Here is a 56,353-nt window from a genome sequence, read left to right on the forward strand (position 1 = left end):
AGGGGGATAATTGGGGGGATACAAAAACCCAAATTTCAGAAGTTTCGTTATAAATCAACCAGTTAGTCGATCTTAATGGTGCCCAGGGGCGGAATCGAACCACCGACACGAGGATTTTCAATCCACTGCTCTACCCCTGAGCTACCCGGGCACCGGGACCAGTAAACTGGTCGGGTGAGCGCGTTCTAGGGTTTCAGACCACGGGTGTCCAGCCCAATTTTGCGTCTTGGCGCAACAAGATGCGCATGGTGGCTAATGAGGCTTTTGTAACGGCGCATTTTCGACGGCCTCAATGGCTTTTTCAATATCTTCTGGTTCTTGTGACGGGGCTGCGTATGCGCCTGAAAACCACTTGGCCAGATCAACGTCGGCGCAGCGGCGTGAGCAGAAGGGACGGTATTTCTTATCTGTCTCGCCAGAACAGATCGGGCAGTTCATGCAAGCACCTCTGTCAGCGGAGCGCGAGCGCGTTTGCGCTGCAGCTCGTAATGCCCCAGCGGGGTCCAGCCAACCAAAGCCGTTTCGACATCGTCCGTGCGGAAAGCCGCGCGCAGGGCCGTCTCGAAAGGGCGACGATCTTTTTTTGGCATAGGAGCCAGATCCAAGACGATCTGGCCGCCAAGGCCGCGCAGACGCAGGGCACGGGGCAAAGCACGGGCACAGGCCATGTTTGCCTTAATACCTGCGGCCAGGGAGACATCAGAGCCGGTATTCACGTCTACCGCGACCAGCGCGCGTGTTGGCTCAATGTACATCGAAGCACCGCCGGACAAAGGCGCCATGTCCTCCATCAGACCGTCGAGCGCATCCAACACGCCATGCTCTTCAAAGCCGCCCTCTTGTGTCACGATCTCGGCAGGCTCGACCCAATCACGCCACGCAAGTACATGCGGGCCGTCGCCTTCGGCAAGCGTTTCCATATCGGTGCTGGCATCCTCCAGCACGGTATGGGCAAGACCCAACATCGCTTCGATATCTTCGGTAATGGCCTCACCGTCGGCACCAGCACAGCAAGATCGCAGAATCAGGCCGTATTCCGCTCCGTCCATCGCATCATGCGCAATTTCCAGCAGACGGTCCCGCTCTGGCTCGTCGCGGATCGCCCGCGAGATATTCAGACCGGGGGCCTCGGGTGTGATGATGGCATAGCGGCTTTTGAACAGCAGCTTGGAGGTGACGGGAATCGCTTTGCCGTCTTCCGCAAAGCCGGTGACCTGCACAAGGATCGGCTGACCGGGGGCAAGCCCCTTTATCTGGCGCAGAAAGGCAGAACCGTCAGTGGTTTTGAGGAACATGCCCCCCTGCCCCTTTACCGGCCGGTCGGCGATGGCGCGATAAATGGCGCCAACGCGCGGGGAATCGGGTGTATCGACCAGCAGGTCGTCCATTTGCCCGTCCACCATCAGCGCGGCAGCTTCGACATCGCCCAAGTGGTCCAGAATGATAGTACGGCCTTTCATGAGCCTTCTCCATATAGCGGGTAGCCTGCCGCGCGCAGCAGATTTGTGGTCTCGGCAAGGGGTAGCCCCACAATGCCGGTGAATGAGCCGGAAATCCACGGGATCAGCACACCGGCAGGCCCCTGAATGCCGTAACCGCCAGCCTTGCCTTCCCAGTCTCCAGTATCTAGGTAGGCGTGCAGTTCTTGATCGTCGAGGTTCTTCATCCGCACGGTGCTGAGCACATCGCGCTCCCACAGGCGTTCGCCGCGCTTCACCGCAACTGCAGTGATGACCTTGTGACGCCGCCCTGATAGGGCGCGCAAGAACGTCTCGGCCTCGGCACGGTCAGCAGGCTTACCCAAGATCCGGCGACCCAGAGCCACTGTGGTATCGGCGCAAAGCACGATATCATTCGGCTCTGCGACAACTGCCGCCACCTTCTCGCGCGCCATGCGTGCGCAATAGGGGCGTGGAAGTTCTGCCCTATGCGGGGTTTCATCAATATCAGGTGCACGGATGTCATCGGCAACTACGCCAATTTGCGCCAACAATTCCTTGCGGCGCGGTGATCCTGATCCGAGGATGAATTTCATAGTAGCTCCTCGCCCGGCCTTCCGGGCAGGCGGGGGATTTCGTTATTTGAAACGGTAGTTGATCCGGCCTTTGGTCAGATCATAAGGGGTCATTTCGACCTGTACCTTATCGCCTGCCAGAACGCGGATGCGGTTCTTTCGCATTTTGCCTGCCGTATGCGCGATGATCTCATGGCCGTTTTCAAGCTCGACCCGGAACGTCGCATTCGGCAGGAGTTCCTTAACGACACCGGGAAATTCGAGCGTATCTTCCTTGGCCATGTTTTCTCCTGTAAAAACGCCCCCAACACGGGGACACGGGACTAAATGAGCGCATCCGAGCGGTTTTTCAAGAGGAGAAGCGATTCAGCGGCACATTTAACGCAGGCATGTCGTGGCCCAGCTGCTCATCCCGATGCGCGCAGTTCAACACCACGCCATCGGCACGCACATTTGCGATCGTTTTCAAGTTTACATCTGCATATGTCCAACCGGGAACACAAATTTCTGCCGCAGCAAGAACGCCGGTCGAAGGAAAGGCTGTGTCAGGTGGGCAAAATATGCCCCCCGCGCCCACGCATGAGCCCAATGCGTCTGACCAGTCCGCCTCTCACACCACGGATGACATCGCCGTAACGCACTGTTTCTCCAGCGCACGCGCCATCGCGCCCGTGCGCACGCGCCAAAAACCTGCCAGAGCTTCTGTCACACTGGGTTCTGCGATGACGTCACAGCTTTCCAGCGCCCGGCCCAAAAGCGGGAATTCACTATCGTAGCAGATCAAAATGCCGATCCGACCAACCGCAGTATCAAAAACCTGAAGCAGACCACCCCCGATCACATCCCAGACTTCACGCTCGAATCGGGTCATGATTTGCTTGTCCTGCACACCGATCTGCCCGTCGGGTGTGATCAGACGTGCACGGGTTCACAGGCCGCGTTGATGTCGCAGCAGGAGCGGAGGCTGCAACGATATGCACGCCATATTCCGATGCCAAACGGACGTGCAGCGCATCTGCCTGCTCTAACTTGTCCGAAACGGAGAAAAGCGGGCGCTCCAGATCACCGGCAACCTCAAGTCCGTCGAGTGTTGCCAGCTCCATCGCTCCGTATTCGGGGAACACCAGCAAGTCCGCCCCTACCCCCGCAGCCTCCCCCACCCAGCGGGCAATCTTATCCTCGTATTCCGCCCAAGAGCTGAGGATATTGAGATGATAGGCGGCTGTTGCGATTTTCATGGGACGGCTCCGGTGCTGTGGTGTCTGGCGCCACCCTGCCTTTCTGCCCAGTCCTCGGCAAGGGCGATGAACGCCATGGACTGGCACCGCCCACTGCGCGGTGATATTCTGCCCCGAAGCGCCGTTTTGGCCCTAATAAGCGGAGCACAGCATGAGCAGAATCGTTATCCTTACGGGCGCAGGTATCTCAGCAGAAAGCGGGATCGAGACTTTTCGCGCTGAAACCAGCCTTTGGGCGCAGCACCGCGTCGAAGACGTGGCCACGCCCGAAGGGTTTGCCTGTGATCCCGCCCTCGTTGTGGAGTTTTATAACATGCGCCGCCACCTTGCCGCCGACGCACTGCCCAACGCCGCCCACAAAGCGCTAGCGCAGCTTGAGGCCGAGTATAGCGGTGAAGTGCTGGTCGTTACGCAAAACGTCGACGATCTGCATGAACGGGTTGGCAGCAAGAACCTAATCCATATGCACGGCGCCTTGAATTCGGCGCTATGTGCAGTCTGCGAACACCGTTGGGACGCTCCTATGATGATGCACGTAGGAGAGACTTGCCCGTCGTGCGGCGCGGCCGCTGCGCGCCCGGATATCGTCTGGTTTGGTGAGATGCCTTATGAAATGGACCGCATATTTAATGCACTCAGCCGTGCGGACATCTTTGCAGCAATTGGTACGTCCGGAAACGTCTATCCGGCAGCCGGGTTTGCGGCCGAAGCCTCTCGCGCAGGTGCGAAAACACTTGAGATCAATCTGGAGCAATCAGCAGTAGGCGCACAGTTTGATGAGGCTCTTTTGGGGCCAGCCACCCAGACGGTGCCCGAATGGGTGGCTAGCATTCTCAGGGCTGGCTGAGCGTCTAGCGATCAAGATCCACTGGCACCGTGATTTCGACCTCACCGGCCGCCTCGAACACCAGCGTGACAGGTACCATCTGGCCTTGCTCCAGCGGCGCATCAAGGCCTGTAAACATGAAATGATCCCCGCCGCGCGAAAAACTGTAGCTCGCCCCATCGGCCAAGGCAACGCCACCCTCAATCGGACCCATGCGCATCACACCGTTGGCGTCTTGGGCGTGGCTGTGAAGCTCAACGCGGCCCGTCAGGGCGGAGCGTACCGCGATCAGGCGGTCGTCGCTGCCAGTCTCATTGCGCAGTACTAGAAACGCTGCGGCAGAGGTGGACGTGGGCAGGCTGCTGCGCAAATAGGGCTCTTCCACCAGAAACGCCGCCGAGCTTTTGTCGAGCGGAGACATTTTCACCGAAACAACGGCCATGATCACCGCGGCCAGCGCGACGGCGACGACAATACCCATCGCTGCTTTTGGTTTTTGCATGAAGGGTTCCCCCACTGATCTGTCTCTATCTGTGCGCTTGAGCGCACAGTTTCCATCCCAAAAATGAAAACGACCCAGTCCTGTATTCAGGACGGGGTCGTTTCCGAAAAGACTGTATCGCGACTTAAGAAAGTACGTCAGCTGTTACGCTGGACTTTGCGATGGCTTTTTTGATCTTCAGTGCGTTGTCGGACAGTTCGATGTCTTTGGCTTTCGCCAGAAACTTGTCCAAACCACCACGGTGATCCACGCTGCGCAGAGCAGCTGCGGAGATGCGCAGCTTGAAACCACGACCGAGCGATTCGGACTGAAGCGTGGTGTCGTTCAGGTTTGGCAGGAACCGACGACGTGTGCGGTTCTTGGCATGTGATACGTTGTTGCCCGACATCGGGCCTTTTCCGGTCAATTCGCAACGGCGCGACATGGGTTCATCCTCTTGGTTCAACGCGGCGCCTTGAGTTTGGCACCACAGATCAGCAGGCCGCACCACCGGCGACCGTTAAATTGGTCTGCAGGCTTTAGGAGGAATCGCACGACAGGTCAACCCGCTGGGGCCGCTTTATCAGTCATCACTGCGCAATTCGCGAACAAAGGTGGCTGCAGCGGCCGCAGGTTCCTGCGCGCCTGCCGCAACGGCATCACTGAGTGCCGCGAGGGCACTGCGGGCGCGGGGGGTCTCAAGCTGCGCCAGCAGGGTCGTTTTGACCGCATCTTCAAACCAGTAACGCGCCTGTGCGGCCCGTGTCTGATCCCAGAACCCCTGTTCACATCGCCACTCTATCAGGCGCTGCATCGTCTCCCACACCTCTGGCAATCCGCACTGTTCTAGCGCCGATACAGTCATCGCGCAGGGGTAGCCTTCGGGGTCTTGTGGTCGTTTACGCATCAGGCGCAGCGCGCCGGCATAGTCAGCTTGGGTGCGCATGGCAGTGGCCTTCAGATCACCGTCCGCCTTATTGATGACGATGACATCAGCCATCTCCATGATGCCGCGCTTCACGCCTTGCAGTTCATCCCCCCCTGCAGGAGCAAGCAGCAACAAGAACAGGTCAGACATCTGCGCCACTACCGTCTCGGACTGACCGACGCCCACGGTTTCAATCAACACAACGTCAAAGCCGGCCGCCTCACATAGGGCCACCGCCTCACGCGTGCGCCGCGCCACGCCGCCCAGATGGGTCTGGCTGGGACTGGGACGAATAAAGGCCATGGGATCACGGCTGAGCAATTCCATGCGCGTTTTGTCCCCGAGGATCGACCCGCCAGAGCGCGCTGAACTGGGGTCCACTGCCAGCACCGCCACACGCAGCCCCTGCCCTGTAAGCATCAGGCCAAAACTCTCGATAAAGGTCGATTTACCAACGCCGGGCGTGCCTGAAAGACCAATACGCAACGCCTCGCGCCCCTGCCCAAGGGCGGCCAGCAACGCGGTCGCTTGTTCACGGTGATCGCTGCGCCCGCTTTCCACCAGCGTAATCGCCCTCGCCAGCGCGCGACGCTCCCCCGCAGCAATGCGCTGTGCCATGTCTATGATGTCCATTCGAAGCCTCCGCGCTTGTTCTCGCGTTTTTCTCGTGCTCCCGCGCGAATGTCCAGCCTTGCTCCACCCGTCGCCAAGCCTGATAAGGAGCCCATGCAAAAACTACTGCCCATAGATGACGTTATGCCCGCCATATTGGATGCCCTGCGCCACCACGCGCGACTGGTGCTGCAAGCCCCTCCCGGTGCGGGCAAAACCACCCGCGTGCCGCTGGCAATGCTGGAGGCCGGTCTGGTGCAGGGCCGCATCCTGATGCTGGAGCCACGCCGCCTTGCCGCACGCGCCGCCGCCGAGCGGATGGCGCAAACGCTGGGTGAGGACGTCGGCCAAACCGTGGGCTTTCGGGTGCGCGGCGCCTCTGCTATCTCGAAGGCCACGCAGGTCGAGGTCGTGACCGAAGGGATCCTCACGCGGATGATTCAGGACAATGCCGAATTGCCAGACATTGGCGCGGTAATCTTTGACGAATTCCACGAACGCTCTCTCAATGCGGATCTGGGGCTGGCCCTGTGTCTGGATATTGCAGGCGCATTGCGCGATGATTTGATGCTGGTGGCGATGTCAGCCACGCTGGACGCAGCACCAGTGGCCTCCCTCATGGAGGCACCGGTTGTGACATCGGAGGGCCGCAGCTTTCCGGTGACCTCTCACTGGCTGGACAAACCGCTGGCCAAAAACATCCGCTATGAACAGGCAGTCGCCGATCTTGTGCTGCATGCATTGGCGCGGGCCGAAGGTTCCGCGCTGGTGTTCCTGCCTGGCGAAGGAGAAATCAGGCGGGTCGAGGCGCTACTGTCACGACAAGTACCCGCTGATTGCACCATTGCGCCACTTTTTGGGGCGATGGACTTCAAGGCCCAGCGCGCTGCGATCAATCCCGCACCAACGGGCCGCAAAATTGTGCTCGCCACCTCGATCGCGGAAACCTCTCTGACCATCGAAGGCATCCGCATTGTGGTGGATGGCGGGCGCGCGCGACGGGCCGAGTTTGATCCATCTTCCGGTATGTCCCGCCTTGTCACCACCCGCGTTACGCAAGCCGAAGCGACCCAGCGCGCAGGCCGCGCAGGCCGGATGAGCGAAGGAGAGGCCTTTAAGCTGTGGACCCGTGGCGAAGACGGCGCGCTTGCCGCCTACCCGCCTGCCGAAATTGAAAGCGGTGATCTGAGCGCCTTTGCGCTGGAACTGGCGCTTTGGGGTGCGCAAGCCACCGATCTGGCGTTTGTCACGCCGCCCCATGCAGGGCGGTTACAAGAAGCCAAGGCGCTACTGCACATGCTGGGTGCACTCGACTCAAATGGCTTAATCACGCGCCACGGTCGCAGCCTTGCTAAACTGCCGCTGCATCCGCGCCTTGCGCATATGGTAGCAATTGGTGGACGGTCGGCGGCAACGCTGGCCGCCATTCTGGCAGAGCGTGACCCGCTGCGCGGCGCACCGCTGGACCTGAGCCACCGAATGCGCGCCGTTGCCGGTGAGCGCGCACCGGGTGAAGTGCATCACGCCACGCTTGCGCGCATCCACCAAGAGGCCAAACGCCTTACACGCGCCACTGCAGCGGAGGGTCCCGAAGACATCGGCACTCTCGCTGCACTCGCCTATCCCGACCGGATCGGGTTGCGGCGCAAAGGGGATGCCGCGCGGTTTGTCCTATCGGGTGGCAAGGGGGCCGTGGCGCCCGATGGAGATCCGTTGGCCGGAGAACGGCTGATCGTAGCGACTGACTTGGATGGCGACCCGCGTGAGGCCCGTATCCGCCAGGGAACGCCGCTATCCGAAAGTGCGTTGCGCGCAGCCTTTGGTGACCAAATCGCTTGGCATGATCATTGCGCTTGGTCGCGCCGCGAGGGCCGCGTAGAAACACGCCGTCAGGAACGCTTTGGCGCGTTGGTCCTGGATGACCGCACGTGGGCGGACGCGCCACAAGAAGATGTCGCGCGCGCGATGCTTGAGGGGATTGCGCAGTTGGGCCTGAGGCCAGACGCACCCGCAGCGCGTTTCTTGCGCCGTGCAAAACTGATGGCAGACCAACCGGATTTCCCTGATTTTTCAGAGGCGCATCTGATAGCCACGCTTGAGGAATGGCTATTGCCACATCTGGGCACCACCCGCAGCACTGACGACTGGAAGCGGTTTGATCTGCTGCCAGCCCTGCGCGCGCGGCTGGATTGGGACCAGCAACAGCAGCTTGACCGCATGGCACCGGCTCATTTCAAGACTCCGTTGGGTCGGCGCATTGCCATTGATTATGACGGAGATACCCCGCAGATCGCCGTCCGCTTGCAAGAGATGTTCGGCGTGACGCGCCACCCCAGCGTGGCGGGCCAGCCGCTGCAGGTCACGCTGCTGTCACCTGCCCAGCGCCCTGTTCAGGTGACGATGGACTTGCCCGGATTTTGGGACGGGTCCTATGCGGATGTGCGCAAGGACATGCGCGCGCGCTATCCGCGTCATCCGTGGCCAGATGATCCGCGCGCCGCTGACCCTACCTTGCGCGCCAAACCGCGTGGCACCTGAACTATTTCAGGTCCGGCCAAACCGCGTTGAACTTGCCATCCCTGTCCGTCCGCTCGAACCCGTGCGCCCCGAAGAAATCGCGTTGTGCCTGAATAAGGTTCGCCGTGCCACGTCCCTGACGCATGCTGTCATACCATGCCAGAGCTGCCATAAGGGACGGCAAGGGCGTCCCCAATGCGGCGCCCGTGGCAACTGTCCGCCGCAACGCAGGAACCGCGTCAGCCAGTTTTGCTGCAATAGCAGGCGCAAGTATCAGATGGTCATGCGGCATTGCGCTTTTGAAAGTTTGGGCAAAATCATCCAGCAGCGCCGAGCGGATGATGCACCCAGCCCGCCAAATCTCTGAGATGCGGGAGAAATCGAGCGACCAATCGAATTCATCTGAGGCGGCTGCAAGAAGGCGAAAGCCCTGAGCATGGGAAAGGATGCGCGCAGCCAGCAGAGCACTTTCCAGATCTTTGTCCGCTGGCAGATGAGCTTCCAGCAACCCCGCCGTCAACAACGGCTCTGCTGTCTGTCGCGCTGGTTTTTCAGACGACCAACCACGCGCGCCCACTGCGGCCTCAATAGCATTGGCAGATTGCCCCAGCTTCAGCGCCTCGATCACAGTCCATCGCCCCGTGCCTTTTTGACCAGCGCGGTCCTGGATTACGTCGACCATGGGCTGGCCTGTCTCCGGGTCCGTCGCTTGCAAGGCTGCCGCGCTCACCTCTATCAGATATGAGGCAAGCGGGCCGTCCTGCCATTGCTCAAACAACTGACCAATTCGTGTTGCCTCCCACCCCGCGCCATCGCGCAGAATGCCGTAAACCTCGGCAATCATCTGCATATCCGCATATTCAATGCCGTTGTGCACCGTTTTGACGAAATGGCCTGCCCCGTCGGGGCCCAGATGCGCCACGCAGGGGCTGCCCTCAAACTGGGCTGCAATCGCTTCGGCCATGGGTTTGAACTGTGCCCAGCTATGGTCTGTGCCACCCACCATCATGGAGGGGCCGTGCCGCGCGCCCTTTTCCCCGCCTGACACGCCCATGCCCACAAAGTGCTTCCCCGTCCCGCTGAGCTGGTCAAACCGGCGGCGGGTATCGTGGAAATCTGCGTTGCCACCGTCAATGATTGTATCGCCATCATCCAAAAGCGGCAGCACTGTCTCGATCATCGCGTCCATCGGAGCCCCCGAGGGGATCATGAAAAGGATCGTGCGAGGTGTTTTCAGCGCGGCGACGAACTCTGGCAGGGTTTGCGCGGGAACAATGGCTTGTGACAACAGCCCCGCTTCTTTCACAAAAGGCGCAATCCACTCGGACTCGCGGTTGGTGACGGCAACGCGAAAGCCCTTTTCCGCAAAGTTCAGCGCCAACGCGCTGCCCATCGTCCCCAACCCGTATACACCAATATCCGCTTTGGCCTGTGTCATTGGGGAACTCCTGAAAATGCTGTGTTCAGCCAAGCGTCGTAGTTTTCGCACGGCTGTGCAAGTCAAAGCCGCGAGAGCTGTTCAGGAACCGCTTTTGAAGCTGCGCAACTGGTCTGGGGTCATGCCCGTCTTGCCGCCCCGCTCTGCCATCTTCACCGCCGCGTGCATCGCGGAATTTAGCGGTGTGGGTATGGATTTCGCACGCCCCATTTCGATTATGCGGCCCTGAAGCGCGTCGATCTCGGTGGCCCGCCCTGCCCCCAGATCATGCGCCATTGAAGTGCGGGCCTGCGCATCAATCGTCAGCATCTTTGCCGCCACACGTCTGAACAGCGGCGTGGGCAGCCGTAACACATGCGGCACAAGCCCCACTGGAACCGGCGTTGTGGGGCGAATGGCGCAATCATGCGCGCGCAAGACACGCAGCGCTTCGGTCATCTGGTCCGCCATCAGTCGTCGCCACGGACGGCTTAACAACTGGCTATGCAGGCTTAACCCCGACAAGGCGTTCGGGGCGTTGTTGAGGTTGAGCAGGAATTTACCCCATTGCACCGCCTCGATCTCGTCACTTTCGGTGACGTCCAGCCCTGCGACGCTCATCGTTTGAGCCAAATCGCCTAGCCCTGCGGCAATTACGATATCGCCACTGGTGGCGCGGTGGAAATGCGCAGGTGCCACGGGGACCACGTTGAACGGCACCATGCCGGCACGAATATCGTGCGCGGGCAGTGCCGCACGCAAGGTTTCGGCATGGCCCATCCCGTTTTGCAGGCTCACGATAATCGCATGAGGTGGCGCGTGGGCAGCAATCTGGTCTGCGATCGCAGCCGTTGCAGCCGATTTGACGCAGACGAGGATCAGATCGGCCCCTGCCAAGACCTCAGGGCTTTCGTGCAGATCAAGCGTTTCTGGGGCGAGTGTTACGTCCATGCCGGTATAGTCACCAACGCGCAGACCTTCTGTGCGAAGCTGGTCCAGCACGCGCGGGCGGCCCAGAAAGCTGACCTCATGGCCCGCATGGGCCAACATGCCACCGACATAACAGCCGATGGCACCGGCCCCCGCGATCACAATGTGGGTGCCAGTAGGCGAGCTACTTTTCAAGACACCACCGCATGACGGCCTTTTGCGCATGCAGGCGGTTTTCGGCCTCGTCGAAGATGACCGAGTGAGGCCCGTCCATCACAGCGCTTGTCGCCTCGTCATCACGGTGGGCTGGCAGGCAGTGCATGAACAGTGCGTCAGGCTTGGCCTTTGCCATCAACGCCTCATTGACCTGATAGCCGCGCAACTGGTTATGGCGCCGCTCGCGCGCGGATTGCGGATCATGCATAGAGACCCATGTGTCGGTCACCACCAGATCGGCCCCTCTGACCGCCTCATTCGGGTCGCGAACGCTTGTGTAGAGACCTTCAAGCGCGCGCTCTGGCTCCAGTGTTTCAGGGCCAGTAAATACGAGTTCAAAATCGAACTGTTTAGCCGCATGGGCGAAGCTCGCAAAGACGTTGTTACCATCGCCAGACCAAACCACGCGCTTGCCTTTGATCGGGCCGTTATGCTCTTCGAAGGTCATAATATCGGCCATGATCTGGCAAGGGTGGGTGCGGTTGGTGAGGCCGTTGATCACCGGCACGGTGGCGTATTCGGCCATCTCGTGCAGAGTTTGTTCTTCAAACGTGCGGATCATGATAAGATCAACATAGCGTGACAAAACGCGGGCTGTATCGGCAATTGTCTCACCGTGGCCCAGCTGCATATCGGCACCGGACAGAACCATGGTCTGCCCGCCCATCTGCCGCACGCCCACATCAAAGGACACGCGTGTACGAGTGGAGGGTTTTTCAAAAATCAGCGCGACCATGTGGTCCTTTAGCGGCTGGACGTCATCAGGCGCGCCGCGGGGGCGACCAAGACGCGCCTTCTTCATAGCGGCAGCGTCATCGATGATGCCGCGCAGTTCGATTTGCGCCATTGTATGGATGTCGAGAAAATGTTTCATGAGTCAGTCTTTATTACAGAGGTAGACGCCGGAGAGACGCCTCCGGCGATGAATTTGCGAAAATCGAATATCAGGCAGCGCCAAGAGTTGTTGCCGCTTGGTCAAGGCGGTTGACGGCTTCGGCAATCTCTTCGTCCGAGATATTGAGCGGTGGCAACAGGCGCACGACGTTATCTGCGGCAGGAACCGTAATGACCTGCTCTTCATAGCCGGCATTGACCACATCCGCCGGTGCCACCTTGCATTTCAGACCCATCATCATGCCCGCTCCGCGAACGCCTTCGAAAACATCGGGGTGGGCGGCAATAAGCCCTTCAAGCTTTTGTCGCATCAATCCGGCTTTGCGGTTCACCTCGGCCAGAAAGGCAGGATCGGCCACAATATCCATAACAGCAGAACCAACAGCACAGCCCAACGGATTGCCGCCGTAAGTAGAACCATGAGTGCCAGCGGTCATACCGCTCGCTGCGTCTTCGGTGGCAAGGACAGCCCCCAAAGGGAAGCCGCCGCCGATGCCTTTGGCGACCATCATGATATCGGGCGTCACGCCAGCCCATTCATGGGCAAACAGCTTTCCCGTGCGGCCCACGCCGCATTGCACTTCGTCGAGGATCATCAGAATGCCGTGTTCATCGCACAAATCGCGCAGGCCCTTAAGGCAGGCGTCGGGCAGCGGACGGATGCCGCCTTCGCCCTGCACAGGCTCGACCAGAACCGCGCATGTCTTGTCCGTGATGGCCGCGGTCAGCGCATCATGATCACCAAATTCCAGATGCACAAAGCCGGGCAGCAGCGGACCAAAGCCCTTTGTCATTTTCTCAGAGCCCGCTGCCGCGATGCCCGCAGAGGAACGGCCATGGAAAGACCCGGAGAAGGTAATGATCTCGACCCGTTCAGGCTGGCCTTTGTCATAGAAATACTTGCGCGCCATCTTCACGGCCAGCTCACAGCTTTCGGTGCCCGAATTGGTGAAAAAAACGGTATCGGCAAAAGTATGCGCGACCAGTTTATCCGCAAGCGCCGTTTGCTGCGGGATCTGGTAAAGGTTGGAGGTATGCCACAGCGCGCCCGCTTGCTCGGTCAACGCAGCAGTCAGCGCGGGGTTGGCGTGACCCAATACGTTCACCGCGATGCCTGCGCCAAGGTCCAGAAAGCGTCGGCCATCCGCCTCGATCAGCCATGACCCTTCGCCTTTGACGAAGCTTAGCGGGGCGCGGGAATAGGTCGGCAGGACAGAAGAGATCATCTGGGTCATCCTTTCAAGGGAGCAAGCCGCAAAAGCACAAAAGGCCATGAGTGCTGCGGCGGGTCAAGAGAATTTGGGGTAGGTGCGCATGCGACGCATCCTGTATCAGTCCGGCACAAGGTGCAGGACCAGCGGCAGCAGATCAGCTACGGCGTCGTCGGGACAGGATAGCAATTTGCATATTCATGAGGGATGCATAACGGGTTGGCGAAGGTTTGCAACTGTTTGTGCAACGTAATTGTGAGACGATGACATCCGCGCAATAGCTTGGCCATGTTTACGCCCCGCCCCACAGCAACGCGGTTGCTGCCGCACTGATTCTCTTTGCCACCACCTTTATTGCCGCCACCACGCTGATGGCGAAAAGCCTTGGCACCGATACGTTGGGCGCACCCCTGCCCGCCATCTAGATCAGTCATAGCCGATTTTTATTTGCATTTCTGTGGCTAAGCCTTGTGGCCTCAATTCTGCGACCGCAACTGTCACGACTGAATTGGCGGCTGCATTTCGCGCGCAGCAGCTTTGGTTTGGCGGGTGTGACCCTTATGTTCTTATCCGTGGCGTTTATACCACTCGCGGATGCGGCAGCGATCTCGTTCCTCATCCGGTGTTTGCGAAGGTGCAGGCAGTCCAGCTGCTGGCTGAAAAGGTTGGCCGCGTGCGCCGGTCTGCTGCCGCGTTAGCGCTGATCGGTACCATCGTGCTACTAAGCCCGCCCCCGCAAAGCTTTCAACCTGCTGCGTGCAGGCACTCGGGGCCACCGTGGTGATGGGTATGAAGTTGATCTTTATCAAGAAACTCACCGGTCGTGAGAACCCGTTCCAGATTTTCTAGTCAATATTTTGATAGGTTCAGGCATCGCGACCTGTGCTGTCTTGCCTGTTTGGCAGATGCCTACAGTCTAGCAATGGTCTGTGCTGGCAGGGATCGTGGTGTGCATGGCGGTTGCGAAAACGTGCTTTGTGAATGCGATGGCCCGGGTAGGCGCCAGCTTTGTCACGCCGTTCAGTTATGGTACACTGGTCTTTGCCGCAGCCTATGATCCGGCCTTCTACGGTATGCGGCAGGATGCCATCACATACCTTGGCACAGCGATCATTCTGACCGTTGCGCTGAGGTTCGCCTTACGCGAAGCGCAGCTCAAAAAGCCGGTGCCACGTCCGCCTTCTTCCCTGTGATCCCTTGCACCTGCTGACATAGCCACTAGTATAGGAGACTGAATTTGCCAAAGCGGTCCGTTAAGGGCCGCTTTTTACACTAGGGAAGCTTCCATGTCCTGGACCGATGACCGCGTTGAAATCTTGAAGAAAATGTGGGGCGAAGGCCAGTCCGCAAGCCAGATCGCAAAAGAGCTGGGCGGCGTCACGAGAAACGCTGTTATCGGCAAAGTGCACCGTCTGGGGCTGTCAAATCGCACCACAACAGGCACAGCCGCCAAGGCAGAGCTAAAAGCAAAGGCCGCGCCCAAAGCGGCCCCCAAGGCTAAACCCGCTGCCGCCGCAGCAGAGCCGGAACCGGCCCCTACGCCAGCATCCAGCAAGCCCGATCTAAAGACGGAGCCTGCGATTTCGCCGGATGCTAAGCGTCCCGCGCGCAACCAGATCATTCCTGCGGGTCAGCCTCTGCCGCCACAGCCTTCCGCCAACGAGATCAGTCCAGAAGCGCTTGCCAAGGTCAACGAGATTGAGAAGAAGGCAAAAAAACTGACCCTTATGGAGCTGACCGAACGGACCTGCAAATGGCCCGTAGGTGACCCAGCGACAGAAGATTTCTGGTTCTGTGGCCTTCCTGTAAAGCAGGGCAAACCGTATTGCGAAGCGCATGTTGGCGTAGCTTTCCAACCCATGAGCGCACGCCGCGACCGCCGTCGCTAACGGCATATGCAAAATCTGGACCGTGTAACAATAGCCACGCAGTCTTGATTTGCAGCGCTTTACGTCCTGTGGTTTGTGCCGAAAAGAACGCAGCACAGGGTAACTCATGACTGTTCACGACACGATCCGCGCCGCAGACGCAATCGCGCGGCGGCTCTATGCGGCGGGCTGCCGCCACGCCTTTGGCATGCCGGGCGGCGAAGTTCTGACGCTTGTTGATGCACTTGAAGCGGCTGGTATCGCCTTTGTTCTGTGCAAACATGAGAACGCAGCCGGGTTTATGGCCGAAGCTGCATGGCACCAGAGCGGCGCGCCAGGCATCATGGTCGCCACCATTGGACCTGGTATCCTGAACGGCGTCAACGCCATTGCCAATGCCCATCAGGATCGCGTGCCACTGATCGTCCTGTCCGGCTGCGTCGACGCCGATGAGGCCGAGACATACACTCATCAAGTACTTGACCAGCAGGCCGTCCTGCGCCCGATTACCAAGGCGACGTTTCGACTGAGTGCGGGCGCGGCCCATGTTATCGCGGATAAGGCTGTGGGCATCGCGCTGGAAGGCAGGCCGGGTCCGGTACATATCGACGTGCCTATCTCTGTGGCAGATACACAGGTCGATGGTAAACCCCCGGCTCCCAGAGGGAAAACCGCGAAAGCGGCCCTTGCAGGCAATGACTTGGAGCGCGCGCGCAGGTGGCTGACAGAAGCACATCGACCGGTGATCATCGCTGGTGTCGATGCGGTCAACCAATGCGCTGGCCCCGACCTCACGTATTTCGCCAGTCGCTTCGGCATCCCCGTGATTACCACCTACAAAGCCAAAGGGCTGTTGGATGAAACGCACACGCTGTCACTAGGCGCTGCTGGACTGTCACCACTAGCAGACCAGCATCTGCTGCCCTTCGTTCAGTCCGCCGATCTGATCCTTTGCGTGGGCTATGATCCGATCGAGATGCGGCCCGGCTGGCGCGACGTCTGGGACCCGCGCGAGACGCATGTGATAGACATCACCGCCGCGCCAAACCACCATTACATGCATCAGGCAAGCCTGCCAGCAATCGCCGATTGCGGTGCGAGCCTTGCAGCCATCGGCGCGGAGATCGACCCCGTTCAGACATGGCCGGATGGAGAGATCAAGGCGGTGAAAGCCGCACTTGCAGCCGCCTTCCCCACCGATGACGATTGGGGGCCCGCCGCTGTTATCGACACCTGCCAAAAATCCCTACCCAACGACACAATCGCCACTGCCGATAGTGGCGCGCACCGTATCCTGCTGTCTCAAATGTGGACCTGCCAGACACCACGCGGGCTACTACAATCGTCTGCCCTGTGCACCATGGGCTGCGCGCTGCCATTGGCCATGGGCACTGCCCTTTGCACGCCCGAACGCACCGTGGTGTCTTTCTCTGGCGATGCAGGGTTCCTGATGATCGCGGGCGAACTTGCCACGGCAAAGGAAATTGGGATCAAGCCCATATTTGTTGTCTTTGTCGATGCGTCGCTAGCGCTGATCGAGCTCAAACAACGCCAGCGCCAGTTGCGCAACGCCGCGGTCGAGTTCGGTCACCACGATTTTGCGGCGATGGGCCGTGCCTTTGGCGGGGCTGGCCATACTGCCACCAACCGAACAGAGCTTGAAACCGCCATGCGAGCCGCACAAGACGCTGACACCTTCTCGGTCATCGCCTGTATAATTGAACGAGGAGCTTATGACGGGCGCATCTGAGCCCAGCGGCGCACTGGACGGCGTTTTTGTACTCGACCTCACGCGCATCCTTGCGGGGCCAACGGCGACGCAGATGTTGGGTGATTTGGGTGCCACCGTCATAAAGGTGGAGAACCCGAAGACCGGTGGCGATGACACGCGCGGTTGGGGGCCACATTATGCGCGCAACGAAGATGGCAGCGCCTCTGATCTGTCAGCCTATTTCATGTCCTCCAACCGCAACAAGCGCTCTGTTTCGGTGGATATCGCTACGCCAGAGGGGCAGGACATTATACGCCGCCTTGCCGCACGCGCAGACATCGTGGTGGAGAACTTTAAACCCGGCGGTTTGGTGAAATACGGGCTAGACCACGCAACCCTTTGCGCCGCCCATCCCGGATTGGTGTATTGTTCGATCTCCGGCTTCGGCCAAACAGGCCCCAACCGCGACAAGCCCGGCTATGATTTAATGGCGCAGGGCTTTGGCGGGATCATGTCCATCACGGGTGATCCGGACGGGGCGCCGACCAAAGTAGGCGTTGGCATCGCGGATGTCATGTGCGGCATGTATGCGACCATTGGTATCTTGTCGGCCCTACGTCACCGCGACAAAACGGGTGTTGGCCAGCACGTCGAAGTTGCCCTGATAGACTCGCAGATGGCGTGGTTGGTCAACGAGGGCTTGAACTATCTCACGTCTGGCACCCTCCCCGAACGGCGCGGCAATGCGCATCCAAACATCGTACCCTATGATGCCTTCGAGGTGTCCGACGGGCACTTCTTGTTGGCCGTTGGAAATGATGCCCAGTTTGCGCGGTTCTGCGATGTGCTTGGCCTGCCACATCTAGCCACTGATCCGGATTTTGGGACCAATCTGGCACGTATTGAAAACCGGGTTGCCCTGATGGGCCATATCAAACCGCCGCTAAAGCATTGGACCAAAGCGACCATTCTGGACGCTCTGCGCGCCGTCAAAGTACCCGCCGGACCGATCAACAACATCGAAGAGGCGCTTACCTCTGATCAGGCGCGCGCGCGTGGTGCAGTCCAGCAGGTTGCAGCCACCGGCATTGAAGGCGGGCATCTGCACCTCTTGGGGAACCCGCTGAAGTTCTCGGCCACCCCTGTCAAATACGACCGCCCGCCTCCCCACTTTGGGCAGGACACGGACGAGGTATTTGAAACATGGCTCGGCGACTCTAAGCAATAGTACGCTTAAATTGGGGCCTTACGGCAAAACCACGCTCAAATTTCGCAGCTATTGCGCGCTGATTACAACCTGTTCACGAAACATGTGGACAGGTTCACGTTGACGTGTGAGATCGCCCCCGGCAATGACGTGAACCCCTTTTCACAGGTAGAGTTTAGGGCAGGCCGCGCGATTGTTGCGCACTACATTTGACTTGAAGGTGTTGTTAACGTGACCCAGACCGATATCTGTCATTGCCCCGTCACCCTGTCTTCTTCCTCCGCGCTAGAGGACTGGAACAGTGTCGTCCTCGGCGTTCTATCGCATGGTCGCGAAACACCTGTCCATTTAGGTCGCCTGATGGACACCGCCCCGGATTTCGCCATGGGGCACGCTGCCCGAGGATTGTTTTGTCTAATGACGGGACGTGCCGAGGTTATTCCGGCAGCCCGCGCCGCGCTGACAGAGGCGCGCAACTGTGCCGCCTCTAGCAATATCACCGCACGCGAGCAGGGTTGGATCAGCGCGTTGGCACATTGGCTGGACGGCTCCCCGTCAGCCGCAGTCGAAACAATTGAACAAATACTGCGCGCCCTGCCCTATGACACAATCTCGGCTAAGCTGAGCCATGGTATCCGTTTCATGCTGGGAGATAGCGCAGGCATGCGAACCTCGGTCGAACGCATTTTGTCTGCCCATGGAGATGATCACGCTTGCCGCGGGTATCTGCTGGGCAGTCACGCCTTCACGCTGGAGGAAACCGGCGAATATGTGCTGGCTGAAAAGACAGGTCGCGAAGGCCTATCGCTTGCGGCTGATGATGCATGGGGATTGCATGCCGTGGCACATGTCTATGACGTGACGGTACAGCCCGACAATGGCATCGCCCTGATCGACCAGAACACCGCCGCGTGGCAGGGATCAAACAATTTCCGCTACCATGTCTGGTGGCACAAAGCCCTGCTGCACATGGAACGCGGCGAGCTTGATGTAGCCTTGGGTCTTTACGATGCGCAAATCCGCGCAGAAAAAACCGACGATTACCGCGACATCTCTAATGCAACATCTCTTTTGATGCGGTTGGAGCTGGAGGGGATGGACGTTGGTCCCCGTTGGGAAGAGCTGGCCGACTTCTCTGAGGCACGGGTCGAAGACGGCTGTCTAGTGTTTGCTGATCTGCACTATCTTCTGGCTCTCGCCGGAGCGGAACGAGGTGCCGCGCGTGACCGGATGACCGCGCGTTTTGCCCGCGATGCGTCCAAATCGGGTGAGATGGCTGCGCGCGTCGATGCCCCCGGAACAGCAGCAATTGCAGGGCTAAATGCCTTCTCAGAGGGGCGCTATGATGCAGCGTTTCTGAATCTTGCTGCAGCGCGTCCTTTGATGTCAACAATTGGTGGTAGCCGCGCACAACGTGATGTATTCGAGCGCATAACCATCGACTCAGGCCTGCGCGCAGGCCGCTATGATGCTACCGCCGCGATCCTGCGTGACAGGCTTGCCCAACGCGGAGGTACCATCGACCGTTTCGCCGCAACCCGCTTTGAAAAACTCAACACTTCCCGCGGCATCGCCGCGCAATAACCGGATGCCTTGCCCTTATGACGCTCGCCTCTACTGCTGTTCCTGATTACCCGACCAGTTCCGTTTCTTTTGCTGCGGCCGCAGCGCAACCGCGCGTGCGCGATCTGCGCCTCGACTTCTTTCGCGGCATTGCCATGTTCATCATCCTGATGGCCCACACGCCCGGCAACTTCCTGACCCTGTGGATTCCCGCACGCTGGGGCTTTTCAGACGCAACAGAAATGTTTGTATTTTGCTCAGGCATGGCATCAGCCATTGCCTTTGGCGGTGCTTTCCAGCGCTCTGGCTGGGCATTGGGAACTGCACGCGTGGCCTTTCGCATCTGGCAGGTCTACTGGGCGCATATAGGGCTGTTCATTGCCATTGCCGCGCTTTTGGCGGGCATTGATTTCTACGGGGGCTATGACAAAAACTACATCGGCTCTTTGAATCTATGGAAGTTCTTCGAGGACCCCGCAGTGCCGCTGGTAGGACTGCTGACTCTTTCTTACGTCCCGAACTATTTCGACATTCTGCCCATGTATCTGGTCGTGCTCGCGATGATGCCGATCGTGATTGCCTTGCAGCGGGTCCACACTGGTTTGGTCTTTGTCTTCATGATCGTGGTCTGGTTAGCCGCACAACAATCGGTTTGGGGTCCTGCGCATCTGGCCTTTCCGGCGGAGCCATGGTCCGAGCGCAAATGGTTCTTTAATCCTTTTGCATGGCAACTGATCTTTTTCACGGGCTTTGCCCTCATGCGTGGCTGGATCCCCAAGCCGCGTGTGCATCCTATGCTGGTCGCCATCGCCGCTGTAATCGTCATCGCAATCATACCGAGCAGCAACATCGGCGTGCGCGCCGTCGCACAGGACTGGTTCTTTGAAACCGCAATCGGCAATCCCGTAATCGATTTCCGCATGTCGATCAGCGCGCTCATCGATAAGACCGATTTCGGCATCTTGCGTTTTGTGCACTTCCTCTCGCTGGCCTATCTTGCTTGGGTCTTTGCCGGCGATAAGGGCGACAACCTGCTCGGTCAGGGCAGCGGGCTGCCGGCCCGAGCCTGGGATCGCCTGCTTAAGATCATCCTGAAAGTCGGCCAGCAGTCACTCGCTGTTTTTGTCACCTCCATGTTTCTGGCACAGGTGATGGGCTTTGTGATGGACCTTACCGGTCGCACCACAACCACCACACTGCTGGTCAATCTGGGCGGTGCCATCATTTTGGTCGCCACAGCCTATGGCGCCGGATGGTTCAAATCTAATCCATGGAAGAGGGCAAACTGATGTTGCGTCGCGAAGTCTTGCAAGCACTGGCCGCACTGGCGGCGATCCCTTCGGCAGCACTGGCCGAGGATGCTCCGCTGCAAACCGGTGCCGGTACACCGTTCAACAATCAAACCGTGACCAGCCGCGCGCGTGCCTTGGCGGCGTCAGATTATCAGCCCCGCCCGACCATTCCGCAAGAGTGGCAGAACCTCAGCTATGACCAGTATCGAAAGATTTGGTTCGATACGCGCAACGCGCTGTGGGAGAACACCAAGCGCCCCCACCGGCTGGATGTGTTCCCACCCGGTCTCTATTTTCCGCGCGCCGTAGAGGTGAATATCATCGAGAACAGCACCGCAAGCCCGCTGCTGTTTGATCTGGGTGTTTTCGACAAATCCGACCAGTTCCCCGAACTGCCGCTGAACGATCATATGGGCTATGCTGGTCTTCGCCTGCGCGCTGATCTGTTGGGCGGCGGCAAGTACACCGAATATGCAGTATTTCAGGGTGCGAGCTATTTCCGCGGGATTGGCACGGGGCAGATTTACGGCCTTTCCGCGCGCGGTCTTGCTCTGAAGACCGGCGATCCGATGGGCGAAGAATTTCCCGACTTCACCGCCTTCTGGGTCGAGACGCCAGATCCGTCGGACAAATCCATCACCCTGCACGCATTGATGGACAGCCCAAGTTGCACAGGTGCTTTCCGCTTCGAAATCACGCATGGCGCGGTTCTGGATATGGAAGTCGAGGCCACGATTTTCGCCCGCACCGAGATGTCTCATGTAGGGATTGCACCGCTTACGTCGATGTTCCTGTTCGACAGCACAAACCGCGCGCGGTTTTCCGACTTCCGGCCCAATGTCCATGACAGTGACGGACTGCTGATCCACAACGGCGCCACAGAGGTGATCTGGCGACAGTTGGCAAACCCCACCACCCTGCAAATCAGCAGCTTCACAGACGAAAACCCCAAGGGCTTCGGCCTGATGCAGCGCAAACGCGCCTTCAGCGATTTCAACGATCTTGAGGCGCTGTATCACCAGCGCCCGTCGGTCTGGATTACGCCACGTGGCGATTGGGGGCGTGGTGCGGTGACGTTGGTCGAAATTCCTGCCGACCTCGAAATCTATGACAACGTCGTGGCCTATTGGCGTCCCGAGGAACCGATCCCCGCTGGGGCCGAACACCCGCTGCGCTACCGCATGCAATGGGGTGCCAATCCTCCGCCCAAAACACCAGAATTGCTGCGCGTTCTCGGCTCGGCGATGGGCGGACGGCCAGAAGGCGGTCAGGTCATGGTCATCGACTTTGAGAACGCAGACTCAGTTCCCGAAGACCTGAGCACGGTTGAAATCACCCTGCGCAGCAGTGCTGGCACAACGACACCCAGTATTTTACAGCGCAATCCGGAAACCAATGGGCCTCGTCTAGCGTTCACCTTTGAGCCCGAAGGCGCAGACGTATCCGAATTCAGGGTGCAACTGCGCGCGGGTGGCGCTGCCTTGAGCGAAATTTGGCTTTATCGTTGGACAAAAACCGGATGAATGATCTGACCTTCCCCTCCTCCATGCCGCCCGCTTCACCGCTGGATGCACAGGAGCAATCCCTTGGCCAACAGCCCCAACAGGCTGCGCACATCGCAGCTGTGCCTACTACCGGATGGCGCGCGGCAACCTTTGTACCTGCAGTGATTGGCACAGCGCTTTTGGTCTACGGCCTTTACGGCTGGCTCGCCCAAGGTGGGATGAGCGGTATGGAATGGGCCCTGCTCAGCATGATTGGGGCAACCTTCATTTGGGTTGCGCTTTCGGTCAGCACCGTAGGGGTTGCCATCGCAGGCCTGCTGGCCCGTGAGCAGGCTGATGCACGGCCTACAGCAGCGGTGCAGGGAATTGACGTGGCGCTGCTGGTGCCGGTTTATAACGAAGTTCCGCAGAACGTCTTTGGGAACGCCGCCGCCATGTTGCAGGATTTGGCAAGCCGCGCCGGTCCGCACCGCTATACGCTGTTTGTCCTGTCAGACACCCGTGACGATAACATTGCCGCGATGGAGTGGCAGGCCTTTGAAGATCTGGCCGCCCGTGCGCCGAAAGGCTTTCACGTGCATTACCGCCGTCGCACTGCGAACACGGACAAGAAAGTAGGCAACCTAGCCGAATGGACACGCGGTTGGGGTGCGGCCTATGAGGGTATGGTGGTACTCGATGCTGACAGCCTGATGAGCGGCCGTGCGATTGACCGTTTGTCATCGGAGCTTTCAAGCGACCCCAACGCTGGGCTGATCCAGACCTTCCCGATGCTGATAGGCGCCCAAACTGTTTTTGCGCGGCTTCAGCAGTTCTCTAACATCGCTTATGGCTGGCTGCTCGCCGAAGGGCTGGCCACTTGGGCGCGCTCGGAAGGGAATTATTGGGGTCACAACGCTATTATCCGCACCCGTGCTTTTGCCTCCAGCGCGATGCTGCCGCGCATGCGTGGTCGCGGCGGCCGTGACGAGCTCATCCTCAGCCATGATTTTGTTGAAGCAGGCCTGCTGCGACGCGCCGGTTGGGGCGTCCGATTTTTGCCGCGCGTGACGGGCAGCTTTGAAGAAACGCCTGCGACCCTGATCGACTATGTGATCCGTGATCGTCGTTGGTGCCGTGGGAACCTGCAACACCTGCGCCTGCTGGGCACCAAAGGATTGCACCCTGTCTCACGGTTTCACCTGTTCCACGGCGCGGTGGCCTATCTGCTTAGCCCTGCATGGTTCTTCCTGCTGGTGATCTGGGCGCTGCTGGGCAAAGACAGCGAGACGAACGTGATCCGCTATTTCAACGAGGCGAACCCACTGTTCCCTGACTGGCCCCCCGCCATGAGCCACATCGACAGCGCCCTATTTCTGGTGATTATGTATGCGATGCTGCTGACGCCAAAGATCGCGGGCGCAGGCATCATTGCCGCGACGCCGCGCGCAGCAAGGGTTTTTGGCGGCGTTGGTCCGTTCTTGGGCAGCTTTGTTGTCGAAGTGGCCCTGTCCATTGCCTATGCGCCGATCATGATGATCCAGCAGACCAAGGCTGTTGTGCGTGCCTATACCACTGGCAGCGAAGCATGGGCGCCGCAGGCTCGCGATGCGCGGCAACACAGCTGGGGCACGTTGATGAAATTCCACTGGCTTGAGATGGTGCTTGGCCTTTTGCTGCTAAGCGGACTGATGGCCGGCCTGATCTCGCTTTGGTTGGTGCCGATTATCGCCAGCCTGGTGTTGGCAGTACCGCTTTCGGCCCTGTCGGGGGTTCAAATATCCAACCGCGCGCCCGCGACTTTCCGGCTCGACAGTCCCTACACCCTGCGCGAACCGGCGATTGTACGTCACGCCATGCGCGAGCGCGCCCGTCTGGCCCTTGCGCTGGCTTCACCAAAGGCACCAGTTGAATAGCGCATCGGTTGCTAGATGTGTCACAAAAAAAACGCCCGCAGGAGTCATCCCGCGGGCGTTTTTCTCATCGCGCTTCTGCGATGATGTTACGAGGTCACCTGCTCTCGCAGGATCGACGCGGTAAGCGAGAACATCAGATAGATGCCAGCGAAGATCAGGAACGCCAGAATGGTGTTTTCGAACTTGCGCGGATAGCTAGGTTCCTCGCTTGGCACCGGACGCACGGCTACGGTCAGATAGCGGACCTGACGCCCAGCCTCTGTGCGCGCCTGTTCCAGCCCGGTTTGGGCCAGTTGCAGGTTGGTGTCCGCATTCACCAAATCGGCCTGCGCAAGCTGCAATGTCACTGCCTGTTTAGCCAACGAGTTATGGCCCTCAGTTGCGTTGCTCATCCGGTCGTTCAGCTGCGAAAGTGCGAACTCCAACCGGCGGACGTCACCCTGCGCACCCTCAACCTTGGCGCTGTTGGGGCGCGCGTTGTCCAGCAAGGCGGCAAGCTCCAGCTGTTTCTCGATCAAAAGCGTTTCGTAGTTAGTGATCTGCGTCCGGACTGCGGCAATCACAGCTTCTGGATCGACGCCGTTTTCGACCTGCAATTCGATCAAGCGCTGCTGGGCATCGCGCCGCGCGGCAATCGCCTTGTCATAGCCGATCTGGGCATCGAGCATCCCGTCTTCACGCTTGTTCTGGCTAAGGCTGTTCACGCGATCTTCGGCATATTGCAGCAAGCGCTGCGAAAAGCTTGTCGCGACTTGCGGATCTGCCGCAATGACCTCCATACGGATCACACCTTCGGTGGGGTCATAGCCGATCTTGATGTTCTTTTTGTACAGCTTGTAGGCTTCTTCGTTGGTCGGATCTTCGTTCAACCGTTGGATCGGATCGATGTTCTCATCCGTGAAGTGGCTTTTAAAGCCGGCGTCTCCATCCAGTCGCAGCATTGCGTCCTTGGACTGTAGATAGGCCTGTGTGGCGATACTGTCGGCCGAGTTGGCAAATTGCGTGGGTAAAAGGCCCCCGAATGGGCTGGGTCCGCCGCCGCCTTCGTTCTGGATAATCAGGAACTGACTGTCCGTGGCGTACATCGGTGTGGCCACCTTGTAGAAGTAGTATCCGGCAAAGAACGTCGGGATCAGCACGAAGAACGCCAACCGAACGATGAGCAGGCCCATCTTCTTGCGGCGGCGGAGTGTGATGCCTTGCTGGATCTCGGAAATCTCGCGCATCCGGCGCTCCATCGGGCTTCCTTGGGTCGAGGGAAGCGTGCCCTTGCCCACCGGAATGGTCTGCGGCAGTTGCACACGGCCAGAGCCTGCCCCCCCTTGCTGGGCGGGCAGATCAGCCAGCGCATTGCCGGGACCACCTTCATGCTGTGATCCGCCTGCTTGCGGCACCACCAGCTCCAACATGTTGGAACGTTGGAACGGATCAATTCCCTTGGCACGCAACAAGCGTACCGCATCAAAGTCAGAGGTCGCGGGCAGCCCATGTTTTTGCGCCACGCGCCGCGCCATACGCAGCTGACGGCCGGTAAGCCCTTCACGGCGGATGGCATCCATATCCTGCTCACCACTGACCTGCTCAGCAGAAGACACTTCGCCAGCTTGCGCAGCAAGCTTTGGCGTCTCAGCCTGTGGCGCAGGGCGCGCTTCGCCTGTGGTTTGCGGACGCGCAGACGGGTGCACAGGTTCTGGCATCGGAATGGCAGCCGTGGCCTTGGGCGCCTCCGGCTGAGGCGTTGCCCCTTCGGTTGCCGCGCTCGGACTGCGTTTTATCCGGAATTTTCTAGCTTTGGGTTTGGTAGTCATACAACTGTTTCGCTTCTTCCAAGCTGTCAAATACGTTCAGCTGCCCGTTCATCAGAACCGCGGCAGTACGCGCGAATTTTTCTAGCGTTTCCGCCTGGTGCGACACGATCACGATCGTTGTGGTACGCAGGCGTTCTTGCAGGATTTCTCCTGCTTTCCGGTTAAACTCGACATCCGTCGTAGACGGCATGCCCTCATCGATCAGGTACATATCAAAATCAAGCGCGAGCATCAGTGCAAAAGAAAACCGCGCGCGCATCCCTGCTGAATAGGTTCCGAGGGGCTGATCGAAATACTCGCCCAAGCCGCAAAGCCAACGGCAGAAGCTTTCTACATAGTCTGGGTCCAGCCCGTACAGCCGCGCAATATAGCGCGCATTTTCCATGGCCGAGACCTTGCCAACCACGCCACCCATAAATCCGAGCGGAAAAGAGATGTTGCACGCACGGACAATTTCGCCGTCGTCGGGCTTTTCAAGCCCTGCCATCATGTTGATCAACGTGGTCTTGCCGGTACCGTTCGGCGCGAGGATGCCCATGGAATTGCCCAATTCCACCCGGAACGACACCTGGTCCAGAATGACCTTGTGTTGCGTACCAGTCCAGAAAGACTTGGAAACGTTACGAAATTCCAGCATTGTGCTCCTGCTCCGGTTCCACTTGCGGGGTTGATCGGGGTCCTCTTCTACGAAGGATCTCGCATTATCTATCTTGGGATTTTGACCACATTATGTCCCATAGGGAAACAAATGTACAACGTCGGCTGCAGGGGAAAATGCCTAACGCTTAGGCATGACCAAGGCGGCGTTGGCTTTGCGCACATTCGAACCCGCTTTCTTCGATCTGAAGCGTGCTATGGCCAAGCTTGAAGCGGTCCTTGAGCATTTTTTGCAGACCTGTACGCGTTAGGGCGGGATCGGCCTGCGCGGTCAAAACCACATGAGCCTCGATTGCGTTTTCGTGCTCTCCCATCATCCACAAATGCACGTGATGCACCGATGCGACGCCGGCTTGCGCCGACATGGTATCAATGACCTCTGCCGGGTTCATGTCAGGCGGAGTACCCAGCATCAGCAGACGCATCACCGAAGGCATCTCGGCCGCAGCTTGCCACAGGATGTAGCCTGCGATCAGCAGTGTCACCACCGGATCAACCCAGTGCCATTTGAACAGGATCACCAGCGTTCCAGCCACGATCACAGCGACCGAGCCCAGCGCATCCGCGAGGTTATGCAAAAAGGCCGCGCGGATGTTCATGCTGGTTTTTGACAAACGATAGGTCAGCGCCGCCGTGATCAGGTCAATCACCAGAGCTACGCCCGCAATCACCACAATAATCCAACCGGTGACTTCCGAAGGCTGGAAAAAGCGCATGATACCCTCAAAGACCAGATACAGCGCGACAACGACCAAGGTCGTGTAATTGATCAGCGCCGCCACTGCTTCGATCCGGCCATAGCCGAATGTCATCTGCGCGTCCGCCGGTCTGCGCCCGATCTTGCGGGCGACAAAGGCGATGATCAGCGACACGGCGTCAGACAGGTTGTGCAGCGCATCAGCGATAAGCGACAAGCTCCCTGCAAGCACGCCGCCAATAATTTGTGCCACGGTAAGCAGCAGGTTCACCCCGACAGCGAAAGCGATCTTTGCGTCCCCTGCATCAGGGTCGACGTGGTGGTGATGATGGCGGTGAGACGCGCCCATCAGGCTTCTCCTTTGTTATGTTCATGATCCGCACAGGGGATTTCCGCATCGGCACAACATTCGGTCAGCAGGAAATGCGAAAGCCTGCGCACCCGCTCATAGGCGATTGCGGCACATATGATACTGCGGCCTTGGCGTGTCTGCTCGACCAATCCCGCTGCTGCGAGAATCTTCATGTGGTGTGTCAGGGTTGAGCCGGTCACGCCAGTGACATCGCCCAACGCTCCGATACTTAGCCCCGCGGGCCCAGCGCGGACCAGCGCCAGCAAGACCGTAAGCCGCTGCTCGGATCCGAGCGCGGCAAAGCCGGAGGCGGCAAGGGTAAGATCAATGGCATGCGATTCTGTTTCCACATTTCTAGAACTATGGAAACGAGGGCTAATCACAAGATCATTTCAACACCCCTCGAAATATTTTACCCTTGGCAAACCGATCTTGTCCCTTACCTAGAAAACCATGAATGATATCCGTCAGGATCTGCGCGACTGCACGTTATGCGCCGAACGGTTTGGCACGACCGCAACCGCCCACAGGCCCAATCCGGTGGTCTGGTTCCAAACCGGTGCGCGGCTTCTTATTGCGTCACAGGCACCGGGGATGAAGGTGCACAAGGCGAACACGCCGTTCTGGGATGCCTCAGGGGTACGCCTGCGTTCTTGGTTGGGTCTGGACGAAGATGCGTTCTATGACCGTAGCCGCGTTGCGATCATCCCGATGGCCTTTTGCTTTCCGGGCTATAACGCAAAAGGCAGTGACCATCCGCCGCCTCCTATCTGTGCGCGAACTTGGCGCGCGCAGGCTTTGGCGATGGTGCCCGACGTGCGCCTCACCGTGCTTATCGGCGGCCATGCCATGCGCTATCACCTGCCGGAATTCACCACAGTCACCCAAGCCGTGCGCGATTGGGAGAACCATCCCGTCGGCACCTTCGCCTTGCCACACCCTTCTTGGCGCAATACGGGTTGGCTAAAGAGAAATCCGTGGTTCGAAGCAGATGTCATCCCCCGCCTGCAAGCCGCCGTTGCCGAGGTAATGTAGATGGACACGACTCCGCTGGACACAGCCCATGCCGCCATGATGGCCGCCCCTGAAAACGACACCGCCCGTTTGCGGTTTTATGAGCGGATGGCAGATGTGGAGCTGTATCTGCTGCTTGAGCAGGAACCGCAGGACGACCAGATCAGCCCAAAGGTGCTGGACATGGACGGAGCGCAATATTTGCTCGCCTTCGACCGCGCCCAGCGCCTTGCGCAATATGCCGGTGATACGGCGACCTATGTCGCGCTGTCGGGCCGCAACGTTGCTGCGATGCTTGAAGGACAACCGCTCGGCATCGCGCTCAACATAGATGTGGCGCCCTCCGCGATCCTGTTGCCTGACACCGCCGTGGCGTGGCTGCGCGAGACGCTGACACATGAAGCGGCCGAAGTGGAGGCCAAAATCGAAGCCGTTCTGCCGCCCAAGGGCCTGCCCGAAAGCCTGATCGAGGCGATAGATGCAAAGCTGGCCACCGCTACTGGCATGGCAGCCAATGCTTGGTTAGTGGGTGTGGAATATGCTGGTGGTGGCCGCGGCCACCTGCTGGCCTTCATCGACGCGATCCCGCGCGCGCAGGATGCACTGGTGCGTGCCGCCTCAGAGGCGCTGACGTTCTCCGGCATTGAGGCCGGTGCAATGGATGTCGGCTTTTTCAACCACACCGATCCGACGGTGGCGAAACTCACCCGCGTCGGTCTGCGTTTTGATCTGCCACAGATGGAGACGTTACAGAAAACGCCCCGGATGCCGGGCAGTGACCCCGACGCACCGCCAATTTTGAAATAATCGGGCGGTTTCGGCACACACCCGCTCACGGCTGCGAGAGATCACGCAATTGCGAGATGCAAACGGCCCAGACCGTACCTACCTTCCTGAATATAGGACAACAAAGTCCAACATCAGGAGAGTTACATGAACCGTTTTGCCATTTCCATCGCCGCCGCTGCGACCGCCATTGCCATTGCCAGCGCCTCTTTCGCGGGGGAACAATTCGTGGATGACACAGGCTTTGCTGTGTCGGGCTATGATGTCGTTGCGTATTTCTCTCTGCCGCAGAACCCTGTTGGTCAAGTGCAGACCGCGCCCGTCGAAGGCAACAAGTCCATCACCGCCGACTATAACGGCACCACATTTGCCTTCTCATCCGAGGCGAACCGTGAAGCTTTCGTTGCTGATCCAGAAAAGTATGTTCCGCAATATGACGGCCACTGCGCGTACGGCGTTGCCAAAGGTGGCAAGGTTCCCGGTAACCCGAACCTATGGCGCATCATTGATGACAAGCTTTACCTCAACATCACCAAAAACGTTGTCGGCTTCTGGGAAGAAGACATTCCGGGCAACCTCACCCTTTCCGAAGGCAACTGGCCCAGCCTTGATCCACAGCCAGCTTCCGACAGCGACATTCCAGATTTCTCTTCGGCAGCCCCCAAAGGCTGACCCATGACATCAGGGGTCCCCTCTCCTGATCGGCCGTCACCTCGCCGTGCTCTTGCGCGGCGGGGTGTCCTGGTTGGTGCCCTTGCCTTAGGCGGGCTGACGGCCGCGCGTTGGTACAACATTGGCGGCATCCTTGAAAATGGCGCGCTGAGCGTGACGGACGCCCATAGCGCTGCACTTTCCGGTGACATCACATTAATAGACATCCGTCGCCCCGATGAATGGGCGCGCACCGGTGTCCCCGAAGGAGCCTTGCCATTAGACATGCGTGACCCTGACTTCACGCAAAGGCTGCTAGAGATGGTGCCTGACAAGTCGGCCCCAATTGCGTTGATCTGCGCCCGGGGTGTCCGCACACGCGCGCTGGCAAAACGTCTGACTGACGCGGGTTTCAGCAATATCATTGACGTGCCGGAAGGGATGCTCGGCTCTGGCGCGGGGCCGGGATGGCTGACTTCTGGCCTGCCAGTGACAGGCCTGTGACCAATTGCCCAACAGCAGCGCATGGATTATAGCGCTGGGATGAGCACAAATCCTCCAAACCTCCGCCCTGACCTCGCGCCGCGCGCGACCTTCTCCGAGCCCAAGCGCAGCGGCCAGCCGACCATCGGCATGGTCAGCCTTGGTTGCCCCAAAGCTTTGGTGGACAGTGAGCGGATTTTGACGCGCCTGCGCGCCGAAGGCTATGCGATCTCGCCCGACTATTCGGGTGCGGACGCGGTGATTGTAAACACCTGCGGGTTTCTCGACAGTGCAAAGGCCGAGAGCCTTGACGCCATCGGCGAAGCGCTAACAGAAAACGGCCGGGTGATTGTGACGGGGTGTCTGGGTGCAGAGCCCGATTATATCCGCGAACACCACCCGCGCATCCTCGCCGTGACCGGCCCTCATCAGTATGAGCAAGTTCTGGATGCCGTGCACCTTGCGGTGCCGCCATCGCCCGATCCATTCATTGATCTTTTGCCTGCCTCTGGTGTCTCGCTCACGCCACGGCACTTTAGCTATTTGAAGATTTCCGAGGGCTGCAACCACAAGTGCAAATTCTGCATCATCCCCAACATGCGTGGCAAATTGCAGAGCCGTCCCGCCCATGCGGTCATGCGCGAGGCTGAAAAGCTGGTGCAAAGTGGCGTGAAAGAACTGCTGGTGATCTCACAGGATACCTCGGCCTACGGGGTGGATATCAAACACGCGACAGATCGCGGGCACCGCGCCCATATCACCGATTTGGCTCGCGATCTGGGGTCTTTGGGGGCATGGGTGCGCTTGCATTATGTCTACCCCTACCCCCACGTGCGCCAGTTGATCCCGCTGATGGCAGAAGGCCTGGTGCTCCCTTACCTCGACATTCCGTTCCAGCACGCCCATCCGGATGTGCTCAAACGCATGGCGCGCCCGGCGGCTGCCTCCAAGACGCTGGACGAGATCGCTGCGTGGCGCGATGTCTGCCCCGACATCACCCTGCGCTCGACCTTTATTGTCGGCTACCCCGGTGAGACGGAGGCCGAGTTCCAGACGCTGCTGGACTGGATGGACGAAGCCCAGCTCGACCGTGTCGGATGTTTTCAATATGAGAACGTCGCCGGTGCCCGATCAAACGCACTGCCGGATCATGTGCCAGCCGAGGTCAAACAGGATCGCTGGGACCGCTTCATGGAGAAGGCGCAGGCGATTTCAGAGGCCAAACTGCAAGCCAAGGTCGGTCGCCGCATGGACGTAATCATCGACGAAATCGACGAAGACGCCGCAACCTGCCGCACAAAGGCAGACGCGCCAGAGATCGACGGCAACCTGTTCATCGACGAAGGATTCGAAAAGCTGACTGTCGGAGACATCGTGACAGTCGAGGTTGAGGAAGCAGGCGAGTACGATCTTTGGGGACGTGTAGTTTAACCCCTAGATCCGCATTGCGTGCTGATCTTTCGAAATTGAGCCCCTTGGAAACGATCAGGATCGGTCCCTAGCACCACTTGGGACCGATCCTGATTGGCAATTTTGTGCTTATTAAAAGGCCCCCGACAGCCGTATTACCGAAATATCTTGAAATGTTCTCCCTATGTTCTATATTAACGGTAGAGCAAGAACAGGGAGCATCCCATGTCCTACCAAACGACTTTCAACGATCTTTTCGAGGCTGTGGTACCTGCCACGCAGGCCGAACTGCCGCTTTCGGCGCCAGTTGCCGCCACGCAAAAGCAGATCGACTACGCGAAAACACTTGCTGAAAAGACCAAATCCCCCCTGCCTGATGGCATCACTCACGACCGCGCGCGGCTATCCAAATGGATTGACGCGCACAAGCCCGCGCCAAGCGCTTTCAACGATTATCCTTCCTCAAAACAGGTCGGCTTTGCAGAGCGGATCGCGCGGCTGAAACATACTCAGGTGCCGCCAGAGTGTTTTCGCGACCGTGCGCTCATGTCGCGGTGGATTGACCATTACAAGCCGCGCTAGGGCTAGCATCTGTCCCTTCGCCCGCTAACTCTAAGTCATGAGTGAAAAACTAGACGTTTTATACAATGCCTCCTGCCCGATCTGTCGGCGGGAGGTAGATCATTACGCCAAGCTTAGCGCGCAGCATGCCTTGCCCATCAGGTACGATGATCTGGGTCAGGGCCATGCACTGGCTGATTGGGGTATTTCCGAACAAGACGCAGCAAAGCGGCTGCACGTACGCAAGGCAGGTCAGGTTTACAGCGGCATTCCCGCATTTATCCTTCTTTGGCGCGAAATTCCGCAAACGCGCCGTTTGGCAAAACTGGTAAGCCTACCGGGCGTGCATTGGGTTGCTTGCAAGATTTATGATTACGTTTTGGCGCCGTTGCTCTATCTCTGGCACCTCACACGGCAGCGGCGAGAGAACTGAAGGCTTCGTCGACACACGGCCCCATTTCACGGCTGCGATATCAGCTCGTCGAAGTAGTGGCGCACACATGTCTGCACATGACGAAAGCGGTCTCCGCCCAAGTGCTTGCCGCCATACCAGCGGGTCACCACGACCAGATGGCCGGTACATCCATCACGCTCCAGCATGCGCAGGATCACCATACCAGCGCCGCTTTCTCCATCATCCGCCTTGATCGGCCCGTCATCGACCAGCAACGCTCCCCAAGTGTTATGGGTGGCCTTGGCATATGGTTTATCACGTTTGAGCGTTTTTATAGCGGCGTCAATTTCCGAGCGGCTCGATACCGGACATCCCGACACGGCGTATTTGCTACCGCGATCGGTCAGGACAACGCCGCACTTAAGCATGGTCAGGAATACCTGACTTGGCCGAAACTGAATTTTGGGTACTACTGATCGCTACAAGCCAAGATTTTTCCGGCTGCAATTTGAAGTTACTTTTTTCCGCGACAATTTTCAGATTTAACATCATATTTCGGGATCAAAGCACATGCCTTTTGATATCACAACAACGGCTCCGGCCGAACTGATAGGTATTGGCGGTTTTTGCCTCTACGTTACGACTTATACGCTTCAGAATCTCAGGGTCATTTCTGGCCATTCGCTCAGGTACATGTGCATGAACCTGACAGCGTCCAGCTCTGTCCTTATCGGGCTCACGTCAAGCTTCAACCTCGCCGCCGCGATGATCCAGATATTCTGGATTACAATTTCGCTGATTGGCATCGCGCTCCATGTTCGGCGGTGCAGGAAAAGCAGATCAGAGACCGGCGGCAGTCCGGCGCACGGTGTCAATGCGTGAGGCGTTGGGCGGATGCGTGCCCAGGAATTTGTCGCCTGGATCGGGGATGCGGGTAAAGAATTCGGCACCACGCAACGGATTATAGCCCGCCTTCTTGGTGATGATTGTACCCAGCGCATCTGCCTCAAGCTCGAAATCTTTAGAATAGCTGCGCGCGCCGACCTGTGCGCCTAATTCCTGCGCGGAGCGAACGGTGTTTGCGTCACCACCGCTGAGCGTGGCAAGGCCTGCGAAAATCACAGCGCCCGCAACAGCGTTCTGCTGCTGGCGCGCAATGTGGCCGGAAATGTGGTGCGCAGCTTCATGGCCCATAACAAAGGCCAGTTCATCCGCGTTGCGAGCGTCTGCAATCAAGGCGAGGGTGAAGGCGATAATCGGGCGGCCCTGACTGTCGAGGGTCTGGTAGGCGTTCGCAGGCTGACCGGGGCGGTCATCGACAACGATGTTGAAATCGCAGTTGAGGTTCTGCGTACGTGCACGGCACTCCCGTTCGGCCACCGGCTCAAGCGTATCGACGACCTGCACAAAACTACGCGCACTGCTGCGAACAGCTGTTTGCGAAGGTGTCGCGGTCACAACTGGACTGGTCGGGCCCACCGGAACAACTTCACACCCTGCAAGTGCTGCCAAAAGCCCCAAGACCACAAAAGCGCGTGATATCATCCGGTGGTGTTCCTCAATAATTCAAGATGTGCCGATTGCCCGGTGCAAGGCAATTAGCTTGCTAGTTTAGCACGCCTTGCGGCAGGAACCAGCCCGATCACAGTACGGTGAGTGTGATGCGCGACGTTGCGCCGCAAAGCGGTGCTTCAATCAGGCGCTTGCACGCAGCCCGTGATCAGATACTCTTTGGTCATGTTTACAATCGAGCATGAATTTGACGCCTCCGTAATCACCCTTGTTGACGAGGGAAATACGCCCTTGCAAGAGGACGTGGTCCTGAATGCATTTGCCGACCAGATCACGATAGAGCAATGGGATCCGAGGACTGACAGTTTGCGAAAGATCACCCTTTCGCCTAACCAGCTGCGCGACCTTGCGGCCGCTCTCAATCTGCCCGAAGGCATTTATCACAGCGCGCCATAGGCGCACATCCAACAGGACAGTCCCATGGCCACAGGCACAAATATCCGCACCTATTTCGAAGGCACTTGGCACAACGGTGACCTGAGCGTCATGAAGGCGGCCGATCACGGCGCATGGCTTGGCACGACCGTGTTTGACGGCGCGCGCCTGTTTGACGGTCTGGCCCCCGATCTGGAAGCGCACTGCGCACGGATCAACCGCTCTGCCCGTGCACTGATGATCACCCCCACAGTCGAGACAGCAAAGATGGTCGAAATCGTGCGCGAAGGTCTGGCGCAGTATCCGCGCGATGCCGCCGTTTATATCCGCCCCATGTATTGGGCGCTGGCGGGGGATGAGCTTGGGATCGTGCCACTCAAGGACGCGACCGGCTTTGCCATCTCGCTGGAGCAGATCCCCATGGCCCCGCCCGAAGCAGCATCCACCCTGACCCGCACGCGGTTCCGGCGACCAGTGCTTGAAGACAATGTTGTGAATGCGAAAGCCGGCTGCCTTTACCCCAATAACGCCCGCATGATGGCAGAGGCGCGCAGCAAGGGTTTTGGCAATGCATTGGTTGCAGACGCGATCGGCAACGTCGCCGAATCCGCCTCTGCCAATGTGTTTATGGTCAAGGATGGTGAGGTCTTCACCCCCGTGCCAAACGGTACTTTTCTTGCGGGCATCACCCGTGCGCGTCACATGGTCAACATGCGTGCCGACGGCATCAAAGTGCATGAAGCCGTGCTGAGCTTTGAGGATTTCCATGCCGCAGATGAGGTATTCCTGTCTGGCAATATGATGAAGGTCACTCCGATCAAAGCCTTTGACGACACGACCTACAGTGTGGGCGGAAACGGCAACCCCGTTACCCAGCGCGTGCGTGAGATGTATTGGGACTGGGCCGCTTCACAACCAGCCTAACCGTCGTATGCTGTCAGTATCAGGCGAAAACAGCACCGCTTACGGTCAACGTTGCGCGGCGTTATCTGCAAAAGCCAATTGCATGACGCCCCCCCGCACGTCATGATCCGCGGCGAAGCAGGGAGAATATCATGCGCAAGTTTCTTGTGATCCTCGATGACAGCCGCGAATGTCTCAACGCGATGCGTTTTGCCGCGATGCGAGCATCGAAAACCGGCGCTGGCGTAGAAGTCTTGGCCGTTATTCCACCGGAAGAGTTCAATCACTGGATCGGTGTGGGCGACATCATGCGCGAAGAAGCCCGCGAGCGGATTGAAGTCCACTATGAGGTTTTCGCAAAATGGATGCGTGACCGACAGGGTGTAGAACCAGAGCTGGTTATCCGCGAGGGGCAAGCCGTCGACGAAATCATGGCCCGCATCAAGGAGAACTCCGATATTGGCGTTCTTGTTCTGGGTGCCGGCACAGACGGCAAGGGGCCGGGACCGCTGGTTTCTCAGCTCAGCCGCAATGCGGGCAGCCTGCCTGTGCCAATCACCATCGTTCCGGGCGATCTGAGCAAGGAAAAGCTTGAGGCCATCACCTGACGCCAGTAGTTTAGAACGATTCCAGACACCTTGACATCCCTTCGATGCATCCGCATATCAGAAGGAACCCTGACGGAGGCTATGCCCAATGTTTATCCAGACAGAATCCACACCGAACCCCGCAACGCTCAAGTTCCTGCCCGGTCAAACCGTGCTAGAGCTGGGGACGGCCGATTTCCCGACGCCAGACACTGCGTCCGGCTCGCCGTTGGCCACGCGACTGTTCGCTGTTGAAGGTGTAACAGGCGTGTTCTTTGGCACCGATTTCGTGACCGTGACCAAAGCGGACGGCGTCGAGTGGGATCACCTCAAGCCCGGTCTTCTGGGCGCGATCATGGAGCACTTCCAATCTGGTCAGCCCGTCATGGGCGCGGATCATACTGCCAGCTCCGGCCATGCAGAGCATACCGGTGAAGACGGCGCGATTGTCGGCCAGATCAAGGAATTGCTTGATAGCCGCGTCCGTCCTGCCGTGGCACAAGACGGTGGCGACATCACTTTCCACGGCTTCGACCGCGGCGTGGTCTATCTGCACATGCAGGGCGCTTGCGCCGGTTGCCCCTCCTCTACGCTGACGCTGAAAATGGGCATCGAAAACCTGCTGCGCCATTACATTCCCGAAGTAACCGAAGTCCGCCCGGTCGCCTGATCGGCTTTTATGCGCACTCCGTTGATACTCGCTCTTGATACCGCCGCGGCACATTGTGCCGTGGCGGTTCTTTCTGGCGATCAGATACTTGCAAGCTGCGAAGAGGTGATGGCCAAGGGTCAGGCCGAGCGGTTGCTTGCGCTTGTAGAGGAGCTGTTGGCTGAAGCGGGTGTGCAGATGCATCAGCTTGACGCCATTGGTGTGGGCATAGGGCCGGGCAACTTCACTGGCATTCGCATCGCAGTCTCCGCCGCGCGGGGTCTGGCCTTAGCGCTCGATATCCCTGCGGTAGGCGTCAGCGCGTTTGACGCCCTGCGTTTCGGCACCAGCGGCCCTTGCATTTGTATCGTAGATGCACGGCGCGAGATGGTTTTCACCCAAGGTTTTGAGACTGATATCCTGACCGATCCCGCGCTGGTCTCTTTTGTTACCCTGCCAACCGATGTGCCGATGCTCGGTGCTTTCGGTGCTACTCCGGCCCATCCCGTCGCGGTGGCGATCGCGCGCATCACGGCGTTGCGGTATGCAGACGCCCCAACTGCGCCCGCCCCGCTGTACCTGCGTGCCGCCGATGCAGCCCCGGCACGCGATGCGCCACCGCAGATCGTCCCGTGACGCCGGAGCGAATGGCGCAGATCCACGCCGCTGCCTTTGTGCACGACCGTGGCTGGAGCAGCGACGAATTTGCTACCCTCATCGCCCAACCCCATACAGATTTGTTCTCAACGCTAGGCGGATTCGCCCTGACCCGTACCCTTATCGGAGAATCAGAGCTTTTGACCCTCGCGGTATCGCCAGACCAGCAGCGTCGCGGCATTGCACGGGCGCTTTTGACTGACTGGATAGCCGCTAAGCGCCAGCACGCAGAAATAGCCTTTCTTGACGTTGCAGCCGATAATTTCGCCGCGCTAGGACTTTATCAAAATATAGGGTTTACCCGCACCGGACTGCGAAAAAGCTACTATGCGCGCGCGCAATTTCCCGCTGTTGACGCTGTGATGATGACACAGGCGCTTACGCGAGGTTAATACATGCCAGAAGCGCGTCCGGCACCAGAATCCGGTTGACCCTGCCCCCATCCACGTCGAAACTTTGTCCCAGCGTCGCGCAAGCGCGCGATAACGGGCAACAGAGCCAACTTAATGGCCCCTGCCCCACCAACAAAAACTGGGAGACATCTATGACCCTCATGACCAAATTCCTCGGCGCTGTTGCCGCCACCGCGCTGAGCGCTGGTGCAGCACTGGCCGAACCAGCCCTGATTTTCGATCTGGGCGGCAAGTTTGACAAATCCTTCAACGAAGCTGCCTACGCAGGCGCGCAGCGTTGGGCCGACGAAACAGGCGAAACATACCGCGAGATCGAGCTTCAATCAGAAGCCCAGCGTGAGCAGGCTCTGCGCCGCTTTGCCGAATCGGGCGCAAACCCGATCATCACAATGGGTTTTGCCATGGCAGATCCACTGTCGACTGTCGCACCAGACTATCCGGACACAAAATTCGTCGCCATCGACGTGACATGGCTGGAAGCGGCAAACATCCGTCAGATCGGCTTTGCAGAACATGAGGGTTCCTATCTGGTTGGCATGCTGGCTGGTATGGCCACAAAAAGCGGCACAGTCGGCTTTATCGGCGGCATGGATATTCCGCTGATCCGTCACTTTGGCTGCGGCTACGCCCAAGGCGTTAAAGCTGCTAACCCCGACGCCACGGTTATTGCCAACATGACAGGCAGCACGCCTGCTGCTTGGAATGACCCGGTAAAAGGCTCCGAGTTGACAACTGCACAAATCTCTCAGGGTGCAGACGTTGTGTTCTCGGCTGCCGGCGGTACCGGTGTGGGCGTTCTGCAAACTGCTGCTGACAGCAACATCCTTTCCATCGGTGTGGACAGCAACCAGAACCACCTGCACCCGGGCAAAGTTCTGACTTCCATGCTGAAGCGTGTTGATGTCGCTGTTTATGACGCCCTCACGGCAGGCACCGAAGTGGAAACAGGCGTTTTCACCCTTGGCCTTGCTGAAGACGGCGTTGGCTACGCGATGGACGAAAACAACGCGTCTCTCATCTCGGACGAGATGAAAGCAGCCGTTGAAGAAGCGCGTACCAAAATCATCGCAGGTGATGTGGAAGTGACTTCCTACTATACCAACGACAGCTGCCCAGCACTCGACTTCTAAGCTGCGGACACTCACAATTCGGGGCCGCGTTGACTTTTCAACGCGGCCCTATTCAATTAGTTCCAGACTTCCGGCCTCGCCGCCACTCGGTGTGAAGGACAGCCCGTATGACCAACGCTCCCGCGATTGAACTCAAAGGTATTTCAAAAGCCTTCGGCCCGGTACAGGCCAATAAAGACATCTCGATCCGCGTGATGCCCGGCACCATTCACGGCATCATCGGAGAGAACGGCGCGGGGAAATCCACGCTGATGTCCATTCTTTACGGCTTTTACAAAGCCGATAAGGGACAGATTTTCGTGGGCGGCCAAAAGGCCAATATCACCGACAGTCAGGCTGCCATTGCCGCCGGTATCGGTATGGTGTTCCAGCATTTCAAACTGGTTGAGAAATTCACCGTGCTGGAGAACATCCTTCTGGGCGCCGAAGACGGTCGCTTACTCAAGCCATCCATCGCCAAGGCCCGCCGCACCCTTCTTGAACTCGCTGAGGATTATGGCCTCAGCGTTGAACCTGATGCGCTGATACAGGATATTGGGGTTGGCATCCAGCAGCGTGTTGAGATTCTCAAGGCGCTCTACCGTCAGGCTGACATTCTCATTCTGGATGAGCCGACAGGCGTCCTCACCCCCGCCGAGGCAGACCAATTGTTCCGTATTCTGGGCCGCCTGCGCGAAGAGGGTAAAACAATTATCCTCATCACCCACAAGCTGCGCGAGATTATGGAGATCACCGACACCGTCAGCGTGATGCGTCGTGGAGAGATGACCGCAACCGTCAAAACATCCGAGACCTCGCCCGCCGAACTGGCCGAGCTGATGGTCGGCCGCAAGGTTCTGCTGCGGGTGGATAAGACCCCCGCCACACCGGGGGATGTGGTGCTGGAGGTCAAAGACCTACGCGTGCGCGACGACAAAGGCGTCGAACGGCTCAAGGGCATCAACCTGTCAATCAGGGCTGGCGAAGTGCTGGGCATCGCAGGGGTGGCCGGCAACGGACAATCAGAACTGCTGGAAATTTTGGGTGGCTATGCGGATGGCACCGGCAGCATTACGGTGAACGGTCAGCAGCTAGACCTCACCGGAAAATCTTCTGATGGGCAATCGCGCCGCGCAAGCGGCATCGCCCACGTGCCCGAAGATCGCCAGCGCGAGGGGCTGATCATGGACTTTTCCGCATGGGAAAACATCGCCTTCGGCTATCATAACGAACCAGAATTCCAATCCGGCATCCTGATGGACAATGCCGCGATCCGCGAAGACGCGATAGGCAAGATGGAGCGCTTTGACGTGCGCCCACCAGACCCCAAGCTTGCGGCCAAGAACTTTTCGGGCGGGAACCAGCAGAAGATCGTCCTCGCGCGCGAGATTGAGCGGAACCCAGATCTGCTGCTCATCGGGCAACCCACACGCGGCGTCGACATCGGTGCGATCGAATTCATCCACCAACAAATTATCGCCCTGCGCGACAAGGGCAAAGCGGTGCTGCTTGTCTCGGTTGAGTTGGAGGAGATCATGGCGCTCAGCGACCGCATCGCGGTGATGTTTGACGGTCAGATCATGGGCGAGCGTTTGCCCGCCGAAACAGACGAGAAAGAACTGGGCCTGCTGATGGCAGGCATCACAGATACGCAAAAGCCGCACACAGTGGAAGAGGTTCAGGCGAACCTTGCCCATGTCGGTGAAGGGAGCGCTTGAGCCATGGACGTGATGCCAAAATGGGCCGAGGTGATCCTTGTGCCGCTGATTTCTCTGTTGCTGGCCGCGATCCTGTCAGCCCTCGTTATCCTCGCCATCGGCGAAGATCCCATTGCTGCGGTCAAGCTGATGGTCACAGGGGCGCTCGGGTCAAGCTACGGCTGGGGCTATACCCTTTATTATGCTACAAATTTCATGTTCACGGGGCTTGCCGTAGCCGTGGCCTTTCATGCGCGTATGTTCAACATCGGCGGTGAAGGGCAAGCGGCGCTTGGTGGTTTGGGCGTGGCGCTGGCTTGTCTTTACATCCCTTGGCCACATTGGTCGCTGGCCCTCATTGGTGCCGCGGTCGCGGCGGGACTTTTTGGCGCAGCATGGGCCGCGATTCCTGCGTGGTTTCAGGCCAAACGCGGCAGCCATATCGTTATCACGACGATAATGTTCAACTTTATTGCGGCGTCACTCCTGAACTATGTTTTGGTCAACCTCCTGCGCCCCAAAGGGTCGATGGACCCTGCCACAGCGCGCTTTTCCGAGGCTGTTCACCTGCCAACTCTGCATGAGATGTTAGCGCCCTTTGGTATCGCATTTTCCAAATCAGCGCCGGCGAATGTATCGTTGATCGTGGCCGTTCTGGCCTGTGTCTTCGTTTGGTTCCTGATCTGGCGCACGCGGTTGGGCTATGAGATCCGCTCGTTCGGTTTCTCGGAATCTGCTGCGCGCTACGCCGGTATACCGCCTGTAAAGATCATCATGGTGACTATGATGATTTCGGGCGCGCTGGCGGGGATGATGGCCATTAACAACGTCATGGGAGAGGCCGAGCGTTTGGTGCTCAACTCCGTCGAGGGTGCTGGTTTTATCGGGATCGCCGTGGCGTTGATGGGCCGTTCGCATCCACTGGGCGTATTTATCGCCGCGATCCTGTTTGGCTTTCTCTATCAGGGCGGTGCGGAACTGGCGCTATGGACGTCTATCCCGCGCGAACTGATTGTGGTCATTCAAGCACTAGTGATCCTGTTCACTGGCGCGCTCGACAATATGGTGCGTATGCCGCTGGAACGTCTGTTTCTTGCTCTGCGCAAGAAGGAGGCTTGAGCCTTGGATTATCTAACCCTTCTGCAACTTCTCGACTCAACCGTCCGTCTTGCTACGCCGCTGCTGCTGGCCTGTCTTGCGGGGCTCTATTCCGAACGGGCGGGCATTTTCGACATCGGGCTAGAGGGCAAGATGTTGGCAGCTGCGTTCTTCTCTGCCGCGATTGCTGCCATCACAGGCTCTGTCTGGATCGGGTTGTTGGCTGGCATTGGGGCCTCACTGGCGCTTAGCGCCATTCACGGCATCGCTTCCATCACCTTCCGTGGCAACCAGTTGATTTCTGGTGTGGCGATCAACTTTCTTGCCGCTGGCCTGACAGTCTTGATCGCGCAGGCCTGGTTCAAACAGGGCGGACGCACGCCGTCTCTAATTGGCAATGGCCGGTTTGAGCCGATCACCCTGCCCTTCGCTGAGGCCCTTCGCGAAGTGCCCGTACTTGGTCCCATGTATTATGAACTGATCTCGGGCCATTCGATCCTTGTCTATGTCGCCTTTGCGGCTGTGCCGTTCACCTGGTGGCTGTTGTTCCGCACGCGTTTCGGTCTGCGTCTGCGGGCCGTGGGTGAGAACCCGGCCGCTGTGGACACGGCAGGCGTATCGGTCGTAGGCCTGCGCTTTGCTGCTGTTGGTATTTGTGGTGTGCTGTGCGGCATTGCCGGGGCTTACCTGAGCACCGCATTGCAGGCGGGCTTTGTCAAAGACATGGCCGCCGGACGTGGATTTATCGCGCTGGCTGCCTTGATATTTGCCAAATGGCGCCCCTGGCATGCGCTCTATGCGACGTTGCTGTTCGGGCTTTTCGGCGCGCTTGAAACGCGTCCAGACGTGATCGAGTCGCTGATCGGGATGAAAGTGCAGGGTCAACTTCTTGCAGCACTTCCCTATGTTATGACCGTGATCATTCTGGCAGGCTTTGTTGGCAAGGCCATTCCCCCCCGCGCGGGAGGCGAACCTTATGTCAAAGAGCGATAAGGCCAGATCACAACAAGTGATAAGGCCTCGGCAGTTGTGCCCTGCGACGATCATTGATTTAAGTGTCTGCTAGGCCTAAGGATCAGCCATGCAAATATACCTCCCCATCGCCGAAGTATCGGTTAATGCCTTCCTCCTTTTGGGGCTAGGCGGGATTGTGGGCATTTTGTCAGGTATGTTTGGTGTCGGCGGCGGTTTTTTGATGACGCCGCTTTTGTTCTTTATCGGCATTCCACCTGCCGTGGCCGTGGCCACTGAGGCTAACCAGATTGTCGCCTCCTCTTTCTCTGGCGTCCTTGCGCATTTCAAGCGAAAGACTGTTGATCTGAGGATGGGCACTGTGCTGCTGATTGGCGGTCTGTTCGGTGCTGCGCTGGGTGTGATGGTGTTCAACTACCTCAAGGCGCAAGGTCAGGTCGATCTGCTGGTCAAGCTCTGCTATGTCGTATTCCTTGGTGTGATCGGCGGATTGATGTTCTTCGAAAGCCTGAACGCGATCCGCAATGTGAAGAAGGGCAAAGCGCCCAAACGCAAAAAACACAACTGGATTCACGGCCTGCCACTCAAGATGCGCTTTCGTGTATCCGGTCTTTACATTTCAGTCATTCCGCCCCTGATTGTGGGAGTCGCCGTTGGCATTCTCGCTGCGATCATGGGTGTCGGCGGCGGCTTTATCATGGTGCCTGCCATGATCTATCTACTCGGTATGCCGACCAAAGTGGTTGTCGGCACGTCCCTATTCCAGATCATCTTTGTGACCGCCTTCACCACCATGCTACACGCCACCACGAACTATACCGTGGATATCGTATTGGCGGTTCTGCTGCTGCTGGGGGGAGTGATTGGTGCACAGATCGGAACGCGCATCGGCATCAAGATGAAAGCGGAGCAACTGCGCATATTGCTGGCGCTGATGGTCCTGATCGTCTGTGGCAAGCTCGCGCTTGAGCTGCTGCTTGAACCGTCCGAGCTTTACTCGATCGCGGCGGGGGGCCACTGATGCGCAAGCTCATCGCGGTTTTAGCCTTATCATTTGCGTCCCTTCCCGCGCTGGCCGAAGAGGTTGTGCTGGGACTGAGCAGTGACACCGTCTCAATCAACACCAACTTCGACGGCTCCGAAATCCTAATCTTTGGCGCAGTAAAGCGTGACGCCCCCGTTCCGGCTGAACCTCCGCTTCAGGTCATTGTCACCGTTGCCGGCCCGTCCGAAACAAAGACCGTCCGCCGCAAGGAAAAGCGGTTTGGCATCTGGATAAATACCGACGCGGTCGAGATCGATAGCGCGCCAAGCTTCTATGCGGTGTCTACCAGCGCTCCGTTGAATGAAGCGCTGAGCTTTACCGAGGACGTACGCCACCGAATCTCGATCCCTAGGGCCATCCGTTCTGTCGGGGCGCCGGCCAGCATCGCGGATAGTGAGACATTTACCCAAGCGCTGATCCGGATCAAATCGAAGGCAAACCAGTACCAGCTGAATGAAGACACCGTAAGCGTGGACGAAGATACCCTATTCCGCACAGCCATTGCCCTGCCCGCCGCGCTCACCGAAGGTGACTACAGAACCCGGATCTTCCTGACCCGTGGCGGCAATGTTGTCTCGCAATACGAGACGAGCATTTACGTTCGCAAGGTTGGGATGGAACGGTGGCTCTTTACTCTGAGCCGCGAACAGTCGTTCTTTTACGGGCTGCTGTCGCTGGCAATTGCCGTCGCCGCAGGCTGGGGTGCGTCAGCCGTATTTAGCCTTTTGCGCCGCTAACCTCGCCCCAGATAGGGCATCTTCGTCGCCATTACGGTCATGAATGGCACATTCGCGCTGAGCGGTAATTCGGCCATTTGCAGAACCGATTGTGCAGCGTGGCGCACATCCATCGTGTGCATGTCAGGGTTTGCCGCCTTCAGCCCCGCGACAAGCTCGCTTTCGGCATTCCCGATATCGATCTGACCCGCAGTGATATCAAACGGCCGCCCGTCCAGCGCCAGCGACTTTGTCAGCCCCGTGATGGCGTGTTTCGTGGTGGTGTAGCACACCGAATTCTCGCGCGGTGTGTGCGCGGAGATTGAACCGTTGTTGATGATCCGCCCACCGCGACCTTGCGCGCGCATCGCACCAAAAGCCAGCCGTGCGGCGATGAACATACCAGTCAGATTAACAGCCAAGACCTGCGCCCAATCCTCTAGCGCCACCTCGTCAATCGAGGCGGAGGGGCCGAAGATACCGGCGTTATTAAACAGCACATCCACCTCGCCAAAGCTGGCGAACGCAGCAGCCATGGCGGTTGCATCGGTGACATCAGCCGGTAAAACGACCGCTGCCGGATGCCTCTTGGCGACTTCTTGCAACTGCGCCTCGCGCCGCGCAATCAGCCCGACGCGCCAGCCGCTCTCAAGGAACGCTTCCGCAGCGGCACGTCCGATGCCCGAGCTTGCACCTGTGATTATGACAGATTTCATCCGAACTCCTCCTCTGTAGGATCAAGCGTAAGCGCCGCAGCAGGTGCCGAGCGCAGATCATCCACTGTCAGCGCATAAGAGGGCTTGGACAGCCGGTTGCGGACCACCCAGATCAACCGTTCCTGTGCGCGGGTGATGGCAACATAGGCCAACCGTTTCCACAGGGGCTGCCCCGCCTCCATCCGTCCCATACGGGCAGCGACATAAAGATCAGGCGCAAAGACCTGTACCGTGTTCCACTGGCTGCCCTGCGCCTTGTGAATGGTCACCGCTGCACCGTGCAGGAAAGTCGCGCCCATGCGGGCGGCAAAGGGGATGAACGGCTCTTCTTCATCGGGTTTTTCAATCTTCACAATACTGGCCGCGCTCACCTGCGGATCTTCAGCCCCGATGACATGCAGGCGCGAAAAGCCCGGCTTGCGTCCGGCACCAAGATAGACAACTTGCGCGCCCTTAATGAGGCCCCGCGCCTCAAGGTCCAACCGCTTTTTGCGATGTTTGAGCGGCAGCTCGATCCCGTCACAAATAAGTGGCTCCCCTTCCACCAACGCATCCTCTGGCGCACCATGGACGTTCCGAAAGGCGTTGATCAGCCGGATGCGCGTGGCATTGCGCCAGACCAGCACAGGGCTGCGCGCCATCAGATCCACCTCTACACGCTGCCCCCAAACAACGCGGTCATCGCGTTTGGAGGCATCTTCTATCATCCGTTCAAACTGTTCGAACCCGATGTCAGGATCAGCCAACGCATGAGCAAGATCGAGGATCGGGTTGTCCGCTTCCTGCCGGAAAATCCGGTTAAGGTTCATCACGCGCTCTTCGGGCAGCTTTTCGAACACCATCGTGCCTGACTGGCCTACAGGAGCCAACTGCGCTGGATCGCCGAACAAAAGCAACGTCGGAAAAATCTCTTTGAGATCTTCGAAGTGTTTGTCATCAAGCATCGAGGATTCATCGACGAAGCCAATGTCCAACGGCTCTTCGCGCCGCTTCCAGCCGGTGATGAAATCACTGCCGCGCAAACCTGCTGCAGCCAGTGCACCTGGAATAGATTTGTTACCCTGATAGAAAGCTTCCGCCCGGTCGAGCGCGATCTCGGTCAGGCCTTCTACATCTACAGGCCGGTCACCATTTCCGGCCAGCCATTCTGCAATGCGCTCATATTCGGGGTCGTAGACAGGCGTGTAGAGAATCCGGTGGATTGTTGTGGCAGGCACCCCGCGCAGACGCAGCACGCTTGCCGCTTTGTTGGTGGGGGCCAGAATCGCCAGCGTGCGTTTATCCTTACGCTTCTTGCTCTCATAATCGCCCGAGACAATATCAACCCCGGCCTGCTCCAGCGCGCGGTAGAGTTCGGCCAGCAGCAGCGTCTTGCCAGAGCCTGCTTTGCCAGTCACAGCCATGACTTGCGCTTTATTGCCCTTGGGCGGCATCAGCAGATCATCTTCCAGACTGACGCCTGCTGCTTTCAGCATGGCACAGACGGCGTCATGGGCGGCGGCCTGATCGTCGGAATAGATGAGGTCTTTGGAGATATTTTTGGTCATGGGCTGACATTAGGCCCATGACCGGACAGGGACCAGAGCCGTTCAGGCGCTAGCCGCAAATTCCACCTGTGTTTCGCAGCCAAAAGAGCGATCAAACCACTCACGGCTCTGCGCCGGAGAGATACCTGCCTTACCTGCCACGCGCTGCTGGGCCTCGGCCTCAAATTCCCACAACCCCACGCTGATCCGTTCACGCCCTTCGCCCACGCTCCCCAATACTTCCGGGGAAGAACCGACGCGGCTGTAGATGCGTACCATCCGCGCGTCAAAGACCCCAACAAAGTGGCGCACGCCGAATCCCTGCATCAATTCGCCCCCGGCCAAGCATTAACTCTGCGGCGACGTTGGGGCCTTGGCCCGGAGCCATGCAAAATCGCGTGCATTCCCAAATCAGAGGGCTGCAAATCGGTGCTGAGATAAGGTGTCCAAAGTGATCATTGACCATCACAGGCCCGGTTGTTGGCAAAAAGCGGGTGGAGCCGCCGTGGCCACCATCGGACGTTTCCCAGATGACGTACAACGGGTTAAGGTCGTCATATTCGTCCCGCTCGTGTCCGTGTGCGTCAACATTCACGTCCCAACCAAGGCGCGTGTGGAATTGCTCGGCGCGATGAATTAACATCTCATTGGCAAGGCGCGGATAGTTTCTTAATTCGTCAGCATAAATATATCGCAGCATTTTTCAGTTCTCCAGATAATGGCAGTTTGTCTGGGGATCGTAGTTAATGCTCATCTAAAAATGAGTTAACGGATAGAACAGCGGTGCAAGTGCTTCCGCAACAGCTGTTCTACCCCAAATCAGACCACGATCAAACCGCGGCTAATCGCCCGCGCCACGGCATGGGTTGTGTTCACAGCACCCAGCTTAAACCGTGCACTTTCGATATAGACGCGCAGTGTGTGTTCCGAAATCGAAAGCGTATTAGCAACCTGCGCGCGGCTATATCCGATCGCAAGAAGGGTCATGGCATCAGTTTCACGCGGGGACAGCGCCTGCTTTTGTTCAGGTTTGCGGCCCGGTTCAAGATCAAGTGCTTTTTCGTTAAAGTAATGCGCGATCAGGATCAGGTGGCTTCGGTTTTTATCCGTAAAATCCGCCCAGGTTCCATCGTCGCAACTGTGGTTGACGGTAAACATTGCGAACTGGCCGTTCGGTCCGCGGACCGGAACCGAAAACCCCTGGTTGCCCACGCCAAATCCGGCAGCAACCTTGGAAAATTCTCTTGCGGCACGACTAGACCAATCCAGCCGCTTCCAATCCACCGGATGGAATCTTTGATAGCACCCGATCACAACCGGATCTATGCGCAGATAATTTTCTTCAATGTATTTCTGTTGCCACTCTTGCGAGTATGTACCGCACCCGTATTGATCACCTTTCGATTCCACCCAATGGTAAACCAGATGGTTGATGCAATAGTGCTCTCTCAGCGCCTCTGCGGCGCGTTGCATACCTTCAAGACACTCTGCCTGCTCCAAGGCGGACAGAATGCAATCCAGTTGGCTCGTTGTTTCGGCCATGCTCTTGCTTCGCAGACCTCTCATTTCTTGCATTGAATTCTGCGACAGCTACCAATGCAGTGTCGTCAAGTTGCTCTGCCAGCAACGGCAGATCATTCGACGCTGCGAAACTCCTCAAATCGGCAAGAACTTCCATGATCCAGTCATTCCGCATTTCGACTTTCTCCATAAATAGTTAACAAAAGGTTAACATAATACTAGCACGACCTATCGTTGCATTCCTATTCACGTATTCCCACTCCCCAGAAATAGTGGGTATCAGGCTTCTATCCCTTTGATCGCATTAGATTGGTTGCAAAAATATGAACGCCCCGCAGTTACCAGTGGCGAACTGCGGGGCGTTTTAGGTTCAGCAATAGCCGCTGAGTTTATTTACGGGCGTCCAGCGCATCTTCGAGTGTGCGCAACCCGGTTTTGGGTGCCTGTACCAGCACCGACATATTGCCTGGCTTATGTTCATTGCGCCGCATCTTCATGTGGGCTTCGGGCAGATCATTCCATGCAAAGACTTCGGACATGCACGGGTCCAGACGGCGCTCCATCATAAGCTTGTTGGCAGCAGATGCCTGCTTGAGATGGGCAAAGTGGCTACCTTGCAAGCGCTTCTGGTGCATCCACATATACCGGACGTCAAAGGTACAGTTAAATCCGCTCGTCCCAGCGCAAATCACAACCATGCCGCCCTTTTTCACCACAAGAGTGGAAACAGGGAACGTGCTTTCGCCCGGATGCTCGAACACCATGTCAACGCTAACGCCCTTGCCAGTGATCTCCCAGATTGCCTTACCGAACTTGCGCGCTTCTTTGAGCCAGTCGTTGTACTCTGGCGTATTCACGGTGGGCATTTGGCCCCAGCAATTGAAATCCTTGCGGTTCAGCACGCCTTTTGCGCCCAGATCCATCACGAACTGGCGCTTGCTTTCGTCCGAGATCACGCCGATCGCATTCGCGCCGGCCGTATTGATCAACTGGATCGCATAAGAACCAAGACCACCGGAGGCACCCCAGACCAGAACGTTCTGACCGGGCTTGAGGTCATGCGGCTCGTGGCCGAAAAGCATCCGGTAAGCGGTGGCGAGCGTCAGCGTGTAGCACGCGCTTTCTTCCCACGTCAGGTGCTTGGGACGCGGCATCAACTGCTGGCTTTGCACCCGCGTAAACTGCGAGAATGACCCGTCGGGAGTCTCATATCCCCATATACGTTGGGTAGGAGAGAACATCGGGTCGCCGCCGTTACACTCCTCATCGTCGCCGTCATCCTGATTGCAATGCACAACCACTTCGTCGCCGACTTTCCAACGCGTAACGCGGTCACCTACGGCCCAGACGATGCCGGCGGCATCGGAGCCCGCGATGTGATAAGGCTGCTTATGCCCGTCGAACGGGCTGATCGGTGTGCCAAGAGCGGCCCAAACACCGTTGTAGTTCACACCGGCAGCCATCACGAGAACCAGCACGTCTTGGCTGTCGAGTTCTGGCACCTCTACTACTTCTTCCAGCATCGCGGTGTTCGGCTCGCCGTGACGTTCACGGCGGATGGCCCAAGCGTACATTTGCTTTGGCACATAGCCCATGGGCGGGATTTCACCCATTTCATAAAGGTCTTTTTCCGGTGCGTCGTACTGCGCAATCGTTGTGTCCAGTGCCATGTCGCCCTCCTGAGGAACTGATGGGTGCCGCAATGCAGAATCGCGGCGTCATGAGACTGATTAAGGTTGAGCGCGAAATATTGCAACCACTAGAGGCTCTATTTTGTAACTTTATGACCCCGCAGGTGCAGAAAGTTACTTTGCAGTCGCAGCATCAGCATCAGCATCAGCATCATTATTACCTTCGGGAAGATAATGAGCGATGGAATTGGCGTAGAACTTAACAGCCGTTTCTTGACCGTCCATGAGGGTCCAAACGCCGTCCCGTTGCTCAATCAAACCATGCTGATGCATATGCCTGCACGAACGCGTCACTTCACGCGACAGCGCCTCTGTGTTCACTTCGATACTGCGCGCCGGAATACGGGCCAAAAGAGTGGCAACCGCCGCTTCCATCTCCATCACGCCCAGCGGCCCTTTGTTCGTCAACACAGTCGCCACCAACGGAACACCAAGCACTGGCATCACGGCCTCGATCCGCTTCATCAATTCGGCTGAAAGCCCCTCAACGTTTTCAACCTTGCCGTAAGCGCGCAGACTGACCGGATCACCAAAGGCGACAGCGGCCGTACCGAAACGGGTATCATGCCCGCGCAGACGCTGCCAGAATTTCCGTAGTATAAACGTGACCACAACAGAGATGCGCGCACCAAAGCGGCGGTCGCCGCGCGCATGGGCAGCAATTAGCACACGATCTTCAAGCACGCGATCATAATTGATCGCCACAGGCACGAACACGAGGTCGCGTTCTCCCTCAGGATCGAACCCGTCCACCAGATAACTGAGCAACCCCACTTTTGGCGGCTGCACAGCACCTGTCAGGCTCAGCCCGCCCTCTGGATAAAACGCCTGTGTATCGCCGCCATTGGTGGCCATTTGCACATAACGCGACAAAACCTTGCGGTAGAGCGCTCCGCCCGACCGGCGGCGGATAAAATACGCCCCCCAAAGGCGGATCAGCGAAGACAGCGGCCAGACCCGCGCCCACTCCCCCACCGCGTAGCTAAGCGTGGAGGTCTTGGAGGTCAGATAGGTGACCAGCACATAGTCCATATTGCTGCGATGGTTCATCACAAACACCGCTGTTGAATCCTCGGGGATATTAGCGAAGACCCTATCGTTTTGTGGTGCAGTACGTATCCTGTAGACTGACTCTGCCAGTATCTTGGCCACCCGCATCGCAAAGCTGAAATAGGCAAACGCGGAAAAGCTGGGCACAATCTCGCGGGCGTATTCCTGCGCTTTTTGAAAGGCGACCGCTTCGGGCACTTTGTGCTCATCTGCGTAGACTGCGATCTCACGGCTGACTTCGGGGTCATAGATCAAGCGCTGGATCATGTCATGTCGGCGCGCCAGCTTGAAGGGCTGTATGGGTCGTTTGAGCCGCTTGTTGAGGCGCGCCACTGCGCGTTCAAACCGGCGCCGGAAAAACCAACGCACGGACGGAAGCAAGAAGTGGCTCAGCGCTGTGACAGCGGCAAAAAGCACGATGAGGACAAAAAGCCAAAGCGGAAGCTGTACAGTCTGCGTCATGACGTACACCCTTGCAGGCCCGATCCCCGTCGCGCAATAAAGAATTCACCCGCAGACAGGACGATATGCCGGAAATCATGTTTATCGCAACTCATTCAAAGCCAGCCACAATCGTTTAGGTTGAATACTCACGCTGGCTTGTGCCGATCACTGCTGTTGATCGGCACAACATAATACAGCGATGCCGCGTTGCAGCGAATTGACACTTACGGAAAGTTTCTTATATCTAGCGCTTAACGCAAGAATATTTCCAAACCTATTCAGAGAGGCCTGCCATGACCGATGCTCCCCAGAAAGACCGCCCTTGGCTCATCCGCACCTACGCAGGCCATTCTACGGCCAAAGCCTCCAACGAACTTTACCGCAATAACCTTGCCAAAGGTCAGACTGGCCTTTCCGTGGCTTTCGATCTGCCGACGCAGACGGGCTATGACAGTGACCACATCCTTAGCCGCGGCGAAGTGGGCAAGGTTGGCGTGCCTGTTGGCCACCTAGGTGACATGCGCGCACTGTTTAAAGACATCCCACTGGAGCAAATGAACACCTCCATGACGATCAACGCGACCGCGCCTTGGCTGCTGTCGCTGTACATCGCCGTGGCCGAGGAGCAGGGCGCCGATGTGTCCAAGTTGCAAGGCACAGTACAGAACGATCTAATTAAGGAATACCTGTCGCGCGGCACCTATATCTGCCCCCCGGCCTCATCGCTCAAGATGATCGCGGATGTAGCGGAGTACTGCTATACGTCCGTGCCGAAATGGAACCCGATGAACGTGTGTTCCTATCACCTGCAAGAAGCTGGTGCGACGCCAGAGCAAGAGCTGTCCTTTGCCCTTGCCACCGCCACCGCCGTGCTTGACCAACTGCGCCCGCGTGTGGCTGAAGAAGACTTCCCCGCGCTTGTGGGGCGTATTTCGTTCTTTGTGAACGCAGGTATCCGCTTCGTCACAGAGATGTGCAAGATGCGCGCCTTCGTCGATCTGTGGGATGAGATTTGCGAGACGCGTTATGGCGTGACCGATCCCAAATATCGCCGCTTCCGTTATGGCGTTCAGGTGAACAGCCTTGGTCTGACCGAACAGCAGCCTGAGAACAACGTCTACCGTATCCTGATCGAAATGCTTGCAGTGACGCTGAGCAAAAAAGCCCGCGCCCGTGCGGTGCAACTGCCCGCGTGGAACGAAGCGCTTGGCCTGCCGCGCCCTTGGGACCAGCAGTGGTCCATGCGGATGCAACAGATCCTTGCTTATGAAACCGATCTTCTAGAATTTGACGATCTTTTTGACGGCAATCCTGCTGTCGACGCAAAAGTAGAAGAGCTTAAAGCAGGCGCGCGCGCAGAGCTTGCGCATATCGACAGCATGGGCGGCGCCATTGACGGCATCGACTATATGAAATCACGACTGGTTGAAAGCAATGCAGACCGCCTAGGCCGCATTGAAGCGGGCGAAACCATCGTTGTCGGTGTGAACAAATGGCAAAAGGGCGAGCCTTCGCCGCTGATGACAGGCGACGGCGGCATTATGGTCGTGGACCCCGCCGTGGAAGCCGAACAAATCAACAGCCTCAATGCATGGCGCGCCGCACGCAACGAGGGCGAAGTGAACGCCGCCCTGAAGGACCTGCGCGCCGCTGCTGCTGAAGGACGCAACATCATGCCTGCCTCCATCGTCGCGGCCAAGGCCGGCGTGACAACGGGCGAATGGGCCGAACAGATGCGCGCGGTGCACGGTGAATATCGTGGACCAACCGGCGTGGGCACTGGCCGCTCGAACAAAACCGAGGGGCTCGACGACCTGCGCAGCTCAGTCGATGCGGTCAGCGACCGCCTGGGTCGCCGTTTGAAATTCCTTGTGGGCAAGCCGGGCCTCGACGGCCATTCCAACGGTGCCGAGCAAATCGCGGTCCGCGCACGCGATTGCGGCATGGATATCTCTTACGAAGGTATTCGCCTTACACCGTCCGAAATTGTCGCCGCTGCGCTAAATGACAACGCGCATGTGGTTGGTCTTTCTATTCTGTCCGGCTCACACATTCCGTTGGTCGAGGATTTAATGGCGCAAATGCGCGACGCAGGCCTTGGCGCTATTCCCGTAATCGTGGGTGGAATTATTCCGGACGACGATGCAAAGCGGCTTTTGGCGATGGGCGTTTCGCGGGTCTACACACCAAAAGATTTCGAGTTAAATACCATTATGGCCGATATCGTCACGCTAGTAGATCCAGAACCGGTTGCCGCAGAGTAGATGCGGAATGCGGGAATTAAGACTGAAATTCCCATTCATATGAGGTAGGACCAATAAAAATTATCAAAGGAGTCCTAATCGAATGTCCGTAGACCTCAAATCCATGAGCCGCAAAGAACTCGAAAAGCTTCTTGCCGACGTCAAGAAAGCGCTACAAACGGCACAGGCCCGTGACAGACGCGATGCGCGCAAGGCAGCAGAACGCGCTGCCGCTGAATTTGGCTTCTCTCTCAATGAGTTGAGCGAAGATATGCCTGTAAAAGAAAAGAAACCAAAAGTCCCTAAAAAGGCGGCCAAGCCGTCCAAACCAAAGTACGCAGACCCTTCTGATCCTTCCCGTACATGGACCGGCAAAGGCCGTCAGCCGAATTGGTTTCGCGCTTCGGTAGAAAAAGGAATCGCTCCGGCCGATCTGGAGATTTAACGCTGCTTCGCCTCTTGCGAGAAAGGGTAGCGGAATTTCGCTACCCTCGCGGGAAGCGTTAAACAGCTAGTGCTGCGCGACCAAAGTATATTTCCAGCGGCTACCGTCCTTCATCACGATTTCACCACCGCCTGCGCGCGGCGTCTCATAGGTGGCCGTGCCCACCCCGCTCAACCCGTTTGAGCAGGTGACAGGAAAGGTGATCGTGCGCGTTTGCGATGCGGGGCGGTACCGTCCCTGACAGCTAGTCGTGCCATTGGTTGCTTGAAACCAGCCGCCTTCCAGAAAGGTAGCGGTTGCGGAGCCTTTGAAAACCGTGTTGCCGGGACCAACTAAAGCCTCCGGGTGGCTCACGTCGCAGGCAGCAAGCCCCAAAAGGCCGATCGCAGCAATCATACTCATTAATCGCATGTTAATTCCTTTGCATTTGTTGCTGGGCAACCAAAAGCTATTTGCCGCAATACGGCGAGAAAGGAATTCCACCATTGGAACTTGCCCCAGAAGCGCAGGGTAGGCATCTTGCACCTCAAACTCACAGGAGAAACACACATGACCGTTCATATTGGCGCCACCCCCGACCAGATCGCAGAAACCGTATTGATGCCGGGTGATCCCTACCGCGCGCGCTGGGCCGCCGAGACATTTCTGGAAGGCGCCGAACTGGTTAACGAAGTGCGCGGCATGCTGGGATTCACCGGCACATGGCGCGGCCACAGAGTGACCATTCAGGGTTCAGGTATGGGTATGCCGTCGTTGTCCATCTACGCGAACGAGCTGATCACAACCTACAATGCACAGACCCTCATCCGCATCGGCTCCTGTGGCGGCATGCAAAAGCACGTCAACATCCGCGACGTTATTATTGCGATGACCGCCAGCACTATTACCTCGCCCTCTTCGGGTATCCTCAAAGAGCTGAATTACGCCCCTTGCGCAGATTGGGGCCTGCTGCGCGCAGCGGTTGCCGCGTCTGAAGCCGAAGGCACCACAACCCACGTTGGCGGTATATACAGTTCGGACGTATTTTACGCAGAGCGGCCCGATCTGGACGAACAGATGGTCCGCCACGGCATCCTTGCTGTCGAGATGGAAGCGGCCGAGTTGTATACGCTGGCAGCGCGCCACGGCCGTCGCGCGCTCGCGGTGCTGACCGTGTCAGACCACCTGCAAACCGGCGAGGCGTTGCCATCAGAAGAGCGTGAGCGGTCTTTTGGCGACATGGTTGAAATCGCGTTGGAAGCGGCTTTCAGCGAAGGATAAGCGCACAGGCAGGCGCGTTAGCGCGCCTGCCTACCAAAAAGTGGCTGGTTCACACACCGTGGCTACGATCATAGCCGTTCAAAGGCGGCGGGCACCAGTTTGCAAGGGTCGCCGGATCGGGCGCGAAAGTCTCTACCAGCAACGGGTGGCATTGCGCGGTGTCAGAGGAATGCACAGTGCTGCAATCCCCACCCGGACAGGCGCTGAGCGCGCCAAGCAAGTCGATTTCGGCAAAGAACTCAAGGCTGTCTCCTGGGCGCACCGGACTTGCCTTCATAAAGTATTGGCCTGTGTCGCGGGTGTAACCGGTACACATAAAGACATTAAGCACATCGTGGACATGCGCCTCGGCCTCTTCACGGGGAATGTTCAGGTGATCCGCCAACGCACGGGTGAGGTTAGAGTGGCAGCAATGGTGGTATTGCCCACCCGACAGCAGGTTATGCGTATAAGGGTCGCAGCGCGTACCGATCACATCATGGACCGAGCCGCCGAACACGTCCTTGCCGTACCATTCAAGACTGTC

Annotated in this window: 57 protein-coding genes, 1 tRNA gene and 2 pseudogenes (1 of these 60 cut by a window edge); 33 read left to right on the forward strand and 27 right to left on the reverse strand. The window is 58.1% G+C overall.

Annotated features, from left to right (window positions below):
- Positions 1–76 precede the first annotated feature (76 nt).
- The 6 genes and pseudogenes from V7730_RS10285 to V7730_RS10310 all read right to left on the reverse strand — a co-directional run bounded on the left by V7730_RS10285 (position 77) and on the right by V7730_RS10310 (position 3,252).
- Positions 77–151: transfer RNA gene (locus V7730_RS10285), tRNA-Phe, on the reverse strand.
- Between the two features lie 101 nt (positions 152–252).
- Positions 253–438, reverse strand: coding sequence for a DNA gyrase inhibitor YacG (locus tag V7730_RS10290; RefSeq protein WP_335747509.1), 186 nt, complete (start codon positions 436–438; stop codon positions 253–255).
- Complete coding sequence (locus tag V7730_RS10295) at positions 435–1,460, reverse strand: ribonuclease E/G (protein WP_335747510.1); 1,026 nt, start codon at positions 1,458–1,460, stop codon at positions 435–437. The genes V7730_RS10290 and V7730_RS10295 overlap by 4 nt, the downstream gene beginning before the upstream one ends.
- Complete coding sequence (locus V7730_RS10300) at positions 1,457–2,035, reverse strand: Maf family protein (protein WP_335747511.1); 579 nt, start codon at positions 2,033–2,035, stop codon at positions 1,457–1,459. The genes V7730_RS10295 and V7730_RS10300 overlap by 4 nt, the downstream gene beginning before the upstream one ends.
- Before the next feature lie 42 nt (positions 2,036–2,077).
- Positions 2,078–2,296, reverse strand: a complete 219-nt coding sequence (gene infA, locus V7730_RS10305) for a translation initiation factor IF-1 (protein WP_005978431.1) — start codon at positions 2,294–2,296, stop codon at positions 2,078–2,080.
- A gap of 67 nt (positions 2,297–2,363) precedes the next feature.
- Positions 2,364–3,252: pseudogene (locus V7730_RS10310) on the reverse strand (carbon-nitrogen hydrolase family protein).
- Between the two features lie 151 nt (positions 3,253–3,403).
- On the opposite strand from V7730_RS10310, the gene V7730_RS10315 reads away from it, so the two are divergent.
- On the forward strand, positions 3,404–4,099 hold the full coding sequence (locus V7730_RS10315) for an NAD-dependent deacylase (RefSeq protein ID WP_335747512.1): 696 nt from the start codon (positions 3,404–3,406) through the stop codon (positions 4,097–4,099).
- A gap of 4 nt (positions 4,100–4,103) precedes the next feature.
- Here V7730_RS10315 and V7730_RS10320 read toward each other — a convergent pair whose 3' ends face one another.
- From V7730_RS10320 to meaB, 3 genes are all read right to left on the reverse strand, one after another.
- The gene (locus V7730_RS10320; RefSeq protein WP_335747513.1) at positions 4,104–4,580 is read right to left on the reverse strand and encodes a copper chaperone PCu(A)C; all 477 of its coding nucleotides are present in this window, start codon (positions 4,578–4,580) and stop codon (positions 4,104–4,106) included.
- A gap of 124 nt (positions 4,581–4,704) precedes the next feature.
- Entirely contained in the window at positions 4,705–5,004 is a 300-nt protein-coding gene (gene rpmB / locus V7730_RS10325) for a 50S ribosomal protein L28 (RefSeq protein WP_335747514.1), read from the reverse strand.
- Between the two features lie 138 nt (positions 5,005–5,142).
- Positions 5,143–6,120, reverse strand: a complete 978-nt coding sequence (meaB, locus tag V7730_RS10330) for a methylmalonyl Co-A mutase-associated GTPase MeaB (RefSeq protein ID WP_335747515.1) — start codon at positions 6,118–6,120, stop codon at positions 5,143–5,145.
- 93 nt (positions 6,121–6,213) lie between these two features.
- Here meaB and hrpB point away from each other — a divergent pair, with 93 nt between their 5' ends.
- Positions 6,214–8,637 carry an ATP-dependent helicase HrpB gene (hrpB, locus tag V7730_RS10335; protein WP_335747516.1) on the forward strand — a complete coding sequence of 808 codons (2,424 nt, stop codon included), beginning with the start codon at positions 6,214–6,216 and terminating at the stop codon, positions 8,635–8,637.
- A gap of 1 nt (position 8,638) precedes the next feature.
- Here the strand turns inward: hrpB and gndA are convergent, their stop codons facing one another.
- The 4 genes from gndA to V7730_RS10355 all read right to left on the reverse strand — a co-directional run bounded on the left by gndA (position 8,639) and on the right by V7730_RS10355 (position 13,299).
- On the reverse strand, positions 8,639–10,054 hold the full coding sequence (gndA, locus tag V7730_RS10340) for an NADP-dependent phosphogluconate dehydrogenase (protein ID WP_335747517.1): 1,416 nt from the start codon (positions 10,052–10,054) through the stop codon (positions 8,639–8,641).
- Positions 10,055–10,135: 81 nt separating this feature from the next.
- A complete protein-coding gene (locus V7730_RS10345; protein WP_335747518.1) occupies positions 10,136–11,158 on the reverse strand; it encodes a 2-dehydropantoate 2-reductase in 1,023 nt (340 codons plus the stop codon).
- Positions 11,148–12,053: an ornithine carbamoyltransferase gene (argF, locus tag V7730_RS10350; RefSeq protein WP_335747519.1), complete on the reverse strand. Its 906-nt coding sequence runs from the start codon at positions 12,051–12,053 to the stop codon at positions 11,148–11,150. The genes V7730_RS10345 and argF overlap by 11 nt, the downstream gene beginning before the upstream one ends.
- Positions 12,054–12,123: 70 nt before the next feature.
- Positions 12,124–13,299: an aspartate aminotransferase family protein gene (locus V7730_RS10355; protein WP_335747520.1), complete on the reverse strand. Its 1,176-nt coding sequence runs from the start codon at positions 13,297–13,299 to the stop codon at positions 12,124–12,126.
- Positions 13,300–14,237: 938 nt separating this feature from the next.
- Here V7730_RS10355 and V7730_RS10360 point away from each other — a divergent pair.
- The 8 genes from V7730_RS10360 (at position 14,238) to mdoH (ending at position 24,325) form a co-directional block, all read left to right on the forward strand.
- Complete coding sequence (locus V7730_RS10360) at positions 14,238–14,477, forward strand: hypothetical protein (RefSeq protein ID WP_335747521.1); 240 nt, start codon at positions 14,238–14,240, stop codon at positions 14,475–14,477.
- 93 nt (positions 14,478–14,570) lie between these two features.
- Positions 14,571–15,173 carry a GcrA family cell cycle regulator gene (locus tag V7730_RS10365; RefSeq protein WP_335747522.1) on the forward strand — a complete coding sequence of 201 codons (603 nt, stop codon included), beginning with the start codon at positions 14,571–14,573 and terminating at the stop codon, positions 15,171–15,173.
- A 106-nt stretch (positions 15,174–15,279) separates the two neighbouring features.
- On the forward strand, positions 15,280–16,902 hold the full coding sequence (locus V7730_RS10370; protein WP_335747523.1) for a thiamine pyrophosphate-binding protein: 1,623 nt from the start codon (positions 15,280–15,282) through the stop codon (positions 16,900–16,902).
- Complete coding sequence (locus tag V7730_RS10375) at positions 16,886–18,091, forward strand: CaiB/BaiF CoA transferase family protein (protein WP_335747524.1); 1,206 nt, start codon at positions 16,886–16,888, stop codon at positions 18,089–18,091. Before V7730_RS10370 ends, V7730_RS10375 begins: the two co-directional genes overlap by 17 nt.
- Before the next feature lie 210 nt (positions 18,092–18,301).
- Positions 18,302–19,654 (forward strand): tetratricopeptide repeat protein, encoded by a 1,353-nt coding sequence (locus V7730_RS10380; RefSeq protein WP_335747525.1) that lies wholly within the window; start codon positions 18,302–18,304, stop codon positions 19,652–19,654.
- A 17-nt stretch (positions 19,655–19,671) separates the two neighbouring features.
- Positions 19,672–20,922 carry an OpgC family protein gene (locus tag V7730_RS10385; RefSeq protein ID WP_335747526.1) on the forward strand — a complete coding sequence of 417 codons (1,251 nt, stop codon included), beginning with the start codon at positions 19,672–19,674 and terminating at the stop codon, positions 20,920–20,922.
- Entirely contained in the window at positions 20,922–22,448 is a 1,527-nt protein-coding gene (locus tag V7730_RS10390) for a glucan biosynthesis protein (protein ID WP_335747527.1), read from the forward strand. The genes V7730_RS10385 and V7730_RS10390 overlap by 1 nt, the downstream gene beginning before the upstream one ends.
- Positions 22,445–24,325: a glucans biosynthesis glucosyltransferase MdoH gene (gene mdoH, locus V7730_RS10395; protein WP_335747528.1), complete on the forward strand. Its 1,881-nt coding sequence runs from the start codon at positions 22,445–22,447 to the stop codon at positions 24,323–24,325. Before V7730_RS10390 ends, mdoH begins: the two co-directional genes overlap by 4 nt.
- Before the next feature lie 86 nt (positions 24,326–24,411).
- On the opposite strand, the gene V7730_RS10400 is transcribed toward mdoH, so the two are convergent.
- The 4 genes from V7730_RS10400 to V7730_RS10415 form a co-directional block, all read right to left on the reverse strand.
- Entirely contained in the window at positions 24,412–26,133 is a 1,722-nt protein-coding gene (locus V7730_RS10400) for a capsule biosynthesis protein (RefSeq protein WP_335747529.1), read from the reverse strand.
- Entirely contained in the window at positions 26,111–26,770 is a 660-nt protein-coding gene (locus V7730_RS10405) for an ABC transporter ATP-binding protein (protein ID WP_335747530.1), read from the reverse strand. Before V7730_RS10405 ends, V7730_RS10400 begins: the two co-directional genes overlap by 23 nt.
- Positions 26,771–26,918: 148 nt before the next feature.
- Positions 26,919–27,836, reverse strand: coding sequence for a cation diffusion facilitator family transporter (locus V7730_RS10410; RefSeq protein WP_335747531.1), 918 nt, complete (start codon positions 27,834–27,836; stop codon positions 26,919–26,921).
- Positions 27,836–28,189, reverse strand: a complete 354-nt coding sequence (locus tag V7730_RS10415) for an ArsR/SmtB family transcription factor (protein ID WP_335747532.1) — start codon at positions 28,187–28,189, stop codon at positions 27,836–27,838. The genes V7730_RS10410 and V7730_RS10415 overlap by 1 nt, the downstream gene beginning before the upstream one ends.
- 103 nt (positions 28,190–28,292) lie before the next feature.
- Here V7730_RS10415 and V7730_RS10420 point away from each other — a divergent pair, with 103 nt between their 5' ends.
- The 7 genes from V7730_RS10420 to V7730_RS10450 all read left to right on the forward strand — a co-directional run bounded on the left by V7730_RS10420 (position 28,293) and on the right by V7730_RS10450 (position 33,177).
- Positions 28,293–28,874 carry a uracil-DNA glycosylase family protein gene (locus V7730_RS10420; protein WP_335747533.1) on the forward strand — a complete coding sequence of 194 codons (582 nt, stop codon included), beginning with the start codon at positions 28,293–28,295 and terminating at the stop codon, positions 28,872–28,874.
- Positions 28,875–29,660: an SseB family protein gene (locus tag V7730_RS10425; protein WP_335747534.1), complete on the forward strand. Its 786-nt coding sequence runs from the start codon at positions 28,875–28,877 to the stop codon at positions 29,658–29,660.
- Positions 29,661–29,786: 126 nt separating this feature from the next.
- Positions 29,787–30,311 carry a YHS domain-containing (seleno)protein gene (locus V7730_RS10430; RefSeq protein WP_335747535.1) on the forward strand — a complete coding sequence of 175 codons (525 nt, stop codon included), beginning with the start codon at positions 29,787–29,789 and terminating at the stop codon, positions 30,309–30,311.
- Positions 30,312–30,314: 3 nt separating this feature from the next.
- Positions 30,315–30,794 (forward strand): rhodanese-like domain-containing protein, encoded by a 480-nt coding sequence (locus V7730_RS10435; RefSeq protein ID WP_335747536.1) that lies wholly within the window; start codon positions 30,315–30,317, stop codon positions 30,792–30,794.
- Between the two features lie 39 nt (positions 30,795–30,833).
- Positions 30,834–32,204, forward strand: a complete 1,371-nt coding sequence (rimO, locus tag V7730_RS10440) for a 30S ribosomal protein S12 methylthiotransferase RimO (protein ID WP_335747537.1) — start codon at positions 30,834–30,836, stop codon at positions 32,202–32,204.
- Positions 32,205–32,408: 204 nt separating this feature from the next.
- A complete protein-coding gene (locus V7730_RS10445; RefSeq protein ID WP_335747538.1) occupies positions 32,409–32,765 on the forward strand; it encodes a hypothetical protein in 357 nt (118 codons plus the stop codon).
- 37 nt (positions 32,766–32,802) lie between these two features.
- Positions 32,803–33,177: a thiol-disulfide oxidoreductase DCC family protein gene (locus V7730_RS10450; protein ID WP_335747539.1), complete on the forward strand. Its 375-nt coding sequence runs from the start codon at positions 32,803–32,805 to the stop codon at positions 33,175–33,177.
- A gap of 26 nt (positions 33,178–33,203) precedes the next feature.
- Here the strand turns inward: V7730_RS10450 and V7730_RS10455 are convergent, their stop codons facing one another.
- Entirely contained in the window at positions 33,204–33,566 is a 363-nt protein-coding gene (locus tag V7730_RS10455) for a YigZ family protein (RefSeq protein ID WP_335747540.1), read from the reverse strand.
- A gap of 142 nt (positions 33,567–33,708) precedes the next feature.
- On the opposite strand from V7730_RS10455, the gene V7730_RS22635 reads away from it, so the two are divergent.
- Positions 33,709–34,020, forward strand: coding sequence for a CBU_0592 family membrane protein (locus tag V7730_RS22635; protein WP_443070205.1), 312 nt, complete (start codon positions 33,709–33,711; stop codon positions 34,018–34,020).
- On the opposite strand, the gene V7730_RS10460 is transcribed toward V7730_RS22635, so the two are convergent.
- Positions 33,979–34,683, reverse strand: a complete 705-nt coding sequence (locus V7730_RS10460) for a M48 family metallopeptidase (RefSeq protein WP_335747541.1) — start codon at positions 34,681–34,683, stop codon at positions 33,979–33,981. The genes V7730_RS22635 and V7730_RS10460 overlap by 42 nt on opposite strands.
- Positions 34,684–34,875: 192 nt before the next feature.
- On the opposite strand from V7730_RS10460, the gene V7730_RS10465 reads away from it, so the two are divergent.
- The 12 genes from V7730_RS10465 to V7730_RS10520 all read left to right on the forward strand — a co-directional run bounded on the left by V7730_RS10465 (position 34,876) and on the right by V7730_RS10520 (position 44,952).
- A complete protein-coding gene (locus tag V7730_RS10465) occupies positions 34,876–35,106 on the forward strand; it encodes a hypothetical protein (protein ID WP_335747572.1) in 231 nt (76 codons plus the stop codon).
- Positions 35,107–35,130: 24 nt separating this feature from the next.
- Complete coding sequence (locus V7730_RS10470; protein WP_335747542.1) at positions 35,131–36,009, forward strand: branched-chain amino acid aminotransferase; 879 nt, start codon at positions 35,131–35,133, stop codon at positions 36,007–36,009.
- Positions 36,010–36,140: 131 nt separating this feature from the next.
- Positions 36,141–36,596, forward strand: coding sequence for a universal stress protein (locus V7730_RS10475; protein WP_335747543.1), 456 nt, complete (start codon positions 36,141–36,143; stop codon positions 36,594–36,596).
- Positions 36,597–36,684: 88 nt separating this feature from the next.
- On the forward strand, positions 36,685–37,245 hold the full coding sequence (locus V7730_RS10480) for a NifU family protein (RefSeq protein WP_335747544.1): 561 nt from the start codon (positions 36,685–36,687) through the stop codon (positions 37,243–37,245).
- 9 nt (positions 37,246–37,254) lie between these two features.
- Positions 37,255–37,860: a tRNA (adenosine(37)-N6)-threonylcarbamoyltransferase complex dimerization subunit type 1 TsaB gene (gene tsaB / locus V7730_RS10485; RefSeq protein WP_335747545.1), complete on the forward strand. Its 606-nt coding sequence runs from the start codon at positions 37,255–37,257 to the stop codon at positions 37,858–37,860.
- An 11-nt stretch (positions 37,861–37,871) separates the two neighbouring features.
- Positions 37,872–38,273, forward strand: a complete 402-nt coding sequence (locus tag V7730_RS10490) for a GNAT family N-acetyltransferase (protein ID WP_335747546.1) — start codon at positions 37,872–37,874, stop codon at positions 38,271–38,273.
- Positions 38,274–38,425: 152 nt separating this feature from the next.
- Positions 38,426–39,424 carry a BMP family lipoprotein gene (locus V7730_RS10495; protein ID WP_335747547.1) on the forward strand — a complete coding sequence of 333 codons (999 nt, stop codon included), beginning with the start codon at positions 38,426–38,428 and terminating at the stop codon, positions 39,422–39,424.
- Positions 39,425–39,531: 107 nt separating this feature from the next.
- Complete coding sequence (locus tag V7730_RS10500) at positions 39,532–41,121, forward strand: ABC transporter ATP-binding protein (protein WP_335747548.1); 1,590 nt, start codon at positions 39,532–39,534, stop codon at positions 41,119–41,121.
- Between the two features lie 3 nt (positions 41,122–41,124).
- Positions 41,125–42,219, forward strand: a complete 1,095-nt coding sequence (locus V7730_RS10505) for an ABC transporter permease (protein ID WP_335747549.1) — start codon at positions 41,125–41,127, stop codon at positions 42,217–42,219.
- A 3-nt stretch (positions 42,220–42,222) separates the two neighbouring features.
- On the forward strand, positions 42,223–43,191 hold the full coding sequence (locus tag V7730_RS10510) for an ABC transporter permease (protein ID WP_335747550.1): 969 nt from the start codon (positions 42,223–42,225) through the stop codon (positions 43,189–43,191).
- Between the two features lie 88 nt (positions 43,192–43,279).
- Entirely contained in the window at positions 43,280–44,191 is a 912-nt protein-coding gene (locus tag V7730_RS10515; RefSeq protein WP_335747551.1) for a sulfite exporter TauE/SafE family protein, read from the forward strand.
- Entirely contained in the window at positions 44,191–44,952 is a 762-nt protein-coding gene (locus V7730_RS10520) for a TIGR02186 family protein (protein WP_335747552.1), read from the forward strand. Before V7730_RS10515 ends, V7730_RS10520 begins: the two co-directional genes overlap by 1 nt.
- On the opposite strand, the gene V7730_RS10525 is transcribed toward V7730_RS10520, so the two are convergent.
- The 6 genes and pseudogenes from V7730_RS10525 to V7730_RS10550 all read right to left on the reverse strand — a co-directional run bounded on the left by V7730_RS10525 (position 44,949) and on the right by V7730_RS10550 (position 51,897).
- Positions 44,949–45,647, reverse strand: a complete 699-nt coding sequence (locus tag V7730_RS10525; protein WP_335747553.1) for an SDR family oxidoreductase — start codon at positions 45,645–45,647, stop codon at positions 44,949–44,951. The two genes, V7730_RS10520 and V7730_RS10525, sit on opposite strands and share 4 nt — an antisense overlap.
- Complete coding sequence (locus V7730_RS10530; RefSeq protein ID WP_335747554.1) at positions 45,644–47,194, reverse strand: ATP-dependent DNA helicase; 1,551 nt, start codon at positions 47,192–47,194, stop codon at positions 45,644–45,646. Before V7730_RS10530 ends, V7730_RS10525 begins: the two co-directional genes overlap by 4 nt.
- Before the next feature lie 42 nt (positions 47,195–47,236).
- A pseudogene (locus V7730_RS10535) lies at positions 47,237–47,873 on the reverse strand (acyl-homoserine-lactone synthase).
- Between the two features lie 119 nt (positions 47,874–47,992).
- Positions 47,993–48,715 (reverse strand): helix-turn-helix transcriptional regulator, encoded by a 723-nt coding sequence (locus tag V7730_RS10540; protein WP_335747555.1) that lies wholly within the window; start codon positions 48,713–48,715, stop codon positions 47,993–47,995.
- A gap of 368 nt (positions 48,716–49,083) precedes the next feature.
- On the reverse strand, positions 49,084–50,364 hold the full coding sequence (ccrA, locus tag V7730_RS10545) for a crotonyl-CoA carboxylase/reductase (protein WP_335747556.1): 1,281 nt from the start codon (positions 50,362–50,364) through the stop codon (positions 49,084–49,086).
- Positions 50,365–50,499: 135 nt separating this feature from the next.
- Positions 50,500–51,897 (reverse strand): 1-acyl-sn-glycerol-3-phosphate acyltransferase, encoded by a 1,398-nt coding sequence (locus tag V7730_RS10550; RefSeq protein ID WP_335747557.1) that lies wholly within the window; start codon positions 51,895–51,897, stop codon positions 50,500–50,502.
- Between the two features lie 275 nt (positions 51,898–52,172).
- Here V7730_RS10550 and V7730_RS10555 point away from each other — a divergent pair, with 275 nt between their 5' ends.
- Positions 52,173–54,143, forward strand: a complete 1,971-nt coding sequence (locus V7730_RS10555; RefSeq protein ID WP_335747558.1) for a protein meaA — start codon at positions 52,173–52,175, stop codon at positions 54,141–54,143.
- 82 nt (positions 54,144–54,225) lie between these two features.
- Positions 54,226–54,567 carry an H-NS histone family protein gene (locus V7730_RS10560; RefSeq protein WP_335747559.1) on the forward strand — a complete coding sequence of 114 codons (342 nt, stop codon included), beginning with the start codon at positions 54,226–54,228 and terminating at the stop codon, positions 54,565–54,567.
- A 66-nt stretch (positions 54,568–54,633) separates the two neighbouring features.
- On the opposite strand, the gene V7730_RS10565 is transcribed toward V7730_RS10560, so the two are convergent.
- A complete protein-coding gene (locus V7730_RS10565) occupies positions 54,634–54,969 on the reverse strand; it encodes a hypothetical protein (protein ID WP_335747560.1) in 336 nt (111 codons plus the stop codon).
- Between the two features lie 147 nt (positions 54,970–55,116).
- On the opposite strand from V7730_RS10565, the gene deoD reads away from it, so the two are divergent.
- Positions 55,117–55,827: a purine-nucleoside phosphorylase gene (gene deoD, locus V7730_RS10570; RefSeq protein ID WP_335747561.1), complete on the forward strand. Its 711-nt coding sequence runs from the start codon at positions 55,117–55,119 to the stop codon at positions 55,825–55,827.
- 49 nt (positions 55,828–55,876) lie between these two features.
- On the opposite strand, the gene V7730_RS10575 is transcribed toward deoD, so the two are convergent.
- Positions 55,877–56,353, reverse strand: the 3' portion of a protein-coding gene (locus tag V7730_RS10575) for an urea carboxylase-associated family protein (protein WP_335747562.1). The gene runs 366 nt beyond the window's last position; the window shows 477 of its 843 coding nt (coding positions 367–843); the start codon falls outside the window, past its right edge — the gene reads right to left on this strand; it ends in the stop codon at positions 55,877–55,879.

The organism is Sulfitobacter sp. (assembly GCF_036961165.1).
Taxonomy (GTDB): Bacteria; Pseudomonadota; Alphaproteobacteria; order Rhodobacterales; family Rhodobacteraceae; genus Sulfitobacter.

Excerpts from the sequence above, each read along its gene's own strand:
- V7730_RS10290 (WP_335747509.1), bottom strand. The coding sequence starts at position 438 with ATGAACTGCCCGATCTGTTCTGGCGAGACAGATAAGAAATACCGTCCC.
- V7730_RS10295 (WP_335747510.1), bottom strand. The coding sequence starts at position 1,460 with ATGAAAGGCCGTACTATCATTCTGGACCACTTGGGCGATGTCGAAGCT.
- V7730_RS10300 (WP_335747511.1), bottom strand. The coding sequence starts at position 2,035 with ATGAAATTCATCCTCGGATCAGGATCACCGCGCCGCAAGGAATTGTTG.
- infA (WP_005978431.1), bottom strand. The coding sequence starts at position 2,296 with ATGGCCAAGGAAGATACGCTCGAATTTCCCGGTGTCGTTAAGGAACTC.
- V7730_RS10315 (WP_335747512.1), top strand. The coding sequence starts at position 3,404 with ATGAGCAGAATCGTTATCCTTACGGGCGCAGGTATCTCAGCAGAAAGC.
- V7730_RS10320 (WP_335747513.1), bottom strand. The coding sequence starts at position 4,580 with ATGCAAAAACCAAAAGCAGCGATGGGTATTGTCGTCGCCGTCGCGCTG.
- rpmB (WP_335747514.1), bottom strand. The coding sequence starts at position 5,004 with ATGTCGCGCCGTTGCGAATTGACCGGAAAAGGCCCGATGTCGGGCAAC.
- meaB (WP_335747515.1), bottom strand. The coding sequence starts at position 6,120 with ATGGACATCATAGACATGGCACAGCGCATTGCTGCGGGGGAGCGTCGC.
- hrpB (WP_335747516.1), top strand. The coding sequence starts at position 6,214 with ATGCAAAAACTACTGCCCATAGATGACGTTATGCCCGCCATATTGGAT.
- gndA (WP_335747517.1), bottom strand. The coding sequence starts at position 10,054 with ATGACACAGGCCAAAGCGGATATTGGTGTATACGGGTTGGGGACGATG.
- argF (WP_335747519.1), bottom strand. The coding sequence starts at position 12,053 with ATGAAACATTTTCTCGACATCCATACAATGGCGCAAATCGAACTGCGC.
- V7730_RS10355 (WP_335747520.1), bottom strand. The coding sequence starts at position 13,299 with ATGATCTCTTCTGTCCTGCCGACCTATTCCCGCGCCCCGCTAAGCTTC.
- V7730_RS10360 (WP_335747521.1), top strand. The coding sequence starts at position 14,238 with ATGGCGGTTGCGAAAACGTGCTTTGTGAATGCGATGGCCCGGGTAGGC.
- V7730_RS10365 (WP_335747522.1), top strand. The coding sequence starts at position 14,571 with ATGTCCTGGACCGATGACCGCGTTGAAATCTTGAAGAAAATGTGGGGC.
- V7730_RS10370 (WP_335747523.1), top strand. The coding sequence starts at position 15,280 with ATGACTGTTCACGACACGATCCGCGCCGCAGACGCAATCGCGCGGCGG.
- V7730_RS10375 (WP_335747524.1), top strand. The coding sequence starts at position 16,886 with ATGACGGGCGCATCTGAGCCCAGCGGCGCACTGGACGGCGTTTTTGTA.
- V7730_RS10385 (WP_335747526.1), top strand. The coding sequence starts at position 19,672 with ATGACGCTCGCCTCTACTGCTGTTCCTGATTACCCGACCAGTTCCGTT.
- V7730_RS10390 (WP_335747527.1), top strand. The coding sequence starts at position 20,922 with ATGTTGCGTCGCGAAGTCTTGCAAGCACTGGCCGCACTGGCGGCGATC.
- mdoH (WP_335747528.1), top strand. The coding sequence starts at position 22,445 with ATGAATGATCTGACCTTCCCCTCCTCCATGCCGCCCGCTTCACCGCTG.
- V7730_RS10400 (WP_335747529.1), bottom strand. The coding sequence starts at position 26,133 with ATGACTACCAAACCCAAAGCTAGAAAATTCCGGATAAAACGCAGTCCG.
- V7730_RS10405 (WP_335747530.1), bottom strand. The coding sequence starts at position 26,770 with ATGCTGGAATTTCGTAACGTTTCCAAGTCTTTCTGGACTGGTACGCAA.
- V7730_RS10410 (WP_335747531.1), bottom strand. The coding sequence starts at position 27,836 with ATGGGCGCGTCTCACCGCCATCATCACCACCACGTCGACCCTGATGCA.
- V7730_RS10420 (WP_335747533.1), top strand. The coding sequence starts at position 28,293 with ATGAATGATATCCGTCAGGATCTGCGCGACTGCACGTTATGCGCCGAA.
- V7730_RS10425 (WP_335747534.1), top strand. The coding sequence starts at position 28,875 with ATGGACACGACTCCGCTGGACACAGCCCATGCCGCCATGATGGCCGCC.
- V7730_RS10430 (WP_335747535.1), top strand. The coding sequence starts at position 29,787 with ATGAACCGTTTTGCCATTTCCATCGCCGCCGCTGCGACCGCCATTGCC.
- V7730_RS10435 (WP_335747536.1), top strand. The coding sequence starts at position 30,315 with ATGACATCAGGGGTCCCCTCTCCTGATCGGCCGTCACCTCGCCGTGCT.
- rimO (WP_335747537.1), top strand. The coding sequence starts at position 30,834 with ATGAGCACAAATCCTCCAAACCTCCGCCCTGACCTCGCGCCGCGCGCG.
- V7730_RS10445 (WP_335747538.1), top strand. The coding sequence starts at position 32,409 with ATGTCCTACCAAACGACTTTCAACGATCTTTTCGAGGCTGTGGTACCT.
- V7730_RS10450 (WP_335747539.1), top strand. The coding sequence starts at position 32,803 with ATGAGTGAAAAACTAGACGTTTTATACAATGCCTCCTGCCCGATCTGT.
- V7730_RS10455 (WP_335747540.1), bottom strand. The coding sequence starts at position 33,566 with ATGCTTAAGTGCGGCGTTGTCCTGACCGATCGCGGTAGCAAATACGCC.
- V7730_RS22635 (WP_443070205.1), top strand. The coding sequence starts at position 33,709 with ATGCCTTTTGATATCACAACAACGGCTCCGGCCGAACTGATAGGTATT.
- V7730_RS10460 (WP_335747541.1), bottom strand. The coding sequence starts at position 34,683 with ATGATATCACGCGCTTTTGTGGTCTTGGGGCTTTTGGCAGCACTTGCA.
- V7730_RS10465 (WP_335747572.1), top strand. The coding sequence starts at position 34,876 with ATGTTTACAATCGAGCATGAATTTGACGCCTCCGTAATCACCCTTGTT.
- V7730_RS10470 (WP_335747542.1), top strand. The coding sequence starts at position 35,131 with ATGGCCACAGGCACAAATATCCGCACCTATTTCGAAGGCACTTGGCAC.
- V7730_RS10475 (WP_335747543.1), top strand. The coding sequence starts at position 36,141 with ATGCGCAAGTTTCTTGTGATCCTCGATGACAGCCGCGAATGTCTCAAC.
- V7730_RS10480 (WP_335747544.1), top strand. The coding sequence starts at position 36,685 with ATGTTTATCCAGACAGAATCCACACCGAACCCCGCAACGCTCAAGTTC.
- tsaB (WP_335747545.1), top strand. The coding sequence starts at position 37,255 with ATGCGCACTCCGTTGATACTCGCTCTTGATACCGCCGCGGCACATTGT.
- V7730_RS10490 (WP_335747546.1), top strand. The coding sequence starts at position 37,872 with ATGGCGCAGATCCACGCCGCTGCCTTTGTGCACGACCGTGGCTGGAGC.
- V7730_RS10495 (WP_335747547.1), top strand. The coding sequence starts at position 38,426 with ATGACCCTCATGACCAAATTCCTCGGCGCTGTTGCCGCCACCGCGCTG.
- V7730_RS10500 (WP_335747548.1), top strand. The coding sequence starts at position 39,532 with ATGACCAACGCTCCCGCGATTGAACTCAAAGGTATTTCAAAAGCCTTC.
- V7730_RS10505 (WP_335747549.1), top strand. The coding sequence starts at position 41,125 with ATGGACGTGATGCCAAAATGGGCCGAGGTGATCCTTGTGCCGCTGATT.
- V7730_RS10515 (WP_335747551.1), top strand. The coding sequence starts at position 43,280 with ATGCAAATATACCTCCCCATCGCCGAAGTATCGGTTAATGCCTTCCTC.
- V7730_RS10520 (WP_335747552.1), top strand. The coding sequence starts at position 44,191 with ATGCGCAAGCTCATCGCGGTTTTAGCCTTATCATTTGCGTCCCTTCCC.
- V7730_RS10525 (WP_335747553.1), bottom strand. The coding sequence starts at position 45,647 with ATGAAATCTGTCATAATCACAGGTGCAAGCTCGGGCATCGGACGTGCC.
- V7730_RS10530 (WP_335747554.1), bottom strand. The coding sequence starts at position 47,194 with ATGACCAAAAATATCTCCAAAGACCTCATCTATTCCGACGATCAGGCC.
- V7730_RS10540 (WP_335747555.1), bottom strand. The coding sequence starts at position 48,715 with ATGGCCGAAACAACGAGCCAACTGGATTGCATTCTGTCCGCCTTGGAG.
- ccrA (WP_335747556.1), bottom strand. The coding sequence starts at position 50,364 with ATGGCACTGGACACAACGATTGCGCAGTACGACGCACCGGAAAAAGAC.
- V7730_RS10550 (WP_335747557.1), bottom strand. The coding sequence starts at position 51,897 with ATGACGCAGACTGTACAGCTTCCGCTTTGGCTTTTTGTCCTCATCGTG.
- V7730_RS10555 (WP_335747558.1), top strand. The coding sequence starts at position 52,173 with ATGACCGATGCTCCCCAGAAAGACCGCCCTTGGCTCATCCGCACCTAC.
- V7730_RS10560 (WP_335747559.1), top strand. The coding sequence starts at position 54,226 with ATGTCCGTAGACCTCAAATCCATGAGCCGCAAAGAACTCGAAAAGCTT.
- V7730_RS10565 (WP_335747560.1), bottom strand. The coding sequence starts at position 54,969 with ATGAGTATGATTGCTGCGATCGGCCTTTTGGGGCTTGCTGCCTGCGAC.
- deoD (WP_335747561.1), top strand. The coding sequence starts at position 55,117 with ATGACCGTTCATATTGGCGCCACCCCCGACCAGATCGCAGAAACCGTA.